Origin of the sequence: Bacteroides sp. MSSM.1001136sp1_RTP21357st2_D2_RTP21359_211015, assembly GCF_040913205.1 — a bacterium.
In the GTDB taxonomy this organism is placed as follows: Bacteria; Bacteroidota; Bacteroidia; order Bacteroidales; family Bacteroidaceae; genus Bacteroides; species Bacteroides ovatus.
In genome coordinates this window covers 173,015-230,685 of sequence record NZ_JBDFVF010000001.1, presented here as the reverse complement: position 1 = coordinate 230,685, position 57,671 = coordinate 173,015, and the positions used below count along the sequence as shown (strand labels likewise).

The following is a 57,671-nucleotide window of genomic DNA, read 5'->3' as shown; positions in this document are numbered from 1 at the left end:
CTTCAAAGCATCCTTATCGAATACAGGGTGAAGCAATTCATCGAGTTTATTCGGTTCCACGCGCATCAAAGCAGTCTTTTCGTCAATCATGCCCTGACGGAGCAAATCCATAGCGATCTTCACCATGGCAGCACCTGTACGCTTACCGTTACGTGTCTGAAGGAACCAGAGTTTACCTTCTTGTACGGTGAACTCCATGTCCTGCATATCTTTATAATGATTTTCCAGTTTAGTCTGGAGAGCATCTAATTCTTTATAGATTTCCGGCATTGCCTCTTCCATGGAAGGGAACTTTGCTGCGCGAACATCTTCGGTCACACCAGCCAATACAGCCCAACGTTGAGAACCAATCTTGGTGATCTGTTGCGGAGTACGGATACCGGCCACTACATCTTCACCTTGTGCGTTAATCAGATATTCACCATTGAAAAGGTCTTCACCCGTACCGGCATCACGTGAGAAACAAACACCAGTAGCCGAAGTTTCACCCATATTACCGAACACCATAGCCTGTACATTGACAGCTGTACCCCATTCATCAGGTATACTTTCCATCTTACGGTAAAGGATAGCGCGTTCATTCATCCATGAATCAAATACGGCACATATAGCTCCCCAAAGTTGTTCGTATGCACCAGTCGGGAAATCTTTTCCGGTCTGTTCCTTTACGGCAGCTTTAAATTTCTTTACGAGTTCCTGCAAGTCTTCCACTTTCAACTCGTTATCCAGTTCTACCCCTTTCTCTTTTTTCACCTCTTCGATGATTGCTTCGAAGGGGTCGATATCTTCTTTATTGGTAGGCTTCATGCCCAATACTACGTCACCGTACATCTGCACAAAACGACGATAAGAGTCCCATGCAAAGCGTGCATTACCTGTCTTACGGATAATACCTTCTACCACTTCGTCATTCAATCCCAAGTTCAGAATCGTATCCATCATACCCGGCATAGATGCGCGCGCACCGGAACGTACAGACACCAACAAAGGATTTTCAACGTCACCGAATTTAGATTTCATCAACGTTTCCACGTGAGTGATTGCTTTTACCACTTCATCTTTCAGCAGCTCAACCACTTTATCACGTCCTAACGTATTGTATTCCGTACAAACATCTGTAGTTATTGTGAATCCGGGAGGGACAGGAATTCCGATTAAATTCATTTCTGCAAGGTTGGCTCCCTTACCACCGAGCAAATTCTTCATGTCAGCCTTTCCTTCTGCCTGACCATTACCAAAGGTATAAACTCTTTTTTTATCCATAATATTGTGTTTAAAGTTACATTATGATTTTTTTCTGTTCGCAAATCTAAGGATATTTCGCAAACTTGAAAACTTTTTGCGAAAAAACTTTCTATCAAAATGCAATTTCGACATTACAATCCGGAATATTTCTGTATACCCGAATTTTTTCCAAAAAAAATACCTACTTTTGCAAAGTAATTATTAGACTGGTGTAAAAGTGGCAAGAAAGAAAAAAGAGCTTCCCTTATTGGAGAAGGTAACAATCATGGATGTGGCTGCCGAAGGAAAAGCCATCGCAAAAGTAAACGACCTGGTGATTTTTGTTCCCTATGTAGTGCCGGGTGATGTCGTAGACCTGCAAATCAAGCGTAAAAAGAATAAATATGCCGAAGCTGAAGCGGTGAAGTTTCACGAGCTGTCGCCCAATCGCGCTGTTCCTTTCTGCCAACACTATGGCGTATGCGGTGGCTGCAAGTGGCAAGTGCTCCCCTATTCGGAGCAGATCAGATATAAGCAAAAGCAAGTGGAAGATAATTTGAGACGTATCGGGAAAATCGAACTTCCCGAAATTTCTCCAATTCTCGGTTCTGACAAGACGGAATTCTACAGGAACAAACTGGAATTCACCTTCTCAAATAAACGCTGGTTGACAAACGAAGAAGTTCGTCAGGATGTGAAGTATGACCAGATGAATGCGGTGGGTTTCCACATTCCGGGAGCCTTTGACAAGGTGCTGGCTATTGAGAAATGCTGGTTACAGGATGATATATCCAACCGTATCCGCAACGCTGTACGTGACTACGCTTACGAGCACGATTACTCTTTCATCAATCTGCGCACACAGGAAGGTATGCTGCGGAATATGATTGTACGCACCTCTTCAACTGGCGAACTGATGGTAATCGTCATTTGCAAGATTACAGAAGATCACGAAATGGAACTGTTCAAGCAGTTACTCCAATTCGTAGCGGACTCTTTCCCAGAAATCACTTCTCTTCTATACATTATTAATAATAAGTGCAATGACACAATCAATGATTTGGATGTGCATGTATTTAAAGGGAAAGATCACATCTTTGAAGAAATGGAGGGACTGCGTTTCAAAGTAGGACCGAAATCATTCTATCAGACCAACTCGGAACAGGCTTATAATTTATATAAAGTAGCCCGTGAATTTGCCGGATTAACAGGCAATGAACTGGTATATGACCTCTATACAGGAACGGGAACAATCGCCAACTTCGTATCACGCCAGGCTCGCCAGGTAATCGGTATCGAATATGTGCCGGAAGCTATCGAAGACGCAAAGGTAAATGCAGAAATCAATGATATCAAGAATGCATTGTTTTATGCCGGTGATATGAAGGATATACTGACGCAGGATTTCATCAATCAGCATGGACGCCCGGATGTAATCATTACTGATCCTCCTCGTGCCGGTATGCACCAGGATGTAGTTGATGTCATCTTGTTTGCCGAACCGAAACGGATTGTGTATGTAAGTTGTAATCCTGCTACTCAAGCACGGGATTTGCAATTACTCGATGAGAAATACAAGGTGAAAGCCATTCAACCGGTAGATATGTTCCCTCACACCCACCACGTAGAAAATGTGGTGTTGCTGGAACTTCGATAATCCGTGGTGATAATAGAATTTCAAAAGAAAAAAGAAATGGGAAAAAGACCTAGAAGAACTCCTGCTGAAAAAGCACGTGCTCAATATACCAATTATGCAGTGAAAGAACCCATGGAACTAATGGAGTTCCTGGCTGCCAAGATGCCGGACGCAAGTCGTACGAAATTAAAATCGTTGTTAAGCAAACGGGTTGTATTTGTTGATAATGTGATAACCACACAATTCAACTTTCCTCTTGAAGCGGGCATGAAAGTGCAAATCAGCAAACAAAAGGGAAAAAAAGAATTTAATAACAGACTGCTGAAAATCGTGTATGAAGACGCATATATCATTGTTGTCGAAAAGATGCAAGGACTTTTATCAGTCAATACAGAAAGACAGAAAGAGCGCACAGCCTATACAATACTTAACGAATACGTGCAACGTTCCGGACGTCAATTCCGTGTGTTTATCGTTCATCGCCTGGACAGGGACACTTCCGGCCTGATGATGTTTGCTAAAGACGAAAAAACACAGCGGACACTACGTGATAACTGGCACGATATCGTGACTGACCGTCGATATGTAGCTGTGGTGGAGGGAAGTATGGAAAAAGATTATGATACAGTCGTTTCCTGGCTGACTGATAAAACGCTTTATGTAAGTTCCAGTGAATATGATGACGGTGGATCAAAATCTATTACCCACTATAAGACCATCAAACGTGCCAACGGATATTCTCTGTTGGAACTCGATCTGGAAACCGGCCGAAAGAATCAGATTCGTGTACACATGCAAGATTTAGGACATCCTATTATCGGTGATGGAAGATATGGAAGAGAAGATGCTCCCAACCCTATCGGACGACTGGCACTCCATGCTTTCAAACTTTGTTTCTATCATCCGGTAACGGGAGATTTGATGGAGTTCGAGACGCCTTATCCGGCGGAGTTTAAGAAGTTGTTTCTGAAAAAATAAATTCCCATATTCAAAAATAAAGCCAGAATCATAATCGACTCTGGCTTTATTTTTAATCTTCATTATTATTTTATTGACGCCTCATATAAAATGGCTGTCCATCTATTCTATCTCTAAAATCCTGCCAATTATTATACCATGTTCCACTAAATGTCCTGCCGGTAGCTTCTGCACCCCAAATATAGGCATAAGTGCGGTCACCGTAGAAAAATAATTCCATTGAATTATATCCTCCATCAATCCATCTCCACTCAAAAACCAGATAATTTGGATCACCAGCAGAACCAATCGTTCCTTGATTTCTCGCATTAAATGTCATGAGCGTACCTCTTCCCCAGGTATATGCCCCGAAATCAATTTCTTCATTAGTATACCACTCGCCAGGCAGATTAAATTCTGTCTCTTCTTCACTCTCACACGAAGTAAAGCCAACCAATAAAGTCAGCATCATTAAGATACCTGCATATCTTTTTATCATTTTCATAATTCTCTAGTTTATTGCGTTTATTAATACAAAATTAGCATTTTATATTTACTATACATCACAAGCCACAAGTTTTTTGTACCTTTGCAAAGATAATATTAAATTTTCCACATGAAACTTCTTTGGCTTGATTTAAATAGTTCGTACGCTCATTCTTCGCTGGCATTGCCAGCCTTACATGCCCAGATAGCAAATAATACAGACATTGAATGGTGTACGGTCTCCGCCACTATCAATGAAAATACCGGTAGTGTCGTCAATCAAATCTACCGCCATCAACCGGACATCATTGCAGCTACCAACTGGCTATTTAATCACGAGCAACTCCTGCACATCGTTTCACGCGCAAAAACGTTACTACCTCACTGCTGTGTTATACTCGGAGGTCCCGAGTTTTTAGGAGATAATGAAGCTTTCTTATATAAGAACAAATTTGTAAGCGGAGTGTTTCGCGGAGAAGGCGAAGAAGTATTTCCTTTATGGTTAAAAGTGTGGAATCAGCCAAGAAAAGAATGGAAATCAATCACAGGACTCTGCTATCTGGATGAATCGGAAGCATACCATGACAACGGGCTCGCCCGTGTCATGAACTTTTCCGAATTAGTCCCTCCTGAAGAGAGCCGTTTCTTCAATTGGAGCAAACCCTTTGTGCAATTAGAAACTACCCGCGGATGTTTTAACACCTGTGCCTTTTGTGTCAGTGGAGGTGAAAAACCGGTTCGCACCCTATCTCTTGAAGCAACCCGGAAACGTCTTGACGTGATACACCAACACGGAATCAAGAATGTACGGGTACTGGACCGCACTTTCAATTACAACAACAAACGGGCAAAAGAATTACTAAATCTATTCCGCGAATACCCGGATATCTGTTTTCATCTGGAAATTCATCCTGCACTCCTTTCCGATGAACTCAAACAGGAATTAGCCACCCTTCCTAAAAGACTGCTACACCTGGAAGCCGGAATCCAAAGCCTTCGGGAAAACGTGCTTGAACAAAGCCGGAGAATAGGCAAACTCTCCGATGCTTTGGCCGGACTCAAGTATCTATGTTCCCTTGAAAACATGGAAACCCATGCCGACTTAATAGCAGGGCTCCCACTCTACCATCTATCAGAAATTTTCGATGATGTCCGTACTTTAGCAGAGTATGGCGCAGGAGAAATTCAACTGGAATCCCTCAAATTACTTCCGGGCACCGAAATGAAAAGAAGAGCGGACGAATTAGGCATACAGTACTCTCCACTCCCTCCATACGAAGTTCTTCAAACTCGTGAAATCACCGTAGATGAATTACAGACAGCACATTATCTGTCCCGCCTGTTAGACGGTTTCTATAATACCCCAACTTGGCGAAGCATCACACGGATACTCATTCTCGAAAACCCTCATTTTATACATGAGTTACTCGATCATTTAGTTCAAACAGATGTGATTGACACCCCTCTTAGCCTGGAAAAAAGAGGATTAATCCTCTATGACTTCTGCAAGAATCATTATCCCGACTACCTGACACAAGTCAGCATTGCATGGATAGAAGCGGGTATGTCATTAAAAAAAGCTCCGGCAGAAAAAGTAAGAACCAAAAGACAGCTACCACCTGAAAGCTGGGAAATAGAATACGGAGCATATCGCGAGAATCTACGATTATGTTTCCTTCCCACCGATGAAGAAGGACATGGTTACTGGTTTGGTTTTGAATCGGAGATTCAGAAGATACAACCGGTTTTCAAAGCTAAAAAACTATCATAAATAAAAGAAAAGTATTCTCATATTATGTGAAATTATTATTAGTCGCTAATCGTTTAGAGCAGCATTTCCTGTTTTCCACCGTCCATACAATAAACTTTACTAGCACAGTGTATGGACATTCGAAAATATCAATTCAATATTTTTTGCCTATTATTGTTCCCCTTATCCGCAACAGGACAAGAATGGAACAAACAGGATTCATTGAGACTTCAGCAAATGCTGGAATCCGGTCAGGAGATCAAGATAAATAGAAAGTTTATCGAGAAAGTAGAGCAAAACATGTACTCTCGAAAACCATTTGTAGATTTTGATCCCACACTACCGACTTTAAAATCTTCCATGATTTTTTCGAAACCTTCCATTCGCACTTATCAGACATTCCTAAAACCGGGTTCCACCTTTTTACCCACTTACTCCTGGTTAAGAATAAACAAGAATCTTGTGCTGCACAGTAAAAGTAATTTTGCAGAAAATTCCAGTTGCTTTCATATCCAAAGCCAAATAGAATATAATTTATCTCCCAAATGGTCTCTCAACATATATGGCGTACAAAACCTTGATACCCGAAAACACCGGGGCCTCCCTTCCGAAGTGGAACCCACCCAATTGGGTAGTAATGTTGTTCTCAAAATAAATAAAAACTGGAAAATAAAAACAGGGGTACAATACCAATACAATGTCCTCCGCAAAAGATGGGAATGGATACCTCAAATTAGTGTTTCATACGAATGGTAACCCGTGCCGACAATCAGGAATCGAAAAGTTTTAGAAAACAAGAAAGCATATTTTCCATTTATTCTCGTACCTTTGTCATACGATTAAATATGCTATCATAATGAAGAACTTTATCAAGGGATTCCGGTTTACCCCCTCTAATTATCCGGCAGAAGTAGAAGCAAAAATACAGAAATACAGAAAGCAAGGTTATAAACTTCCACCGCGCAAAGTACTCCGTACTCCCGAGCAACTGGAAGGTATCCGGGAAAGTGCCAAGATCAATACTGCACTGCTGGACTATATTTCAGAGAATATCCGGGAAGGCATGTCCACCGAAGAAATTGATGTGCTAGTGTATGATTTCACTACCAGTCACGGTGCCATCCCTGCCCCACTCAACTACGAAGGTTTTCCCAAAAGTGTTTGCACCAGCATCAACGATGTAGTGTGCCACGGAATACCCAATAAAAATGAGATTCTGAAAAGCGGAGATATTATCAATGTAGATGTTTCCACCATTTACAAAGGATATTTTTCCGATGCATCCCGTATGTTTATGATTGGAGACGTCAACCCCGATATGCAAAAGTTAGTACAGGTAACCAAAGAATGTATGGAAATAGGAATTGCTGCCGCACAACCCTGGAAACAGCTGGGTGATGTAGGCGCCGCCATCCAGGAACATGCAGAAAAGAACGGATTCAGCGTAGTCCGTGATCTCTGCGGACATGGCGTAGGGATGCAATTCCATGAGGAACCGGACGTAGAACATTTCGGACGCCGGGGCACAGGCATGATGATTGTGCCGGGCATGACCTTCACCATCGAACCCATGATTAATATGGGAACCTACGAAGTGTTTATAGACGATGCCGACGGATGGACTGTCTGTACCGACGACGGACTGCCTTCCGCCCAATGGGAAAATATGATTCTGATTACTGAAACCGGAAACGAAATTCTGACATATTAATGGAACTGATTCTACTTATTGTTATTGCCGTGTTAATGATAGTCCTACTTGTATTATCACTAACCAAAGGCAACAATCAAACTCAAGCAGAACAATTACAAATAGCCTTGCGCCAGCAAATGCAGGAAAACCGGGAAGAACTGAACCGCAGCATCCGGGAACTTCGCATGGAAATGACGCAAACGCTGAACCAGAATATGCAACAGCTCCAAGATGTTCTGCACAAGAATATGATGACTACCGGAGAACTGCAACGACAGAAATTCGACATGATGGCCCGCCAGCAGGAAGCATTACTGAAATCCACCGAGAAACGACTGGATGATATGCGCCTGATGGTGGAAGAAAAGCTCCAGAAAACCCTGAATGAACGTATCGGCCAATCATTCGAAATCGTCCGTTCGCAACTTGAGAACGTGCAAAAAGGACTGGGAGAAATGAAATCTCTTGCTCAAGATGTCGGCGGACTAAAAAAGGTATTGAGCAACGTAAAGATGAGAGGAACGTTCGGCGAAGTCCAACTGGGTGCACTCTTAGAACAAATGATGAGCCCCGAACAGTACGACGCCAATGTCAAAACCAAAAAGAGCGGAACCGAATTTGTAGAATTTGCCATCAAGCTTCCGGGAAAAGATGACGCCAACAGCACCGTCTACCTCCCCATCGACGCCAAATTTCCGAAAGATGTATACGAACAATATTACGATGCATTCGAAGCGGGAGACGCAGCATTGATGGAATCGTCCGGCAAACAATTGGAAAATACAATCAAAAAGATGGCAAAAGACATTCATGATAAGTATGTGGACCCGCCTTTTACCACAGATTTTGCCATCATGTTCCTCCCGTTTGAAAGCATATATGCCGAAGTAATCCGACGCACCAGTCTCATCGAAACACTCCAAAAGGAGTATAAGATTGTAGTTACAGGTCCGACAACATTAGGCGCCATCCTCAACAGTCTTCAGATGGGATTCCGCACGCTTGCTATCCAAAAACGTACCGGAGAAGTCTGGACCGTATTGGGAGCTGTCAAAACAGAATTCAGTAAATTCGGAGGATTACTTGAAAAAGTACAAAAGAACCTGCAAAGCGCCGGTGACCAACTCGAAGAAGTCATGGGAAAACGAACACGTGCCATCGAACGCAAACTGCGGCAAGTGGAACAGTTGCCACACGAAGAAAGCCAAAAGATTCTCCCTATTGACGTAGAGGACGATTTGACAGATTACTAACTGATATTATTTAGGCACGGATTACACGATAAACACGGAAAGAAAATAAACTTATCCGTGCAATTCGTATAATCCGCGCCTAAAAAATTAGAGAGAGTGTTTCGACACACCTCGACACTAAATAGAAAATGCTCTACAACATTTCCATATCACGTTAATCCGCATAACTCCGCAAAGCCAAATTCTTCACCCAAAGAACGAAGATACCCGTCAGAATCAGATTCAATACCAGAGTAAGCACTGAAATAACCAATGCCGGGCCACCCAAGTTATATCCCAATGCAATGAAAATGATTCCGGCCCCTACCTCACCACGGGTAAACATACCGATGGAAAGAGCCAGTCGCTCACTTAATTTCCGGTCACGATAGAAGAACATCGGACAAAGCTTTCCTATATTCGACAATAAAGAGACAATCACCACATGAAACATAATCATTCCCCACGACATCATCTCCTGTGATCCCGTTACAGAATAAGAACCTGCATGAGTCTCCGCAAAGTTCACTCCGATAAAATGCGGCATACTCATTCCCACCAGGAACATGAAGAAAAATGAAATCCCGGTAGACACCTTTCGTTCCACAGGTGTGTCATATTCCTTATGTTTCATAATCATACCCAGAACAAATGCCGGCAACAGGACTTCAATATGAATACTTCCCTCGTCCCCATACAATTCTTTACTCCCCAGATACAGTATTTGAGTAGCCAGAAATATAATCACTGAATAAAAGAGGATAGCCTTCCAATCCTGACGCCAATCATACTTATTCAATCTTTGCCAGCCGATCGACAATAACAAGAACACAATCACCACCACAATAATCAACTGCCAGCGCAGCCCGATCATCATAATCTGAAGAGGAATCATTAAAAGAATCGTATCCAAGTCATCGAAAATTGCCAATACCTGTATTTTCTTATAAATCCAACTGGACTTCAGTCCGATAGCCGCCAACATCGTAAACAGAATACCGGCTGATGTAGGTGCAGCAAAACGGCTTAACAATAAATTCTCCTTCCACGCTTCCCAACTATTCCAAAACTCGGGCGGAAGCAAAATAAACACATAATAAATGGCAATCATAAACCACGGTAAAGCAGCCGTAGCCATTGCAATAAAATAATCTTGAGCGTAACTTTTCCACCGCGTTTTATCAAGGACGAACTCACGGCCTACATTAATCATTATAAAACTAAGGCATACATAGAGTAGTACATTCGATATGGATTTAACAGCTCCATACCCATCTCCTGCCATCATCGGCAGGAATTGCGAAACCACGAGCCCCAACATCAGGAAGCCCGAAAAAGACAGAACTTTTCTCATATTTATAGTTGTTTGTTGCTAAAAAGTAATTGCCAAGGAAAGCTCTGCAGACAGAAGGCAATCACCTGGTGTATTAAAAACTAACCGCAAGTCAATTTGTTCAGAACAGATCTCTGAAAAATTGCTTGCGGCAGTATTTTTAATCCAGCTTCAGTACGGCGAGGAAGGCTTTTTGCGGCACTTCCACGTTACCGATTTGTTTCATTCGTTTTTTACCTTTTTTCTGCTTTTCAAGCAGTTTACGTTTACGGCTCACGTCACCACCATAACACTTCGCTGTCACATCCTTACGAACAGCCTTAATCGTTTCACGGGAAATAATCTTAGCCCCGATAGCTGCCTGAATGGCAATATCAAACTGCTGGCGCGGAATAAGCTCTTTCAGCTTCTCACACATCCGGCGTCCCATATCGTAAGCATTGTCAATATGCGTCAAAGTAGAAAGTGCATCCACAGGCTCACCGTTCAACAAAATATCCAGCTTCACCAGCTTCGAAGTACGGAAACCATTCGGATGATAATCAAACGACGCATACCCTTTAGAAATACTCTTCAACTTATCATAAAAGTCAATCACAATTTCTCCCAAAGGCATATTGTAATAGATTTCCACCCGGTTACCGGAGATATATTCCTGTTTAATCAATTCACCGCGTTTACCCAGACAAAGCGTCATAATCGAACCGATATAATCAGTCGTTGTAATAATAGATGCTTTGATATACGGTTCCTCGATATGGTCAATCATCGTCGGGTCGGGCATACCACCGGGGTTGTGCACCTCCTTCATATTGCCCTGCTTATCATATATATGGTAGGACACGTTCGGTACCGTAGTAATCACATTCATGTCAAACTCACGGTCCAGACGCTCCTGCACAATCTCCATGTGGAGCAATCCGAGGAAACCGCAACGGAAACCAAAACCCAAAGCCAATGAAGACTCCGGCTGGAAAGTCAACGACGCATCATTCAGCTGCAACTTTTCCAAAGACGCGCGAAGATCTTCGAAATCTTCCGCCTCAATCGGGTACACTCCGGCAAACACCATCGGCTTCACCTCCTCAAACCCGGCAATAGCCTTGTCACACGGACGGGCAATATGTGTAATGGTATCTCCCACCTTCACCTCTTTGGAAGTTTTGATACCGGAAATTATATATCCTACATCCCCCGTACGAAGTTCGTTACGAGGCACCATATCCATTTTCAACACCCCTATTTCATCGGCATCATACTCTTTTCCCGTATTGAAAAACTTCACCTTGTCGCCCTTGCGAATCGTGCCGTTTTCAATCTTGAAATAAGCTATAATTCCACGGAAAGAGTTGAATACAGAGTCGAAAATCAAAGCCTGCAACGGCGCCTCTTCATTCCCTTCGGGATGAGGAATACGTTCAATCACAGCAGCCAGTATCTCTTCCACTCCCATACCCGTTTTACCGGATGCACGGATTACCTCCTCGCGCTTGCAACCCAACAGTTCAACGATTTCGTCCTCCACTTCTTCGGGATTGGCGCTCGCCATATCGCATTTATTGATAACCGGAATAATCTCAAGGTCGTGTTCAATGGCCATATACAGATTCGAGATCGTCTGCGCCTGCACTCCCTGCGAAGCATCGACAATCAGCAATGCCCCTTCACATGCAGCGATAGAACGTGACACCTCATACGAAAAGTCCACGTGTCCCGGAGTATCAATCAGGTTAAGGACATACTTCTCCCCCTGATAAGTATATTCCATCTGGATCGCATGGCTCTTGATAGTGATCCCTCTTTCTTTTTCCAGATCCATATTATCAAGCATCTGCCCTGAAGTCACCTGAATGGTGTTAGTAAACTCCAACAGACGGTCGGCCAACGTTGACTTACCGTGGTCAATATGAGCAATAATGCAAAAGTTGCGAATATTCTTCATTCTGAATTCTTATTATTTTATCTTTTTGGTGTGCAAAGATACGTAAATGGCGGAATAAAAAAAAATGCGTTGATAACATTATGATCATGTACCAACGCATTTTTTTATTGCTTAAGTGAGTTACTCGCTTAGATCAATTTGATGAAGAGTTCACCTTCAACTTCTTCCACAGAGACTTTGTCTTCTCTCAATAACCAGCCAAGGCCGAGGAACAGATCTTTGTCAACCAATTTAGTTGCTTTTTTAAGCTGCTTGGCAGTCATTCCTTCTGTTTCGTTCAGTGCATTCCAGATAGTACCTGCAATTACACCAGCTTTTTCTTTCAACATTTGCTTTGCAATTTTAGTTAGACATGCTTAAAATCATCCGGTCAAAAAGACTTTCAGATTTTATTTCGGGGACAAAGATAGTTATTTTTATGTTATATAACACTTTATTGAGCACTTTTTTATCGTTTTTGTAATAAAAAAGCATTTTTTCTTTCATTTAGGATGCTTTTCGAGATATTCAGACCAAATTCTTGCCGCTTCTTCCACCATTTTTGCACAGGGACGCTTGCTATAATATTGAGCAGTACGCTCTTCCGGAATCGTTGAAACGGGATCTTTTTTCTTTAATCCCAACAATTCGCCACAAATCAGCGAGCCGTTACGCTTCTTAAATTCAGCCGCCAGTTCTTGCACCACCGCATAATTGGCAGCTTTTCCTTCCCGGTCTGTCGCTTCCGTAGCGCCGGTTTCCAAGCCCGCCACCAAAAACATACCGCAGGCAGCTCCACACGTTTCACGCATTCGTCCTATCCCCCCGCCAAAGGAAGCACCCATACGCAACGCCTGTTCCTGTGTAAATCCATACATATCCGCAAAGGCCGCTACTACCGACTGTGAACAGTTATATCCGCTCTTAAAAAGCTCCACTGCTTTCTGTATTCTATCTTCCATAAACTATTTTGCATTTTTATTTCGCACAAAAATATAAAAAAGTATCTTTGCATCAGATAGGGCGTAAAGATTAAAATCAAAAAAAGAAAATATGAACAAAACTATTTCATATAAAGAATCGACAGCCATTGCCATCCAAGCTATGATAAGCGCAGCCAGAAAGGATGAATATGCTGACAGGAAAAGAAAAAGTGGTTTTCCCAAAAACAGAAAGAAACGTGATGTCACTCTCAAAGATGTACGTGAATGGAACAAGAGAAGAAATTATAAAGAGGATGCAGGAATTGCCGTCAATGCAATGATGGCGTCAGCTATCAACGACCCCTATGTGGACCTGAATCCACCCTCCAAATTCTAAGAGATAAAACAATGGCTACAACATTCGATATTCAACTCCCTCATTACCCGCGTGGATTTCATTTAATCACGCGTGATATCATTTCACAACTACCAGCACTTCCCGAAAGTGGCCTACTGGTAATCTTTATCAAACACACCTCTGCCGGACTAACTATCAACGAAAATGCAGACCCGGACGTACGGCATGACTTCCAGACATTCTTTAATAAACTGGTTCCCGACGGTGCCCCCTATTTCATCCATACCCTCGAAGGCCCCGACGATATGAGCGCCCATATAAAAGCCTCCCTGATAGGAAGCTCGGTCACTATCCCCATCAAGAATCACCGCCTGAACCTGGGAACATGGCAAGGTGTCTACCTCTGCGAATTTCGCGACGGAGGAGACACCCGTAAATTGAGTATTACTATCCTATAATATTTCCAACGCCATCGGACAATGATCGGAATGTACGGCCTCATTCAGGATATACGCACGTTTCAACAGCGGGCGTACCGGCTCACTAACCATGCAATAGTCAATTCTCCAGCCCTTATTTTTGGCACGCGAATTAAAACGATAGCTCCACCAGGTATATTCCTGTTTTTCGGGACAAAGCGTACGGAAAGAATCAACATACCCCGCAGACAGGAAACGTGTCATCCACTCCCGCTCTTCAGGAAGGAAACCACTGTTTGTTGCATTCCGGACAGGATCATGAATGTCGATCGGCTCATGGCAGATATTATAATCGCCACAAAGAATCAAATTGGGACGGGACTTCTGCAACTCCATCACATACTTTTGAAAATCTTCCAGCCACACCATTTTAAAAGCCTGGCGTTCGTCCCCGCTCGTTCCCGAAGGGTGATAAACACTGACTACCGATAAGTCTCCGAAATCCGCCCGGATAAAACGTCCTTCATTATCATAAGCCTCCATTCCCATCCCATATTCCACATGGTCCGGTTCCTGCTTGGTAAGTATGGCCACTCCACTGTATCCTTTCTTCTGCGCCGAATACAAATAAGACTTGTAACCCAACGCTTCAAACACCTCTCCCGGATACTGGTCCGGTTGCAGTTTCGTTTCTTGCAGACAAAGAATATCAGGATTCTCCTGCGCCAGCCATTCCGGCAAACCTTTAGATACGGCGGCACGTAGTCCGTTCACATTATAAGTAATAATCTTCATCGATCTATATGTATTGATTTATATTCATTTTATGAAAACAAAAGCATGATATTCAGTACCGAAACAATAATGGCAATCGAATACAACACAAACGTGCTCCAACGACTATTGACATAATCTCCCATCACCTTTCGGGAAGACGTCAGTCCCACCTGCAAAAATACCGTGAAAGGTAATTGAATACTAAGTATCATCTGCGAAATAATCAATCCTTTGAAAGGATCTCCAATAAAGAAAATCAGCAATAAGGCAATTCCCAGAGATAAAAGGACTCCTACCTGCGAGTGGCTGTCTTTGATATGATACGATTCACCGAAAATACCCGCAAAGATGGAACCTGCCGCCATTCCGCTCGTAATGGTGGATGAAATACCCGCCATCAGCAATGCCAGTGCAAATACGATGGCAGCATTACTTCCCAACAAAGGTTCGAGCAATGACTTAGCCTGTTGCAGTTCCTCTACCTGAATACCGCTTTTAAAGAAAGTAGCGGCAGCCAGAAGAATCATGGCACTGTTAATCGCCCAGCCGACAATCATAGAGAAAAGAGTATCAAACAACTCATATTTCAAAACCTTCTTAATAGAAGCATCATCTTTCTTATTATATTCGTGACTCTGTATCACCTCCGAATGAAGAAACAGATTATGAGGCATCACTACCGCTCCCAACACACTCATGATAATCAGCATACTTCCTTTCGGAAAAGAAGGAGTCACCCACCCTGCTGTCGCAGCCGGCCAGTCTATTTCCACCAGAAACAGTTCGTAGATAAACGAAAGCCCGATAACGGAGACAAATGCAATGATGGAACGCTCTATCTTTTTATACGAATTAGTGAAAAGCATGATAGAGACAAAAAGCGTAGTCAACACAGCTCCCCATATAATAGGAATATCAAAGAGCATTTCCAACGCAATGGCACCTCCCAGAATTTCCGCTAAAGAAGTAGAAATCGACGCCAATACCGCCGTACCAAGAATAGGTCGCGACACCCATTTGGGAGTGTATTTAGTGGCCGCCTCCGAAAGGCAAAGTCCGGTAACAATCCCCAGGTGGGCAACGTTGTGCTGAAGCACAATCAGCATAATAGTAGACAATGTAACCACCCAAAGTAAGGAATAGCCAAATTCGGAACCGGCGGCGAAGTTAGAAGCCCAGTTTCCCGGATCAATAAATCCTACCGTAACCAGAAGCCCCGGACCAATATATTTAAAAACATCCAGTCCACCCAGATAGCGTTTATGATCTTTGCGTTTTAAGTCTTGAAAAATATTCTTCATTTTTGCATAATAGTTTTAACCTTACAAATATACTTATAAATAACGAGTGAAGGTCAATTTTAGTTCAAAATACCGACAAGTAAGTAAACAACGCCCGGCCCCCTATGGATTCCCGCAAAAAAAAGACCCTCGACAAAATAAATTGCCGAAGGTCTTGAAAAATATCAAATTTTACAAAAATAAAAGAAGTCGATTAATATCCCATCTCATGTAATGCACGACACAATTGGTCAGGACATGAAGTCGGTCTGCCACCACAATGCACTCCTTCAAGTTTTGCGATAACATCCGCTACCTTCATTCCTCTCACAAGGCGGGAAATACCTTGAAGGTTACCATTACATCCTCCCCAGAAAGCAACTTCTTTCACCACTCCATCTTCCACATTCAGTTCGATGTTGGTGCTGCAAGTTCCCTGGGTTCTATACACATATTCCATAACCTTGTCTTATTCTCCCTCTTCCGGCTGCATATTGGTATAAACAGTCTGCACATCGTCAAATTCTTCCAAACGTTCGATCATCTTATCCAATGTTTCGCGCTGTTCCGGAGTCACCTCTTTCATGTCGTTCGGGATATAAGTGAAGTCTCCACCGACATCTTCAAAGCCACACTCCTCCAGGTGTTTCTGAATAGCGGCATAGCTCTTGGGATTACCATAGATAGTGATTGTTCCTTCTTCATCATCCTCTTCGTATTCATCTTCCACATCATAATCGATCAGATCCAGAATCAGTTCTTCCATATCCAATCCGTCTTTCTTCTTGAAAGTGAATACACATTTGTGGTCGAACAGGAACGCGAGAGATCCCATTGTACCGAGATTACCGCCAAACTTATTAAATACCGAACGAACGTCAGCCACCGTACGGGTTGTGTTATCTGTCAGCGTATCCACAAATACAGCAATACCGTGAGGACCGTATCCTTCGTAAGTCATGCTCTTGTAGTCGCTCTGGTCTTTACCCATTGCGTTTTTGATAGCACGTTCAATATTATCCTTCGGCATATTTTCACGCTTACAAGTAGCGATCACCGAACGCAAAGTCGGGTTATTTTCAGGTTCCGGACCGCCTGCCTTTACAGCTATCGCGATTTGTTTACCCAGTCTTGTAAATGTTTTAGCCATGTGGCCCCATCTTTTCAGTTTAGCGGCCTTTCTATATTCAAATGCTCTTCCCATTGGTTTATATTTTTAGATTGAAATTTTAAGTTTATCTAAGTTTGGCACCCAGCTTATCTTCCAAGTTCTTCACCAGTTTCGACATGATCTTATCAATCATCTTATCATTCAAAGTCTGGCTCTCATCCTGAAGCAGGAAGCTCACCGCATACGACTTCTTGCCTGCTTCCAGATTCTTACCTTCGTACACATCGAAGAGTTCCACTTCTTTCAACAGCTTCTTCTCTGTTTCGTAAGCAATCTTTTCGATTTCGGCAAACTGCACATTCTTGTCAAGCAACAATGCCAAGTCACGTTTCACAGCAGGGAACTTGGAGATTTCCTTGTAGCTGATCTTCACAGAACGGATAGCTTTCATCAGTTCCTTCCAGTTCAAGTCGGCAAAATACACTTCATTGTCGATATCAAATGCTTTCAACAGCTTCTTAGTCACAATACCGAAGGAAGCAAGACGCTTACCCCCCTTCGTATTGATAGAAAGTGCGGCAGCAAAAATATCGTCCGTCAGATTACCGACAACCAGATTGTGCAAATCCAGTCCCAGACGCTTCAATATATTTTCTACATAAGCCTTCAATTCATATACCGAACTGTTCTCATCTGCATGTGCCCATGAATTGGAAACCTTCTTACCAGTTACCCACAAGCCCAAGTGATAATCTTCCGAGTAAGGAGCCAATACCTTCTCTTCATTCTTCTTGTCAGCATCGAAATGATAGCAATTACCGAATTCGAAGAACTTCAAATCAGCATTCTTACGATTTGCATTATGAGCAATACTTTCCAGTCCACCGAACAGCAAAGTCTGACGCATAGCGTTCAAATCCGCACTCAACGGATTCAATAACATCACCAGGTGGTTGGACGGATAAGTCTCCATACCATCATAATAAGCAGCACGCGTCAATGAGTTGTTCAGGATCTCATTAAATCCGCAGCCCACCAATTGCTCTGCAATCAGGTTCTGCAATTTATTCGATTTATCATGTTCACCTTTGGTAGTCAGGCTGGAGTTCAGTGTAGTCGGGATTTCAACATTGTTATATCCGTAGATACGAAGAATATCTTCAATCACGTCACAATCACGCTGCACGTCTACACGATAAGGAGGAACAGCTAATGTCAGCCCTTCCGCCGTTTCATTAGTGATCTTCATTTCCAGGCTGGTCACAATGCTCTTGATCGTCTCTACCGGAATTACTTTTCCTACCAAAGAATGTACTTTCTCATAAGCCAGATCAACTATAAAATCGGGTGCAGGAGTAGTGAACACGTCTTTTATTTCAGAAGAAATCGTACCGCCAGCCAGTTCTTTAACCATCAAAGCAGCCAGTTTCAAGCAATATATCACACTGTTCGGATCGATACCGCGTTCGAAACGGAAAGAAGCATCCGTATTCAAGCCATGACGGCGGGCTGTCTTACGCACCCATGTAGGATGGAAATAAGCACTTTCAATGAATACATCTGTCGTAGCTTCCGTAGAACCGGAGTCCAGTCCGCCGAATACACCGGCAATACACATGGCCTCTTCCTTGTTACAAATCATCAGGTCGCGTTCGTTCAATTTACGTTCCACCTCATCCAGCGTAACGAACGGAGTTCCTTCCGGCATTGTCTTTACAATTACTTCATTGCCTTTTATCTTTCCGGCATCGAAGCAATGCAACGGCTGACCGAAAGCATGAACGATATAATTAGTAATATCCACTACATTATTAATAGGACGCACCCCGATCAGACGCAATTTGTTTTGCAGCCATTCCGGGCTTTCCTTCACAGTGACACCTTTCACCGTAACACCGGCATAATGCGGACAAGCTTCGCTGTTTTCCACCTTCACTTCAATATTCAAGTCATGGTTTTCCACTTTAAAGCCGTCTACCGACGGACGTTGCAAAGTAGCCTGTTTGCCGTTCTGAATCAGATAAGCGTACAAGTCACGAGCCACCCCATAGTGAGAGCAAGCATCCGCACGGTTAGGCGTGATGTCCACTTCAAGCACATAGTCGCTCTTGATATTATAATAATCCTTGGCAAGCGTACCCGGAACAGCATTTTCCGGCAATACGATAATACCTGCATGATCCGTACCGATACCGATTTCGTCTTCAGCACAAATCATACCAGTAGATTCCACCCCACGGATTTTTGATTTCTTGATGGTAAAACATTCGTCACCGTCATAAAGTTTCGTACCTAAAGTAGCTACCACCACTTTCTGTCCGGCAGCCACATTCGGGGCACCACAAACAATCTGTACCGGTTCACCGTCTCCCAGATTAACAGTAGTAATATGCAAATGGTCAGAATTAGGATGTTCCGTGCAGGTCAGCACTTCACCAATCACAAGTCCTTCCAAACCACCTTTAATGGTTTGCACTTCTTCTACACCACCTGTTTCCAAGCCAATAGACGTCAACGCAGCAGCCGTTTCATCGGGCGTCAGGTCGAAGTTGACATACTCTTTCAGCCAGTTATAAGAGATATTCATATATTTAATTTTTTATTGTTTCTCAAAAAGATTTGCAAAGTTAATAAGATTTTTCGGTTGACCGAGAAGGTTAGATAAAAAAGTTTATAGTTGATAGTTACCATGCGGAATAACATACAGATAGAAGAAATGTTGCGCAGAGCATTTTCACTATCAGTTATCAACTATCAACTATTAACTAAAATGGTAACGGTCCATCTCCCGGTGCTCCGAATGGATTCTCCGTCTGCGGTGCAAAATCAGGTGCGGGAGGAGGTATGGAACCAGCATTACCTGTATTCATTTTCGATCCTAACATAGCTCCTGCAGGCTCGCCCGGCATCGGAATCACCATATCGTCCTCCGGATTAGAGAAACGGGTAAACTCACCCTTAAAGCGGAGCAACACCTCGCCTACCGCACCGTTACGATGCTTGGCGATTACAATTTCCGCCATACCGCGCAGGTCATTACCACGATCATCCTGAAATATCTTATAGTATTCCGGACGGTGGATAAAGCACACCATATCGGCATCCTGCTCGATGGCTCCCGATTCACGAAGGTCACTCAACTGCGGTCGTTTACCGTCAATACCTTCACGACTTTCCACACCACGATTCAACTGTGACAGTGCGATAATCGGAATACTCAACTCCTTCGCCAATCCTTTCAACGAACGGGAAATGGTACTAACCTCTTCCTGACGGCTACCAAACGCCATCCCACTCGCATTCATCAACTGAAGGTAGTCAATGATGATGATTCGCACCCCATGTTCGCGTACCAAACGACGCGCTTTGGTTCGAAGTTCAAACACAGACAGAGACGGCGTATCATCCACGTAAAGCGGTGCATCCATCAGATTCTTCAGTTTATAGTCCAGTTGTTGCCATTCATAATTTGCCAACTGCCCGCTTTTGATTTTCTCGCTCGGAATCTCGCAGACATTCGCAATCAAACGGTTCACCAACTGAACGTTACTCATTTCAAGAGAGAACAACGCCACCGGGTTCCGGTAATCCACCGCAATATTCTTAGCCATTGAAAGAACGAAAGCAGTCTTACCCATAGCAGGACGGGCAGCTATAATAATAAGGTCGGAATTCTGCCAACCCGAAGTCATCTTATCAAGTTTCGTGAAACCACTCTCCAGACCACTCAAACCATCGGTTCGAGCCGCAGCTTTCTGAATTAGTTTATAGGCTTCGTCAATCACCGGATTGATCTGCGTATAATCTTTTTTCATATTCTGCTGTGAGATCTCGAAAAGCTTACCTTCCGCTTCCTGCATCAAGTCGTCCACGTCCAGGGTCTCGTCAAACGCTTTACTCTGGATATTGCTCGTAAACGTTATCAACTCACGCGCCAGCGATTTCTGTGCAATAATACGGGCATGGTATTCAATATGTGCGGATGAAGCCACTTTACTACTCAATTGAGTAATATAGAAGGGACCTCCCACCTCTTCCAAGTCTCCGCGTTTACTAAGTTGTTCCTTTACAGTCAGAATATCCACCGGTTTCTGGTTCACCGCAAGATCGACGATAGCAGAATAAATCAACTGATGCCGGCGTTCGTAAAATGATTCGGGACGAAGAATTTCACTCACCAATGAATAAGCGTCCTTTTCAATCATTAAAGCTCCCAAAACTGCTTCTTCCAGTTCAGGCGCCTGCGGCTGAATACGACCATAATCATTTACCGGTTGTATTTTAGTAGACTTTGAATTGCGGGTATTTCTTTTCTGTTCGGCCATCGAGATATTTACTATTTTACGATTTACTATTTATTATTTTACGACTGGACAGACTCTATTATCACATTTATCACGGAATTCTTCCAGTCGAGACGACAAAGATAGAATATAATCACGAAGAATGAATAAGGAAAAATGAAGATTTTAGTAACTTTGCTCCCGATTCACATTATCCAGCTATGATTAATTGTAATGTGAAGCACTGTAAATAGTAAATAGTAAAATAGTAAATAGTAAAATAGTAAATAGAAATATGATTGCTTTTCCCAATATCAAAATAAACCTGGGACTTTCCATCACGGAAAAACGCCCGGACGGATACCACAATCTGGAAACAGTTTTCTATCCGGTGGCTCTGGAAGACGCACTGGAAATCCGTACCTCCCCTAACGCTGACCGAAAATTCACTCTCCACCAACATGGAATGGAAATAGCCGGTAACCCTGAAGACAATCTGGTAGTAAAAGCCTATTTATTGATGGATAAGGAATTTCATCTCCCTCCTGTCGAAATCCACTTATACAAGCACATCCCTTCAGGAGCCGGACTGGGAGGAGGATCATCGGATGCCGCTTTCATGCTAAAGTTGCTCAACGATCATTATCAGCTGGGAGTATCCGAAGAACAATTGGAAGTATACGCTGCCACTTTGGGAGCAGACTGCGCTTTCTTTATCAAAAACAGACCGATATTTGCCGAGGGAATTGGAAACATCTTCTCCCCGGTCGAACTTTCATTAAACGGCTACCAAATCATGATTATAAAACCGAATGTTTTTGTTTCCACCCGGGAAGCCTTTTCAAACATTCATCCCCATCGTCCGAAATATCCGGTTAGGGAGGCAATCCAGCGTCCTGTACAAGAATGGAAGGATACGTTAATCAATGATTTCGAAGCAAGTGTATTCCCGCAACATCCCGTCATTGGAGAAATCAAAGAAGAACTCTATCATCAAGGAGCAATCTACGCATCCATGAGCGGCTCCGGCTCATCCGTATTCGGGCTGTTTGCTCCCGGATTCGTCTTACCGGAAATTGATTGGGGAACTGACGTATTCTGCTTCAAAGGTACATTAAACAAATAAATCTCACTAACAATTATGTTTTGACTATTTTTTCAAAATCCCAACATGGCAGCGGGGTGTATATTGAGTACCCGGCAAAGCAAGCGAGCTATTTTTAAAGTAGGTTCCGAGCGACCCGAAATATAATCATTCACGCGTGAAGGGCTAACCCCTATTTCACTGGCAAGCTGTTTTTGTGTCATTCCCTTTTCTTCAAGGGACAATTCTATCAATTCTGCTACGGTTGGTTTTTCTATAGGAAAATGTTCCTTCTCATACGCAATCACTATATCAGACATAACAGAAAGCTCCACCATGCTCTTGTCATTTGCAGGAGTGCTGTCGTCCACCAAAGGCAGAAGTTCTTCGACTCTTGCCAATGCAAATTCGTATTGTTCTTTCGTTATTTTAGTCATATCTATTATATTATATAGTTGAACAATCTATTTTATCATACTCTTTATGAGTTCCCACCCAACGGACAAAAATGTATCCCACCGTAAATTTAACAACCACTACCAGCCGATAGTTGTTCCCTCTGATATTAAAAACATAGTGTTGATTGCCCACATAATCAGTCGATAGAAAATCCGCTTTTATATCAGACAAATTCCGCCATTCTGCTTTTTCCGCTATATCATACCAACGTTCTAAAGCAACACGTGAATCTTCACACCCTTTCGTCTCGTAGAAATCTTTCAATTTCTTATGTGATACTACTCTCATATCTTATTCATTTGATACAAAATTACAAAATAATTTTGGATAACAAAAGAATTAGTGCTAAATATTTTATAAAACAGAACATCCATGCTGGGCGTACCAAAAAACGGTACCACGACTCACGTCGTAGTACCGTCACAACACAAACACAAAATAAAACACGACAAAACTACTATGCAATCTTTCCTGTCTATGCCGGGGAGGCATAAGTACTATCTACGTATATTCGCATACTCATAAACAGCTTCAGGTCGATTAGCATCAATTAAACAAATCGCATGCACGATTTGTTTAAACTTTTATGTTATTTAAAACAAGTTTCTCTTTTATTGAATCCCTCTTTCACGGAGTTTCAGCTGCCAGTTCCATGCAGAGCGTAAAGTATCTTCTAAAGTTTCTACGGCTTTCCAACCCAGCTCTTTATTAGCAAAATCCGGGTTAGCCCAAACTTTTTCAATGTCGCCTGCACGACGTCCGACAATCTGATAATTCAATTTTACGCCAGTGGCTTTTTCAAAGCCATTTATTAATTCCAATACAGAAACACCACGTCCTGTACCAATATTAAATACTTCTACTTTTTCTTTTTGTGTCTTTTCCAAGATACGACGGATAGCAATCACGTGTGCTTTAGCCAAGTCAACGACATTGATAAAGTCACGGATACAAGAACCGTCCGGTGTATCATAATCGTCACCAAACACGCTAAGTTTCTCACGGATACCGATGGCTGTCTGGGTCAGATATGGAATCAGGTTTTGAGGAACCCCGTTAGGCAGTTCACCCAACAATGCAGTAGGATGCGCGCCAATCGGGTTGAAATAGCGCAACATGATCGCATTGATCGGAGCACCTGAAGCTACCGTATCACGAATAATCTCTTCATTGATCTGTTTGGTATTTCCATAAGGTGATTCCGCTTTCTTGATCGGAGCTTTTTCCGTTACCGGCAGCTCGTCCGGCTGACCGTATACTGTACAAGAAGAAGAGAACACAATACCTTCTACTCCATGTTTTGGCATCAGTTCGAGAAGGTTAATCAAAGAAACCAGGTTATTACGGTAGTAAAGCAACGGTTTTTGTACCGACTCTCCTACTGCTTTGCTAGCTGCAAAGTGAATGATTGCCTTAATTCCTTTATATTTTGCAAATACTGCATCCAGACCGGCAAAGTCCAAACAGTCCAGCTTTTCAAAAACTGGGCGAATACCGGAAACTTTCTCTATATTGTCAACAACGTCGGCACTTGAATTTGATAAATTATCGATGATGATTACTTCATATCCACTGTTTTGTAGTTCTACAACAGTATGAGACCCAATGTATCCTGTCCCGCCTGTTACTAAAATTCTTTCTTTCATATACTTTATAAAAAATGGTTAGTTTCTCGGCTTATTATTGTTTGAGTTACAAATGTATGGAAATAAAATGGAATTGCAATAATCTGCCACAAATTTATTTGCTGAAAAGTAATTAAGGTACGATTTGGTAGCATTTAGGTATAAAAAAGAATTGGAAACTCTAACCTGTATGTCGCCACACAGCAGAGCTTCCAATCCTCTATTTAATTATCAACTGTAAATCCTTACACCACGCCGGAGAATCCCATGAATGCCATAGCAAGCAAACCGGCGGTAATCAAAGCAATCGGAGTTCCTTGCATTCCTTTCGGAATTTTCACAAGGCTCATCTGTTCGCGCAATCCGGCAAAAAGCACCAGTGCCAGACCGAAGCCGATAGCCGTAGAGAATGCGTATACAACACCTGTCAGCAGGTCATAGTCTTTCTGAATCACCAGGATAGCGACACCAAGAATACAACAGTTCGTTGTAATCAGCGGCAAGAACACACCCAAAGCCTGATACAGGGCCGGAGATACCTTTTTCAGGATGATTTCCACCATCTGCACCAATCCGGCAATCACCAGGATGAATGTAATCGTCTGTAAGTATCCCAGTCCGAAAACATCCAGTACAAACTTCTGAATCAGGAAAGTGACGATGGTAGCGATGGTCAACACGAAAGCAACCGCAGCGCTCATACCCATCGCAGTTTCCACCTTCTTGGATACGCCCAGGAACGGACAGATACCCAGGAACTGCGACAACACGATGTTGTTTACAAAGATTGCCGAAATAAATATCAATATATATTCCATATTCTTTTCTTATTTAATTGAATTAGGCTTTCTTGAAACTGTTAATCAACGCTATGAGGTATCCCAAAGCGATGAAAGCGCCCGGAGCCAATACAAACACCAACATCCCATATTCTTCCGGCATGATGGTCAAATCGAAGATTTTACCGGTTCCCAAAAACTCGCGGACAGCACCCAGTAAAGTCAGGGCGATGGTAAAGCCAAGCCCCATACCGATACCGTCGAACATAGAAGCGACTGCGTTATTCTTGGCAGCGAAGGCTTCGGCACGTCCCAGTACAATACAGTTCACTACAATCAACGGAATGAAAAGACCGAGTGTAGCATATAGTCCCGGCACGTAAGCCTGCATCACCATTTGAAGCAAGGTCACGAAAGACGCAATCACCACAATAAACGATGGGATACGCACCATGTCCGGAATCAGGTTCTTTATTAAAGAGATCACCACATTCGAGCAGATCAATACGAACATGGTAGCCAGTCCCATGCCCATACCATTGATAGCCGATGATGTAGTACCCAATGTAGGACACATACCGAGCAGGAGTACAAACGTAGGATTCTCTTTAATAATCCCGTTCATCATTACTTTAAAGTTATTCATATCTGTCTCCTTTCTTATTTAGCACTGACTGAATCAGTTAGTTCAACTTTGATCGTAGCTCCCGTAGCAGCGTCAGCAGCATCTGCGTCCGCGCCTTTCGCTTTTTGAGAAGCACCGGTTACACCATTCACTTCCCCGCCTTCGGCCTTATAGGCTTGATAAGCAGCATTCACGGCATTCAAGAAAGCGCGTGAAGTAATGGTAGAAGCCGTGATGGCATCCACTGCTCCCCCATCTTTACTGACGGTCAACGGAGCTTCACCCGGATTCATACCCAAAATAGATTTCGTACTCTCTTCGTGAGATACTGCCTTTTCTCCTTTCGCAGGATCATACGCTCCGAACCATTTGTCGGCTTTAGAGCCCAATCCCGGAGTTTCCGTGTGAGCCAACAGAGAGTAGTTATAGATTTTCCCTTCGGCATTAAAGCCTACCAACACTTTCAGTTCACCGCCAAATCCCATTGATTTAGCTTCAACAGCGGTTCCTACAAGTTCTTCACCGTTCTTAGCCGGATAAACGATAAAGTCAACATTCTTCTTTCCGTCTTTCTCGCTGAAGATCGTATCGCTTTCCGCTACCGGATTATTGGTAAATTCGGGAAGAACCTTTTTCAAGGCCTCGTTCAGTGTCTTCGCGTTCGCTTCGGCAATGGGACCTTTTGTCAGTTCATTTACATAAGCCAGCAACGCAACGGAAATAGCAGTCACTCCCGTAAGTACCAGCAACATATTCTTTAAAGATGATTCTAACTTTTTCATTTCTTCTTCGCTACCTCCCCAAAGCGTTTTGGTTTACAATAGGTGTTAATCAGCGGAGTGAACGCATTCATAATCAGGATGGCGAACGACATACCTTCGGGATAGGCGCCGAACAGACGGATAACTACTGTCAGCAGACCGATACATACACCATAGATCAGCATCCCTTTCTTACTCATCGGAGAAGTCACATAGTCGGTTGCCATAAAGACAGCACCCAGCATCAGACCACCGGAAAGCAACTGCAATACCGGAGAAACGTATTTTTCCGGATCTGCCAGGTGCATGATGCCTGCAAAGACAAACACAGTAGCCAGGATAGACACAGGAATATGCCAGGTGATGATTTTCTTCCAGAGCATATAAACGAGTCCGATCAGCAGAGCCAGTGCACTCACTTCACCCAAGCATCCGCCATTCTGTCCGATCAGCAAAGTCAATGCGTCCGGAATCTGGCTTAAAGCGGCAGTGTCACCGTAAATGGCTTGCTTCATCAAGGCCAGCGGAGTGGCACCGGTGGTAGCATCCGTATAAGCGGTCAACTGTCCGACTACCGGCCAGCTGGTCATCTGCACCGGGAAAGAAAGCAGCAGGAATACGCGGCCTGCCAATGCCGGGTTGAAAGGATTGCAGCCTAATCCGCCGAAAGACATCTTACCTACACCGATAGCAAACAGTGCACCGAGGATGATAATCCAGATAGGCAGGTTAGACGGTAAATTAAATGCCAGCAACACACCCGTGATGATGGCAGAGCCGTCGCAGATGGTGGTGGTCGGTTTCTTCATTAAATATTTTCCGATCGCCCATTCGAAGAACAAACAAGCCGCAACGGAAGTAGCCGTGACAATCAGGGCACCCAGTCCGAAGAAATAGAGAGACACCAGAAAAGCCGGAATCAGTGCAATCAGCACGCCATACATATTTTTCTGTACGCTGTCTCCGCCATGAACGTGGGGCGATAGTGATACGATTAATTTATTTTCCATATTCGTTATTTTTTAGCTTGACGTGCACGAATCATAGCTCCCACTTTGCCTTTACCCAGACGACAATAGTCGAGCAGCGGACGGTTGGCAGGACAAGTGAACTGGCAAGAGCCGCACTCAATACAATCCATGATTCTTTCTTTTTCCATTGTTTCAAAATCTCCGTTTTCAGACAAGGCTCCGAGCAAGTACGGTTCCAGTCCCATCGGACAGGCACTCACGCACTTCGCGCAACGGATGCAGGTTTGAGCTTCACCACGTTTGGCTTCCTTCCGGTTCATAATCAGGATGCCGGAACTGCCCTTCGCAGTAGGAACCTCGATATTTACCAACGCCTTACCCATCATCGGACCACCGCCGATCACCTTACCCGTATCTTCGGGCAAACCACCGCAAGCGTCAATCAACTGTTTCATCGGTGTACCGATACGAGCCAGGAAGTTGGACGGCTTCGCAACCGACTTTCCCGTCACGGTAATCACCCGTTCAAACAACGGTTTATTCTTCTGCACAGCTTCATAAACGGCAAACGCCGTTCCCACGTTCTGCACGACTGCTCCCGTAGAGATAGGCAACGCACCGCTCGCCACCTGACGTTTGGTGATCGCATCGATCAGCTGCTTTTCACCTCCTTGCGGATATTTCACCTTCAAGGGAACGACTTCGATGCCTGCATAGCTGGAAGCTACTTTAGTCATCAGTTCGATAGCATCGGGCTTATTATTTTCGATTCCGATAAATGCCTTGTTCACTTTCACCGCTTTCATCAGGATGGAAACACCTACCATGATTTCTTCCGCGTGTTCCAGCATCAGCTGATGGTCGGCAGTCAAATAAGGTTCACACTCTACGGCATTGATAATCACACATTCAGCTTTAAAAGAAGGAGGAGGACAAAGTTTCACCTGTGTAGGGAAACAAGCACCGCCCAGACCAACGATTCCGGCATCGGCAATTTTCTTCACGATCTCTTCTGCGGAAAGCTCACATTCCTTCACCAGTGTGGCGCTACGGTCGATTGTTTCTTCCCATTCGTCGCCTTCCACATCGATAAAGATAGCAGGTTTCGCATAACCGCTGGCATCGACAATAGTATCAATCTTCGCCACTTTACCACTGACCGAAGAGTGAATTGCCGCCGAAACAAAGCCGGCAGGTTCAGCAATCTTAGTGCCTACCTTTACCACATCCCCTTTCGCTACAACCGGTTTTGCAGGCGCACCAATGTGCTGCCCCAGCAAAATAACAGCCTTTGCAGGAACTTCCGCTGTGATAATAGGTTGATGTGCCGACAATTTATTTTCGTGTGGATGAACTCCACCAATTGAAAATGTCTTTAACATACAGTTCTGTATTTTATTCTGTTATTATTCTGTTACTTTCGGAGCTTCTGTAGCCTTTTCAGCAGGAGTTTCCACTTTTGCCGCCGGTGCAGGAGTTTCCACCGCTTCTTTAGAAACAGCAGCCGGTTTTGGAGCAGCCGGAGCTTCTTCTTTCGGTTTCCTCGGCGGGAAATTCAATTCGATAATGGTATTCTGCGGACAGACTTCCACACATTTCCGGCAAGATTTGCACTTGTGCGGATCGATGTAAGCCAAGTTGTTCTCCAACGTGATAGCTTCGAACGGACAAGTCTTCACGCATTTGCCACAGCCGATACAACTCACCGTACAAGCCTTGCGTGCCACAGCTCCCTTGTCTTTATTCACACAAGAGATATACACACGGCGTGATTTCTTTCCTTGCGGACGGATTTCGATGATCGCCTTCGGACAAGCCTTCACACAGGCACCGCAAGCGGTACATTTCGCTTCATCCACTTCCGGAAGTCCTGTTTCAGGATTCATGTGGATGGCATCGAACTGGCAGGCAGCCACACAGTCACCACACCCCAGACATCCGTAACTACAACCCGTTTCCCCACCATAGAGCGAAGCGGCAATAGCGCAACTCTTCGCACCGTCGTACTGATTAATACGCGGACGATTCATACACGTTCCGTTACATCTTACCACTGCTACCATCGGTTCAGCTTCTCCGGCTGCAAGCCCTAGGATATCAGCAATTTGTGCCATGACAGGCTGTCCGCCTACGGGGCAGAATTTACCATCCAGCGAACCGGCTTTGACGCAAGCGTCGGCAAAGCCGCTACAACCGGGATAGCCACATCCACCACAATTAGCCTGGGGAAGCACTTCTCCCACCTGGGCAATCCGCGGGTCTTCATACACGGCAAATTTCTTGGAAGCCACATAAAGAATAGCGGCCAGCACGAGCGCTATAGCTCCCAATGAAATCACTGCAATCAGAATCAAATTCATAATGTTTTTAGTTATTTATTGGTTTTATAGTAAATGAAAATTGTTGTTTGAGTCGCGTTTTGTTAAGCCATAAAACGAAATAATAAGGTATAAGGACAGCCAGAGAAAGAAGAGCTACATACAGTTCATTCTCTATCAATGCCATCAAAAGAAACAACGAAAATATAAGAAGTACGAAAGGAAGTACGAAAGCCAACAATACCGCCATCATGCCCATCGACGTTTCGCCGACCACCATCACCTTCTCTCCCACCTGATAGGAAGAAGCTGCGGTATCTATGATATCTATGATTTTGTCCTTACTATCCGCCGAGGAACAATGCCCCTTTGCGCTACATGCCGCACAAGCCGATGTCTGGACAATCCTCACCGACAGATGAGAACCCTGTATGTTTTCCACAATACCTAGATGCTTTATAGTATTATTCGTCATTTTGCAAACTCCGCATTACAAATCGCGGCAAATTTAATCATTATTTGTGAACTACGAAGCATTCCTCAAACTTTTTCTACCTAATAAAATGTTATTTTTTGTGTTTTCGTTATCGCACACGGAAAAGGTATGGCTACCATTTGATATTTCCCAAGAATGACAAATAGACATCCTAAACAAAAAAAATCCCGGCCTTTTTATTTATTCAGCCGGGATTTTCTATCAATTATTTCGCGGATTACTCCACTATCCATTTCTCAATATTACGCATTTTCGCGTTAAAGTTCACTCCTATTTTAAATAATCGGCGATTGCCGCCAGCTTCAAAAGGAAGTGCATAATGTTTCTCATTGATTTGTCGTAAGGCATCTTCCGCCGTCCCGTCAAGTTTGAATTCGATCACATAAACAAACTTATCAGTTTGCAGAACTAAATCGATGCGCCCTTCACTTGTGTGGTATTCCGCTTTCACATAAAACCCGACCAACTTAAAGACAATAAAAAGTACATTCTGATAATGCAATTCCAAATCACGGATAAGCTCATAAGGAGTATCAGCAAAGAAACTCCGGAGACGACGGAAAAAAGAATCATAATCTCCGATACGTATTTCACGAACAAACTTCTGTATTTCAAACTCCGACTCTACCGCATTGGTATTCGCATAAAAGGGAAGCAAAAATTTAATAAATCCTTCCTCTACTTCGCGATTAGGGAAGCCTAAACTATAAATTCCAAATTCTTCGTCATACCCTTTGATAGTGAGATAACCGCTCTGATAAATCACCGGGATAGGATTGTCCGATGCAGAATCAATGCTATTCAGTACAGAGATACTTGTTTCCTCATGCGCCATACGTCTCAAATCATAATGATGTTTTTTCAGCAATTCCACCAAATAAGTAGGAGTCCCCGTCTCGAACCAATAACTTCCAAACTCTTTATATTTAAAAGTATTCAGCAGACTGAACGGATTATATATTCCGATAGAATTGTGTGTAAAGTGGTAACCATCATAATACTCCCGCAGTTTGTCGCAGATTTCATGATAACTCACCCCTTTTATATCTGCCAGTTCGTGCAGTTCAATTTCCAGATCGTCATGCAGTTCTTTTTCAGAAACTCCGCAAATATCTATGTATTGATTCCGCATGGAGATGTCATCGAGATTATTTAAATCGCTAAATACGCTTACCTTACCGAATTTCGTCACTCCCGTCAAAAATGCAAATTGAATACAACCATCCATGGTCTTCAGCACACTATAAAAAGCTTTCATGGTATTACGGAATTCCTTCTGAAGCTCCTCATTACCTATTGCTTGTAACATGGGCTTATCATATTCATCAATCAGAATGACAACCCGTTGCCCGGTTTGCTTGTAAGCCCGTTCAATAAGGCCGCGAAAACGCAATGCAAAAGTTGTTTCTGACGGAGCGGTGCCATATTGCTGTTCCCATTTCTCCAATGTGAAATTCAATATACTATCCAGGCTCTCCCGCGTATCATACTTCTCCGTATTCAAGTCCATATGAAAAATAGGATATGTAATCCAATCCTTTTCCAGCTTTTCCATGGCCAAGCCCTCAAAAAGCTCTTTCTTGCCCAAGAAATACGCTTCAAGCGTAGATATCAACAGACTTTTTCCAAAACGACGGGGACGGCTCAAGAAATAATAACTGCCTGTCTTCACCATCTGATAAATCAAAGCAGTCTTATCAATATAGAAATAACCGTCTGTCCGGATTTTTTCAAAGTTCTGTATGCCAATGGGGTATATCTTGCTACTCATACTCTTCTAAAATTATTTAAATTACAATGCAACTATGCGTACGTCTCTCTTGAAATCACCCAATCAGCAATTGTCCGAGTCTCCGCACTAAAATTAATCGCGACCTTTACCACCGGAAGCCCGCAAAGAGCAAAACGATCTGCATATTGCTGCAAATCAATTTGCTTCATGGCAGTCTTCGCATTTTGATTCAATTTCAGCTCTACCAGATAAAGAGTAGTCTTGGTGCGAAGTACCATATCCACTCGTCCTTTCAGCGTGTGCACCTCCACATCGGTATAAATGCCCAGCAATGAGAATATCACATATAGCATCTGCTGGTAATGTCCCTCATAATCCGTGTTGTCGCAATAAGGCACAGTGGAAAGAAAAGCCTGAAGCAGCTTCAAAGCCTCGTCCATATCTCCCCGCACAATGTTACGCGCCAAATTACGCACCACACTGTTCACCTCATGACTGTCACTCGTCACATAAGAGGGAATCAGGCTTTTCATCAGACCGACACGCACCTCTTTGTTTGGAATATCAAGCATATATGCGTCAAATTCCAAATCCGCACCCTTTATCGTAAGGTAACCGGCCTGATAAAGCAACGGCATATAATTAGTCGCCAACTCCAAAGGCACGTTAAAATCACTGGGAGACGCTTCCTCGCCACCAATTTCTGATGGCAACACAGCATATTTACGCAGCATCTCTATGATATAAGTGGGCGTGCCACTCTCAAACCAATAAGAGCCGATCTCTCCCAAAGCCATCGCCTTCAGCAAACTGAAAGGATTGAAAACGTCGGGCGACGGCCACGAAAAATGATAACCGTCATAATTTTCCTTCAGTTTGTCCAACATCTCCTCTGCAGTAATTCCCAACCGGGTAGCCAGATGCTTTACATCGGGAGCCATTTGAGTACGGAGTTCTTCAGCAGTGATACCGCAAATGGCAGCATAATCAGGCAGCATACTCACATTGGTGATATTATTAAGTTCACTGAACACGCTAAGTTGCGAAAACTTGGTTATACCCGTAAGAAAAACAAAGCGCAGATAAGGATCACACGCCTTTAACGGACTGTAAAAATTACGCATCACATTACGTAACTGTGGCAAATTCTTTTCTTCATGAACCACATCGAGCAGAGGAGCGTCATATTCGTCTATCAAGACAACCACTTTTTTACCTGTCTGCTTGTAAGCGCGTTTTATAAGTCCCTCCAGACGCTGATTCACATACAGTTCCTCTTCTACACGCCCATAAATCTCCTCATAAGCCATGAGTTTCAATTCCAGTTCCGCGTTCAGTTGCTCCCTGTCCACATGTTTAGCGGTACTCATGTCGAAGTGCAACACCGGGTGTTGTATCCATTCCTTCTCCAATGTCTCTATGGCCAGTCCCTCAAACAAATCCTTCCGTCCCTCGAAATAACAGTGAATGGTACTGGTAAGCAAAGATTTCCCGAAACGTCGGGGACGGCTTAGAAACAGATAGCTGGAAGCCGAATGCGTCATCCGGTACACATATTCCGTCTTGTCAATATAGAGAAAATTCCCCTCACGTATCTTAAAGAAAGTCTGTATCCCGATAGGATATAATCTTTGCAAATCTTCCATATTAATCTTATTTTTCACAAAGCTACAAAAAAATCCATTCATAAAGACTGCAGGCGGGAAACTTTTTCCCGCCTGCCACTTTTACTTTATCTGTTTTTTCACCGTTCTCCTCTCTCCTCCTCTTTTCTTCTCCTGTACTGAAAATACATTCTCCTCCATTCATCCCAGATAACTCCGGCTTCCTCTTCATTGAAGGCATCCAAGCAGCACTCCACCACTTTTACGTAATCACTCAATGGGCGTTTTGCCCCTTTTTTAAATCATTAAAAGTAGAGTGGCCGATGTGTACGCTCTTGCATATTTCGTCATTTTTCAAATCCGCACGCTTTTGCAACTCTCCTATGTAAACTCCTAAAGCTACATAAAAACCTTTTTCATTTTCCATTCTTTTTTATTGTTAAAATCACACCGTAACGGTTAATTATTTTCACTTTCATCCCAACATGTCGGGACGATGTCTATTTTGCATTTACTAATTTTACGCCGTGTTTTGAAACACACTCATATTTTTTGCAAAAATAAATATTTTAACTTGAAACAAAAAGAAAATGATGCCAAACAACTACAGAATGTCCTATTTCATGCCACCTATCGCTCCTATCAAAGACAAACAAGGCCGACTGATGACTCCTCCCACGCTTATCCCCTTCTGCGAAGTCTCCATCAAACAAGTTTTCCAAATGATTACTTGCAACGAGAATCTCAAAGCCCTGACCGAACAAGTACGCAACTCCGAAGATATACGAACCGCCAAAGCGTCATTACTACCATATGTGACCCCCTGCGGCACATTCACCCGCCGTAGCAGTAAGGATTTCGTCTCCCCGTCTCACCTAGTGATAGTAGATGTGGACGGTCTCCACTCTTATCAGGAAGCAGTGGAAATGCGACGTATGCTCTATGACGATCCTCTCCTACAACCTGTACTCACATTTGTCAGCCCCAGCGGACTGGGTGTAAAGGCATTTGTTCCCTGCCATTATTCCTCCACGACAAATGATGTCCAAAATATCACAGACAACATGAGTTGGGCGATGCGGTACGTAGAGACGGCATACAATACGGTAACAGCAGTTTCTTCCGAAACAAAATCCAAAGTAGATTTCTCCGGCAAAGACCTCGTGAGATCCTGTTTCCTTAGTTACGACCCGGAAGCATTGTTCAGAACCACCAACGAATAAATCATAAATCAAAAATCATAAATCCAAATGACTGATATTGAATCTTTATGCCGTCTCACCGAAGCAGTCGAAGCGGCAGGAGCGGACATTGCTCCCACTTATCTTGAATACGTACAATTGTCATTCGCCATCGCAACGGATTGCGGCGAAGCAGGACGTGAGTTTTTTCACCGCCTATGCCGGGTGTCTCCCAAGTATCAGCGCGAACATGCCGAACGGGTATTCTCCAACGCACTCCACACCCAACGCGGAGAAGTGCACCTGGGCACCGCTTTCCACCTGGCCGAAGCGACGGGAGTCGCCATCAGCTATGTGGAGACAGTGGGGACAGTGAGGACAGCCCCTCAAATTCTCACACAGGCACGCGCGTATAATAAGGTGGCAAATGAGGAAACAGACGAAGAAACGATCACAGAAGAAAAAGAAGAACTACTATCCGGTAGCGATCCGCAACACCCGCTCCCCACTCTGCCGGAAGCAAACTGGCCGAAACTCCTGCAGCGTATCATCAAAGTTGCGAAAAATGAGATTCAACGCGACATCATGCTGATGGGAGCATTCACCGCACTGGGAGCTTGCATGTCGCGCCACGTGCGATGCCTCTATGGCGGCAAATACTATTATCCCAGCCTCCAATGTTTCATCGTGGCGCCCTCTGCTTCCGGCAAAGGCATCCTCTCCTACCTCCGCCTGCTCGTGCAACCCATCCATGACGAGATTCGCGCGAAAGTGGCGGAGCAAATGAAGATCTATAAAAAAGAAAAAGCCGAATACGACGCGATGGGAAAAGAGCGGTCGAAAATGGAAGTCCCGCAAATGCCCCCTAACAAAATGTTCTTGATTTCGGGCAACAACACCGGCACAGGCATTCTACAAAACATTATGGACTCCGAAGGTACAGGACTTATCTTCGAGTCGGAAGCCGACACACTGTCCACCGCCATCGGATCGGAACACGGCCATTGGAGCGACACGCTGCGCAAAGCGTTCGACCACGACTTCTTGTCCTACAACCGTCGCGGTAACCAAGAATATCGGGAAACAAAAAAAGTCTGCCTTTCGCTCCTGATGTCGGGCACCCCACTCCAAGTGAAAGCCTTCATCCCGACAACGGAAGACGGAGGATCCTCCCGCCAGTTGTACTACTACATGTACGGAATCGACAAATGGGTCAGCCAGTTTGTAGACAACGAAACAGACTGGGAAGAGGTATTCAACGCTCTGGGACTGGAATGGAAAAAACAACTGGACGTGATAAAGAAGAATGGTATCCACACGCTGCAGCTCACGAACGAGCAGAAAAACGAAATTGACGCCGTCTTTTCGGAGTTGTTCGATCGTTCGAGCATAGCCAACGACAGAGAAATGTATAGCTTTGTGGCGCGTATGGCTATCAATTTGTGCAGGATCATGTCGGAAGTAGCCGTGTTGCGCGCGCTCGAACACCCGAATCCCTACAGCCTCCAAATTTCCTCCTCCTCCCCCTTCACACCCGACAAGTCTATTCCTTCGGACAACCGCAAGGACGGCATCGTCACCCGCTGGAACGTATCCATCTCGGCGGAAGACTTCCACGCCGTATTAAATTTGGCGGAACCTCTCTACTGTCACGCCATGCATATCCTGTCATTCCTCCCCAACACGGAAGTCAGCCACCGGCCCAATGCCGACCGGGATTTCCTCTTCCAGCAACTGGGTAAGGAATTTACCCGCACGGAGTTGCTGGAAAAAGCAACAGCTCTGGGTATCAACAAAAGCACCGCCATCACCTGGCTGAAACGTCTCACCCGACAAGGTAAGCTAATCAGTGTAGACGGCAAAGGAAGTTACGCGCGTGCGTGTGTGTATGAGTGAAACGGGGAAAGTGTCCCCACTGTCCCCGCCTTACTTACTGTAATCGTTTGGACTGGTACATTCATTTTGATTACCGCATCCGTTTTTACTGTATAAAGCATCGCTTTAGAAGGTGTAAAGCTAAGCTTTAGACATCGTAAAGCGGCGCTTTATGCATCATAAAGTGGCGCTTTATTTAAGGCTCTCCCAGGGCATCCACAATCACTCTCACCTCCAATGGTGTGAATGAGCGTCGCTTTGATTCATAGCCTAAGTCGTACAGGCGTTGCAGAAGTCCGGGACACAAAGAGATCCATTTCTTCATTTTTCGATAGGCAGCAATATCGGTAAGTTCCGGAGAATAGAGTTGCGCCAGCTCCATGCGCCCGTAGGCACGTATTTTGAATTCGTTCATAATGGATAAGTTTCTGATTTACAATTACAAAAATAGCAAAATATTTCTACATAGCCAACGCTTTTTCATTGAATAATCGATCATAATTGCACACAACCGACAACAATCGTACGCAACTGTGTACTATTGATTTTCCGGAGTTTGAGGGTGGTATCTTTGTATCGTCGAAAGGGAAAAGAATCCCCGGACAATATGTTTAACCCTTTAATTTATTGTTTTATGATTCGTTACAAAATTTATCAGAACCAGCAGAAGAAAGGCTTGAATGCGGGTAAGTGGTTCGCCCGTGCAGTAAGCGACGAGACGTTTGATTTGGCTAAGCTTGCCGAACACATGTCGAAGCACAATTCACCGTATTCCGGTGGTGTCATCAAAGGTGTGCTTTCGGATATGGTAGATTGCATCAAGGAATTGTTGCTGGATGGCAAATGTGTGAAAATTGATGATCTTGCCATTTTTGGTGTGGGTATTCGCAGTAAGGCAGCCGATACGCTGGAAGAGTTCTCGTTGGAGAAGAATATTAGCGGCATGCGTCTGAAAGCTCGTGCCACTGGTAATCTGTCGACCAATAATCTGAAACTCGACAGTCAGTTGAAACAGCAGGCGGAATATCAGAAACCGACAACTGCCGGAGGAGGTTCTGATTCGGGTGACAACCCTGATCCGAAACCGGACGGAGGCGGCGAAGCACCTGACCCGGCTGCTTAAAAGATTCACCACTGATTACACAGATTTCCACAGATTATAATTTAATTGGTAGTCATTAAAGTAGTCGATTATTTATCTGTGTGAGTCTGTGTAGATCTGTGGTAAACCTATGGCAAACCTACAGTAAATCTGTGGTAAAAGAAAACTATTATTAATTTATTTAAAACCTGTTATTGTATGAGTAAATCATCATCTCCCCGCTCTGTATGGAGCTTAGTTCTCAAAATCGTTATCACTGTAGCCACCGCCATCGGAGGTGTGTTCGGAATACAAAGTTGCATGTAACCCCATGCGGACTATTACATTAATTATCATTCATTGCAGTGCCACGCCGGAAGGAAAGTCCCTTTCGGCGGAGGCTTGCCGACAGGATCATATCTTGCACCGTGGTTTCCGTGATATTGGCTATCATTTCTACATCACTCGTGATGGGGAGATTCACCGGGGACGCGCTTTAGAAAAGATTGGAGCACACTGCCGTAATCATAATGCCCATTCGGTTGGTGTTTGTTATGAGGGAGGACTGGATGCGAACGGAAAACCGAAAGATACGCGTACACTGGAACAAAAAGGAGCTTTGCTTGCTTTGTTGAGGGAGTTGAAAAGGCAGTTTCCGAAAGCACTAGTCGTGGGACACCGGGACTTAAATCCGATGAAAGGATGTCCGTGCTTTGATGCGGTGAAAGAGTATGCAGAAATAACATCCTTTTAGGTTTCCACCACTGGCTTATTGTATAAAAAATATCAACGATCTTCACAGACAGTTGGTATTTTTGGAAATCATATTAGTGCTAACACTAATATGAAGAGCGAGATTAGGACAATATCACTATATTGCTCCTAATCTACTAAATGTAGGGATTCATGTTTGTCACATGAATCTAGGGACCTACATTTTTCCATCTCATTATAAATGTTCAATTATAACATAACGTATTAAAAAGCACTTTCAGTACTTCCTATTCATTTCATCTGTTTTTCATCGTTTAACGAACATAAACTTTGATTTCTTACTATACCATGATTCACACACGCTTGCGTGTGTATGTGAAAAAGCCCCGAAAAAGTGTACCTGCCGTATCCGTCGCGCCCAATAGGTTCATCACGCTACACATCGTAAAAAACAAATTCAGCCATAGTCATAGAGCAGTGCTTTAGAAGTCATAAACTTTTGCAGGACAGCCAAAAGCTGTCACATTATCGGGAATGTCTTTTACTACTACACTGCCTGCACCTATCATGCAGTTCTTACCAATGTTGAGGTACTGAATCACGCACGAGCCTACACCTATCCAAGTACCCTCGCCCACATGCGTACCGCCGCTAATGTGCACACCTGGGGCGATGTGGCAATAGTCCTCTATCACACAATCGTGATCCACTGTCGCACCCGTGTTCACGATACAATGCCTGCCGACCACCGTATCTGCATTGATCACAGCACCAGCCATCACCACTGTTCCCTCGCCAATCATAGCTGAAGACGAAACCACAGCCGAAGGGTGTATTGCGGTTGGGAAGCTGAGAGTTGAGGGTTGAAGACTAAGGGAAGAAAGCCTCTCCACAATCACCTTGCGGATACGGTTTATCCCGATACTCACAATCATAGGCGACAGCCCCATGGCATCATGCAACACAGGCAGACCGGCACACTCATTGACCTCCTTGTTATCGTCCACGAATGCCTCCACCTGTCCGCCATTAGCCTCAATAATTTCTTTGATCACCTTACCGTGACCACTTGCTCCAAATAAATACATAATCAATTCGTTCCATCAAAATAATCCATTGTAGCCGACTGGCCCGTAGTCGTATTAATGCCCTCGCGAAAGAGCACCTTCTTGATGGTAGTGAAGAATACCTTCACGTCCATGACGAGACCAATATGATTGACGTAATACACATCCAGCTCGAACTTCTTCGTCCACGAGATGTTGTTGCGCCCGTTCACCTGCGCCCAACCGCTCATGCCAGGAGTCACGTCATGACGATGGTGCTGCTCCTCGCTATACAAAGGAAGATACTTTACTAGCAGCGGACGCGGTCCGATGAAGGCCATGTCTCCCTTCAATATATTGATAAGCTGCGGCAGTTCATCGATAGAAGTCGAACGGATGAATTTCCCCACCCTGGTCAAACGGTCGGCATCAGGCAACAAGTTACCTGATGCATCTCGCTCGTCCGTCATCGTCTTGAACTTCAGTGCCTTGAAAATTTTCTCATTCTTACCCGGACGTTCTTGAGTAAAGAACACGCCCTTCCAACCATTCTTATTAGCAAAAAAGAGCAGAATGATGGTAACGAGAAATATTGGAGACAACAATGTCAATCCCACTAATGCGCCAAGAAACCCAATGGGTCTCTTAATGCATACAATATAGATTTTTTGTGATGTTGTGAGCATATTACTTTACAATAGCCTCCTTGATACAATTTACAATATAATGTACATCATCATCTGATACATAAGGACCCGCCGGCAAGCAGAAGCCGACTTTGAAGATGCCTTCCGATACGCCATTGACGTATGCTACCGCATCGGCATATACCGGTTGCTTGTGCATCGGCTTCCAGACAGGACGACACTCCACTCTCTTGCCCAGCATGAACACGCGTAATGCCTCCACATTAGCATTAGGCTGACAGTCAGTAACGGCTGAATCTACCGCCTTAATCACTCCTGCAGCACCACCAACTGCCGTCTTAATGACTTCCTTGTAGGCGTTCTCCTGTCCTAGAACCTTCACATCGGGATCGATGGTAGCAGCACAAAGCCAGAAGTTAGAATCATAGCGAGGATCAGCAGGCTGCTCATGGAGATGCACGCCCTTCACCTCCTTCAAAAGTTCCTTATATAAATCCTGAACGTGTTTATGATGAGCAATATGATCCTTGAGAACAGTCACCTGACCACGGCCGATACCCGCACAAACATTCGACATACGATAGTTGTAGCCAATCTCGGTATGCTGGTAGTAAGGATAAGCATCACGTGCCTGTGTAGCGTGCCACATAATGTTGTTGGCATCCTCGTCATTACGGCAAATAAGTGCACCTCCACCAGAGGTAGTAATCATCTTATTTCCATTGAAAGAGAGCACACCGAAACGGCCAAAGGTACCTAACACCTGTCCATCAAATCGGCTTCCCATACCTTCTGCTGTATCCTCAATAACAGGAATATTGTATTTGTTGGCTACAGCCATAATCTTTTCACAGTCGTATGGCATACCATAGAGAGCTACAGGAATGATTGCTTTAGGATATTTGCCAGTTTTCTCCTTTCGGTCAAGAATTGCCTTTTCAAGAATTTCAGGATCCATATTCCATGTCTCTCGCTCAGAGTCAATGAACACCGGCTTTGCGCCAAGGTAAGTAATTGGATGCGAAGATGCGCAAAAGGTAAACGACTGCACACACACCTCATCTCCAGACTGTACACCACAAGCAATAAGTGCTAGATGAACGGCAGCTGTACCGGCCGAAAGGCAAACCACTTTACGATCCAGCTTTGAGCCATCCGAGCAAGCATTAGCGAAATCGGCCAGATTTTGCTCAAACACATTCACATTCGGACCCATCGGCACCACCCAGTTGGTATCAAACGCTTCCTTCACATACTTCTGTTCCCACCCCTCGTCACTCATGTGAGCAAGGCAGAGATAAATAGTTTTTCTTTCTTCCATTGTATATTTCCATTTAATCATTATTTTTTTGCATAAAATTTCAACATCAAAGTGTGGAATAAGGCAGATCTTTCATTAGTCATAAAGACCGTGTAGTATGTTTGGGCCACACACTTTATTACATCAGAAACCGAATAGTTCAATGGGCTTTTAAGACCACACATTTGCAATGATAGCACACGATGTACAGATGTTGTTTTAATAAATCATTCAGACTATGACCTACGTTGGAATCGATGTCAGCAAGGCGACTTTTGTTGCCGCCTATTCGTCAGCCAAGACAAGCAGGACGAGAACATTCAAGAACACCGTAAGAGGTGTCCATGAGTTTATCCAAAACATTTCTGCCACAAAGCATCATTGCATTCTGGAAGCCACGGGCAATTACAGCACATTGCTTGTTTCCTACTTTCTGAAGCCGGGATAACCGTCAGCCTTGAAAATCCGCTGAAGATAAAAAACTTCGCCCATATCATGCTTACTGCCATTAAAACGAATGAAATTGATACCCGGCTGATTGCTCTCTATGGGGAAAAATGCAGTCTACACCTAACAAACTCCGCAGTGATTCAATTCTTATCCTTAAGCAAATTTCTATTGAGGGTTATTTTTGTCGAAACGCTCTATGATCAGCCTATAGAAGTCATAAACATCCCTTGATGTCTTCTTGGCGTTCAGCAGGTCATGCAGGTAGGTCTTTCCGTATTCTGCCATTTGCTTTGCCTCCGCAGGATTGGCTATAACCTTTTCTATCGCATCAGCAATAGATTGCGGATTGAACGGTTCGGAGAGGAAACCTGTCTTTCCAGGAATCACAATATCCGGAAATCCACCTACGTTCGATGCTATGGTAGGTACTGCCAGCATAAGTGATTCGCTTGCACCACCCAAATTCTCGGAATGTGACGGATGAACCACCATATCAAAGTCCTGATACAGGTCAGGCACATTCCTACGAGTGCCAAGGAAATGCACATTGCGCACTTTCTCCTTACCGTATACTATAACCTCCTGCTCGTATTTCTCGGCTCCTACCCACGGACCACCTATGAACACGAGATGTATATTGGGGTACTTGTCCTGAATCATAGCCACGGCATCTATTAGATCCTCATGACCTTTCAGACCTCTCTTTTCACCAAGGAACTTCTTTGGCGCATACATATAGGCCACCATACCTACTATGATGTCTTTGTCAGTCAGACTAAGTTCCTCACGGAGCAAGCCCTTCTGGTACTCTCTATCCACAAGGTCGCCACCATAATAAGTAAGAAACAGACGGCTATCATCAATGCCGCACTCCTTGTATTTATCCATCGACCACCGGCAGGTAGGAATCCAGAAGTCTTTCTTCTTTTGGGCTGTCCACAGGTCTGCCTTACGATAAATGGTGTGCTCTAGATGCAGAGGTCCCGGAACTTCAAATACTCTAGCAGTTCTGTAGTTTCTGAGAGCTAGACGCATCAACAAGGTTGTCACTACAAAGTGACTATGTACGATGTCCGGTTTCACCTCATTCACCACCTTACAAATCTGCTTGATAGTGCCCCAGGCATTCTTCACCGAGTAATTCAGTTCGTGGATATGGATACCTGCATCTTTATACTGCTGAACCAATATACCATCCACAGGCATTGCCACATGCACCTCTTCACCCATCTGCACCAGATCGCGCATCACACGAAAAGCCCAAGTAGCACCTGTTGATGTTTTAACTAAATGTAATGATTTCATTATCAGGACTGTTTTATAAGTTCATCATAGAATGAGAGTCGTCGTTCAGTAAGAATATCATTGTGGTATTTCTTCGATTCATCCCAATTCTTGTTGGCTTCGCTTTGTGCAAACTGCTTGTTTTCCACAAAACGCAACATTTTTTCAGCCAAACGATCCACATCGTTCGGCTTTACGATAGCCTCTGGACTAAGCAATTCAGGTATTCCTGCTACAGAAGAACCGATACAAGGAAGTCCGTAAGCCATAGCCTCAATCACAGCTCTTGGCAACCCTTCGGCACGAGACGCATGTACGAACAGATCGGTCTGTTCAAACTCCTTTCGTATAACATCTTGCTTTACAGCACCTACAAAATTCACATTGTCCTTCAGCCCAAGCTCCTCTGCCATCTTGATCATCGGCTGACGATATCGTCCGTCGCCAAACCAAGTCAGGAACGGATTATATCCTTTGCTCTTTACGATTGCCAATGCTTTCAGAATCACATCTGGAGCCTTGTATAACTGAGCCAATGTCCCCACTGCCAACATACGTACTTGTACGTTTTTCTCACGGTCTACAACCTTGTGAGGTTCGGCAGAATAGCAGTCATCACGAAGAATCACATTCGATGCTCCCGTTGTGAACACGCCTTCCTTCACAGGATATTTACCTTGAAGAATATGATTCGTCACATACAGAGCAGCCGAAGCGTTGTGCGTAATCTTCTGCAACTGACGCTTAGCCACCACCTGAAGTATTCTGGCAAAAGGAGATTCGAAAGCCTGAGGTGAGAGTGACTCCCAAGGGTCGCCCACCACCTCCAACCCATACGGTATTCCCTTTTTCTTGAGGCACTCTGCAGCAATGGTACCGATATTTCCCGGAACTCGACAAATGTATGCATCACCAGGGTGAATGAAAGAGTTGATAATCTTCTTGATGCTACCCTTTGCTTTCAGATAAGGTACAAGTCCTATGTAATATGGCAGACCAATGACCGACACTCTCTTGTCCTCTAACTTAAAGAGATTATCGCTCGAATGTTCAGATACGTTTTGGAGTCTTGCAGCCACATATACATGATTGAACTTACCAAGGTATCTCTGCCATAGAGCCATAGAGAAGCCTTGTGATGTCCAGATTTCTCCATTCACACTATCAAATCTCGATTCTGTAAAGAAATATAAATTCATACTTTTCTTGTTGTTTTTAAGAACTTTGCTGGCACGCCCGAAACGACAGTACCTTGTTCTACATCTTTAACTACAACGGAATTGGGCGCCACTATAGCGTTGTCTCCTATCACAACATCACCGATAACCTTGCATCCTGTAGTCAATTCTACATGATTACCAATTATAGGCCCCCGTTCTACTCCAGTCTTCACACCAATAACCACACCTGAATTGACCACACAATAGTTCCCCATGCTTTCGCAGTTGATGGTTGCTCTAAACCCATAACCTACAGAATTTGGGCGACATACATTGATGTTGTACTTCCCCGCCTTTCTACACAGTTTGAGCTTATACTAGTTGGTCATTATAGCGTGCAGGATTTTTGCAATTGGATTGTAACATTGTGAAGATGTATTGAGCCAATACTCATAGTAATCGCAATACCTTCAGATAACGATATACTCTCTATCCATCAGTATTGCCTATCCAATGCTTCAAAAAAGGCGATTCCCCATAGCATTTCACATTAACTCTCTTATCTTCAGCTAGATATAGTTTCAGGTCTTCTCTATTTAATATCATGTTATCTTCTACTAAATTTCGTACAATATAGATAGATCGGTCCTGCCACAAAGAAGATTGGACGGACGAGATTGATAAAGTTGTTCCGAGGAAGTGTCAGGAAGAACCAAAATAGAATTAATAAGAAAGCCATCTGAGCATAATTCCGTGTCTGGACACTCCACTCAATTTTTCCCAATATGCTGGCCATAAACCAACCCCAAAAGAAGAAAGCTATAAATCCTAAATATCCAAAGTTTGCAAATGCTTCGGCACACATCGAGAAACCGGTGCCATAATCTAATCCAAGAGAATCTGTTAGCCAGTCGCTAAGGTTTGCTTCTTTCTTTGCAGGGTGAATATCCCAAAAACCAAGATTAGGAATTATGGATGTGAAAGCATAAAGATATGATTTTCCATAACGATAATCTTGCTTTTCCGGAACGAGATTTCGTGTTTTTATTAAACAAAACATCGTCCCCCCCATTTCTGCGACTGCATCAATTGAGCCATTATTTTCTAATCTCATGGATTCCAAACTTGCACTTCTGCCACTTTCAACACGAACATTTGCCACATACGATAATACTTGCAACAATACAAATGCACCTATACAGCCCACTAGCAACCATTTTTTTGTAAGCCTTTTCACCAAATAGTTATATAGAATAACTATAAGAGCGATAAGGATTACTGCAAATGTTCGACCACCAGTAACCAAGATTACCACGATATTTACTACGAAGAAGAGAGTTATGCTTCTTCTCATTGTCTTGTGTTTTCTATATGATATATATAGGCAGATAAGCGACGGAATACAATAATCCGCAATAATACCTGACCAGTTTGATAGCCCCACCTTGTCTTCTCCTTGATAAATTGCAGCATAACCACTTGTCATAGAAATAATCATTTTTTGAACAGTTTCCATCGAATATGGTATAACTGAAACAATAAAAAGAAACCACCCAATCCTTCTTAAACTGTATGTATCATCAACGGATATTTCATCATTATAAAAAGTCTGCCTATTCGTAGAATAATAAGATGCTCCAACTTGGAAAAATGCAAGCATTATTAAAGTGAGAACTTGTGCTTCAAAAATTTCAGGAATGGTACAACCTCTAAATCCTACAAGGGTCCGTTCAGACTCAAGCCCCAAAGCCCACAAGAAAGACTGACCATAAGAAAAGATATAAAGTGTTAGGAGAAATATTATATAAGGAGAGATAAACTGATTTCCCCTCTTCATCCAGCTCATGATGCAATAAATCAGCTGCACCAATCCGAACCAGCCCATCATACTCAACGATTGCATAGTAGGGTAATCGGTAGTATAGCCAACAATTGCATACACACAACTCATAAATATGAGTAGTACTTTTTCTTGTCTAAACATTACCGTTATAAATTTCTACGAGTTGTTTTACTGTTGACTTCGAGTCAAAACCCGCTTTCTTAATCTGTTCAATATTGTCTGGACGCCCCCATTTCTCTTTCCACTCCTCTATGCACTTTGCCCAATTAGCAGCAGGCTCGTTGATGGATTTGAAAAGGATTGTTCCCGTAATATCAGAATCGTGCGAGATAGTATCGGATGCTACTACTGGCAGCCCTGCTGCCTGAGCCTCTACAAGTGATACAGGAAGCCCCTCAAACCAAGATGGCATCACGAAGGTATCCATTGCCTGCATCAGTCGTACTACATCCGAACGTATTCCGGTGAAAATGACAGCATCCTTAAGACCTGCTAACTCTGCCTTTGTTTTCACCTCCTGCATAGTATCGCCTTCACCCACAAGGAGAAGTTTAATCGAAGGCATTGTCTTGTGAAGTTCTGCAAGTATATCCACAAGGAAGTCTTGGTTCTTCAGAGGAATGAAGCGACCTACATGACCTATTACGAAGTCGTCTGCACCAATACCAAACTCTTGACGAACCTCTGCTCTTATGGTTTCGTTGAAAGTATACTGCTCGCAATCTATTCCATTGTTCACCATCATTGCCTTTGAACGAACGCCTGTATATTTGTAGAGCCAGTCAAGAGCCTTATCTGAGCATCCCAGATAGTGGGTAGCATAGGTATGTACTTTCGCCTTGTTTATGTAGTGCAGAATGGTATGCACCCAATGCAGACGGAGTGACTTTTGGATAGACGAACTATGCGAGTGGAAGATACGCACAGGAATGCCGTATTTCTTGGCATAGTAAGCTGGATCAATGGATGTCAAAGACGATATATGCTCATGAATAGCTATATAGTCATGATGCTCTCGGAAGAAATCGTCCAACGCTTTATGATATGCCTTATACCCCTTGTTACGGGCAGGCAGATGATAAATGTTTGCTCCAAATGACTTTGCCTCTTCCTCATAGTCTCCACCAGCTACCTGAGCAAGCAAAAAATCAAACTGAATCTCATTTCTATCGATGGAGCGATACATATTCATTACAAAGGTCTCGAGTCCTCCTCGTTTGAGACCGCCCATTATCTGTAGTACTCGTTTCATTTATTTCTTACCAATCAGTTTGAAAAGGAATGTCAGCACTCGCCCCATTACAGGATTACGATATCCTCTAACATCGATTACTATTAATCCTTTATAGTTATTGAAAGTATGTACTCCATGGTTGTACTTGAAGGTGTTCGGATAAAAGCTGTTCACATCCTCGAAACTCCATTTGCCATCTTTCATTGTTATCTTCTGGAGAATCACGCCATGACCATAACGCAAAGTGCAATCCTGTGCAGGACGGTACAAGTGACCATCTACCGCAAACACCTCTCCTGCATTACGACCGCATAATATAGGAAACTCCACTGTAGCAACTCGCTCTGCGACTTTCAGGTTCTCTCTATCAAAAGTGTAAATCTTTACTGATTTTGAGTTGGTATCCGGCACCATTGTAGTGCAAAGATAAGACTTACCCTCCATCTCGAAGATGGTAGCATCAGCAAATGGTTCTTCTGCCAGATGATGAAGAGGTGTCAGTTTGCGAGTCGCATCATCATATTCATAAACAGTAGAGCAACCAGATGCAGAGTTCTCGGGTATCAGATACACTTTGCCGTTTTGACGAATAATGAATGGAAAAGACAAATGTGTAGGCAGATCAAGAATAATCTCAAAACCTTTCTCTTCAAAAGTCTTGCAGTCTATCACTACACGTGCTATACGTCCACGACGAATATCGTAGCAGTATTCCTCAGCAAGGATAATTATCTCACTCTCCGTAACATCGAGAATGAACGGATCTGCGAACCAACGGTCGTTGATGCGCTTCTTCACCCAATGAATCTTAGGATTCTTGTTCTTGAGAGTATCTGCAAGTCCCTCCTCTATGAATCCCAAGTTCCAAAAATTATGTCGTAATTCGCGAAGTTTCATTTATTATCTTGTTTGTAATTTGATCTAAAAGACAAGCAAACAATGGCCCCCTGTCAATCTTGTTATAGAGAAACTTACATTGTGCCCCTCTCAACTCTTTTAGCCACTGAGTAAAGCCAACATTTCTCCTGATAACATGTGAGAAGTCTTTATTCTCGACCATTGATGTGATTTCAGAAATTTGTTTTGGCTCTAACTTATTACCCAAAACTGAATCAACATACATAGCAGGAAGATTGACTCCCGCTACTGCCATAGAATAGCAGGTAGCATCATTTCGCAGATTAAGTTCAATGAACACATAATCTTTTCCGTTAAACATCGCCTCAACTCCAAATAAACCCACGTAGCCTATCTTCCACAACATAGTTGCCGAATAAGCTACAAGTTGTTCCGTTGTAGTATTATGCTTCTTGACGCTCGAATATGTTGTTCCTCCCAAGAATTCGCGATGCTTCAAAATATAACCCGGAACAAAGATTTCGTCTTTGGTAATAAGTCCTGGTAGCACAATCTCATGCTCATTTTTTATCAACTCCTGGACTTGAAGCATAACTCCATCGGGAACTGAAATTACAACATCCTGAAGTTCTTTTGTATTATTACAATGCCATATATGCTTTCCACCTACATAGCTTTGCAATGGCTTAACTATACATGGGAAAGTTGAGAAATCGCCAACACTATCCTTATTGGTATAACAAGCAGAAATAGGTGTTGCAAAGCCTACTTCCTTAGCTAGTTCAACCTGCCTTTGCTTATCCATGAAAGCAGTCAGAACCCCGTCTGCACCTGCATTAAAGAAATCATAATACGAGTGCACCTCCTCATAATGCATATCAAATACTTGTGACACGCCATCTGCACAACTAATAATAATCGGCTTGTCTTGCCCTTTGTTGTTCATTGCCCACTGATACAAAGCATCAGCATCTTTTAGGAATGTAGCATTTTTTACATATTTTGACTTGGAGACAAAACTTTTTACACACCCTACGATGACGAGTTCTATCTGTCCGAAGGCTTCACCAATACAACGCACTACGCTCAATGTGTTATGATGTGAAGCGCCAATAATTATGATCCTTCTCATTTATAGTTTTCGCTTCTCTTAATTTTCAGTTTTCTCAATATCGGATTTATGAACTGAACAAAGAATGGCTTCATATCTCCTGAATGACTCATTAAGAAACCATTTGACTTCCGAATTTCCTTCAACCATGTCCAAACAGAAATATCGCCACACGCAACAGAAGCAAAATGGTGCATCTCCCAAATATAATAACCAGGGTGATATTCTGTCTGCTTTGTCAATGGCAAGCCGAGAAGATCTTCTACGTGATTCAATGGAAGATTAGCTCCATATTTTGTAACGAAAGCCTCTGCACCATCATTTCGCAGGTTTATCTCTGTAAAATAAAATTTGTCATCATCTTTACAATGCATCATCTCTACAGAGAATAAGCCAACATAACCAGCTGCAGATACTAAATTCTCAATACTTTTTTTAATCGGTCCATCTTCCAATGACTGCATGTTGGCCAAACACTCCAAGCCCACATGTTTTGGATAGAGAGTAAGTTTGTTTTCTATAGCAGGAATTAAACAAATTCCTGATGACAGCCCACAGCCTAAGATGCTGATTTCGTAATCACGCTTAATATATTGCTGAAGTAGCACCTTCTTTGTATAGTCAAGAGAGTTAAGATTCTTTTCAAGTTCCTCTCGCGAGCAGCACACTCGAATATCACTCTTAGCGCCTTCGCAACTTACCAATGGCTTAATAAGACAAGGATAAGTTACATCATCTGGAATTTGCTTTGTATCGTTCAGATTCCAAGACTTAGGTACATTGAAACCTGCATCGATAGCCATACGTACTTGATTCTCTTTCTTCGCAAGATAATCAAGGGTATAATTTATTGCATGTTCAAATAAGAAACGATCCTTAAGTCTTTCCTTGTTTCTTTCGAGAGTGAGAGCAGCCATATCGCAAGTAGCAATAATTGGCATTCTCTCTTGAGTATTGAAATTAGCTTCTACAAGCTTATCAATACATGCCTGTGCATCCTTTGCAGATATAACACGCTCTACATATTTACTACTCTTTACAAAATCATTCTTGAAGCCATATACAAGACCTATAGATCTATAGCCGGCTTTACCTAACGACTGGATTACTCCAACGCTATTGGTATGGTCATTGCCAAAGACAATTACTTTCTTCATTTTCTATCTGACTTATCGAAACCAGATAGTAAATACTACCTGAGCTTCTTTTTTATAACTACCGGATTACCTGCTACCAATACACCAGAAGGCATCTTTTTGGTAGCAACAGAACCTGCTGCGATAATACTTAAAATTTCAACCTTTACTCCTAGAAGAATTGTGGCATTAGCTCCTACCCATACGTTGTTACCTATTATCACAGAAGCCAACATTTTGGAAAATAGATATCAGGGAATACCTTCTAATATCTAGTCAACTTTGACAATTTATCTAATATTTCGATTATCTGTTTTTAACAAATTGATTATTAGTTTTCTTTCATAAGCATTTAACCCTATACAAAACATTATTGCCAAAACTACTGCCATAGAAATTATTAAGAAAAAGAGACGATAATATAATCCGCTGTATGCCATACATAAGGAATAACCACCAAGCGTAATAATAACTGAAATGGCGCAAGGAATAATTGTTCTCTTTAGATATGTTCTAATTGGTAAATGAGCATCCTCTTTTGCTATTGCAATAATTGCCACATAATTTATCACTTCAAATATTATCAATGTCCAGAACACAACATAAGGTTCACAACCCTGTCTAAGTAAGATATAAGACGCCAATAAAGGAAGTGAGAGAATTGATATTTCTGCAAGTTGATATCGTTTCAAATTGCCAACCGTCTTAAATAAGTTATTTAGTGGATAGTGTATTGAACGAATAACAGAATGCAGCATTATTATTTTCATAAATCCTATCGTATAATCAGGAACTTGACCTAACCACAATAACAATATCTCTTTACTAAATACACATAAAGGCAATGCTATAAAGATCTGAAGAATAATATATATTTTGGATGCAAAATATATCACATCTAAAGTCCTCTCAATCTGTCCTGATGCGTATGTTTTTGTGCAGTATGGATTTATAACTGTTGTAACTGAATCCAAAGCCTTACCCAAAGCTGCATTTGCCTGATAAGCAATTGTTCTTGCAGCATTTGCAACAACTCCAGAGAATGTGTTTATCAACATATTTAGACCGTTCTGAGTAATCGCAAATGCTGTATTTCCCAAAAAATTCCATCCAGCAAAAGCACTCATGTCAATAAATATTTTCTTATCCCATACTCGTTTGAATCTACATTCCGAAAAGCGAGATCTGCAATACCAAAGATTCACCAAGAATACTATTATTGTGATTATAAATTGCAGTATGGCATACAGAATAAGTTTATCAATAGGAGAATATGCTAATGCGAAAACTATTGCAAGTCTAAGAACAGCTTCTAATACTGCAATGTATGCATAAAAATTCATCTTTTCATGCGCCAATACTAATGCATCAAAGGGGGTTGTAATCATACTAATTACAACAGATAGTAAAGAAAACTGTAAAACCCAATGAGTTGCAAATACTCGTGATGGATCAATAGACATCTTGCACTCAATGAACCAGATTCCAAGACCTTCTCCTAATACAAAAAGTGCGATACTAATTATTACATGAATCAAAATTGACATGTTGAAAATAGTGCATACCTTGTCAAATTTACCCTCTCCCATTGAGTAGTTAACAAAGCGCTGAGTGGATGTTGCAAACAAACCTCGTAAAGAGGAAAACATAGCAACAACGCTACCTATTACACCATATATTCCAAAGTCATCAACTCCCAGTTGCTGCAATACAATCCTTGAAGTGTATAAAGTAATGACAGTTAAGATTACCATTCGAACATACATATATGCAGTGTTCTTTGCCAATCTTTTACCTATTGATTCAGTCTTCATTTCTTTCCCTTTCTTTTCGATTTCCTAATACTATTGGCATGTATCTCTTTGTGAAAATTATGAGAGGATAAAAGAGGCACATAATAATTATCCCCAGTATCATACCATATATACTATTCCATTCTCCCACCAGAAAGGAGAAAATTGGTTTTACGACATTTATAATAAGCAGATTCAATCCAACAATCAAAGGGGCTCCGATGCAGAGTACTGTTAGTTGAGACTTAATATATGAAACATATTCAATTATCATCTTGCATATAGTCAATATAGAAATCGTGGTAGCGATACCGGTAAATATAAATAAGCTATAATAAGAACCATAACGCATCGTATCAATATCGCACCTACCATTAAACTGAGAAATGAAATAGGATAATACAAGAACAATGACAGTAAGCGAAACTTTCTTGTAGTTTCTGCAACATGAGCTATTCAAAAGTTGTTTGCTTTCCGTCCCTATTAAAAAGAACGGATATGCCATTATTGCTGAGTCTAACGGTATATAAGTATCAATATTATAATAAGTCAGCAACCTTACTGCTACGAAACACAACACGAATTGAAGTGTTTTAGATATTTTTGTCTTAGGCACTACTGCATATACTATCTTAATAATGAATAGAGCATAGAAAAACCACATTGGCGTACATACAGGTGTAAGAGATTCTGTCGCATAACCTACACCAAGAGCTATTGCAAACATCTGAGACTTCAACAGTCCGATACTGAAAGTCCCTTTGTACAATTCAAGTAATGAAAAAAAAATCAAGCATACCGCATTCAGACAAATGTATGGTATCATCAAAGTCTTAAAACTACCTTTTATGACAGGTATCCTCTCTATATAATCTTTTGCAAAGAGTCCTGATATGACAAAAAACAACGGCATATGGAAAGAATAAATATAACAACGCAAATCATCACTAACCATATTACCATGCCCTAATACCATAAGATATAAACCTATGACTTTTGCAAAATCAATCCAATATAAATGTTTGTTCATTTGTCGCAAGGAGAAATACTCATCATTTAATTTAAAAGTACCAAATTATCTGTCAATCAATAAACCGAACTCTTCTGATATAATGTAACGAGCTACCTCATACTGTTACAATGGTTCCAAATAAGATGAGATAGATTCTCCATCGTATCATAATTTACCTGCAGACTTCCCATCAGATTGTTTACCTGATTTGTAGCAAGCTGAAACTTGCAATCACTCAATGCTTATCGTAGATTATCATGTATCTCCATATCCTCAAAATTTCCAATATCTGGACTGGCAATTTGTCCTGATATTGAAGGCATTTCTCGATATATGTATCCTCCATCTGGAAGCAGTAATCAAAGTATTCAAACCAATTGCCAAAGTAAGGCCCAAGAAAGTATAGCGAACCCAACTGAGGTTTAGCTGAAAGCTTCTTATTACAATAGCTCCTAAGCTCTTCTTGCTGGCTTCGGCATAATTTAGTTGTGAAATGTCTCCCACCATTTGCTTACCATACCAATCAAGTTGCTGTAGCCATTTCAACAAGAGCTTATCTATCGTTTTCTTGCTTCTGTAGTTTGGGATAAAGCTTGTGAAATAGTAAAAAATAACAGAGGCTATCACAGAGAGAGCTACTGCATAGAAAACATCTCCCAGTGGAACCAACCACTGGTATGAAGCCTCTATGTTCACAAATAGCATCTTATATAGCAATGTCCATACGAAGCAAGCAATCCCTAGAATTCCTGCCATGCCAGGGTACGACTTGATGAATGCTTTGAAGCGTTCCCAAAATGGGAGCGGATTAATCTTACCAATAAACATCGTATTTGGGTTTTATTGTTATCTTATTTCTCTACAATTATGCCATTCGTTATAAAATCCAGTATCAAGGAAACTTTGAAGAGTTTCGAAAGCATCAATAATGTACTTAGTTGGCTACTCCCTACATAATTGCAACACCCAAAGATTGGAGACTATGACGAAATACGATTCTTCTTATTATCGGTTTCCGTATTTGTCTCTAACAATCCTTTGATACAACTTTACACGAGGTCAGCAGTCTGTCTCGGATAAGAGCACTTCTTACCAAATATGCTGGACAGATCCTCAATTGCAGTAGGCTTGCTAATCAAAGAGGCTGCAACTTCGTATCTTGCTATAAACTCTTGTAGCTCCATTTACTACTTATCAAGTATTTCGTATTTACTATGTTTGCTCTTAAACTCCAACACAATTTCCTTCATTTTCTTCACGATGGTCATATCATCGGCAGTAAAAGAGAGTTCATAAAGTTCTTTCTCGTTCTGGAGTGCGAGTTCATAAGGATATTCACGAACAGAAGCCACCATAATCTTAGGATGAACCGTTGGCTTTGTACCTTCCTTATCAGAGAGCACTTCCTCGTAGAGTTTCTCACCATCACGAAGACCAGTAAACTCAATCTTCACATCCTTAGCACCCGAGAGGTCGATCATTCGTTGAGCAAGGTCGGCAATACGTACAGGCTCACCCATGTCGAAGACGAAAATCTCTCCCCCTTTACCCATAGTACCAGCTTCGAGCACCAGACGACATGCCTCAGGGATGAGCATGAAGAAACGAATGATGTCTTTGTGAGTGACGGTAACAGGACCACCTTTGCGAATCTGTTCCTTGAATATAGGGATAACAGAACCGTTGGAGCCAAGGACATTACCGAAACGAGTAGTCACAAATTGAGTCTCTGGTTTCTTGCCGTTGGCTGTTTCAAATTTCAAGGAACCTTCAGCAATAGCCTTATTGAGACTCTGGCAGTAGATTTCACAGATACGCTTTGAACAACCCATCACGTTGGTCGGGTTAACGGCCTTATCGGTGGAGATCATCACGAACTTCTTGGTGCCATACTTTAATGCAAGGTCAGCAATGACACGTGTACCGTGGATATTGTTCTGTACTGCCTCAGTAGGATTGTCCTCCATCATAGGCACGTGCTTATAGGCTGCGGCATGGAAGACATATTCAGGACGGTACTCAGAGAAAATCTTCTCCATACGGTCAGGTTTGCAAATGCTGGTGACGATGGTCGCTACGTGAAGGTCGCTATGATTGCGAGCCATATAGAGGCGAACGTCGTGCATTGGAGTCTCAGCCTGATCGACAAGGATAAGGTCGGCAGGTTGGAACTTAGCCACCTGACGCGCCATCTCGCTTCCGATGGAGCCAGCTGCACCCGTGATGAGAATACGTTTGTCATGAAGCATCTCGCCTATGGCATCCATATCCACCTCAATCTTCTCGCGAGGAAGAAGGTCTTCAATTTCAACCTCGTGAAGCTGTTGATGAGTCAATTCGCTCTTGCCGTCCCACTCTTCTACTCCTCGTGGCATCATCATGATCTTAATGTTGGCAGCAACGAGGGCATCGATGAGGGTGGTACGTGTAATGAAATGGTTGGTCTGGAGTGGAGATACAAGGAGGACTGCCACCTGATAGCGCTTCATGGTGGCAACGACCTTATCTTCATCAAAGTGCACCTGTTCGCCCAAGAGCCATGTACCATTGAGAGAGCGGTCAGTGGAGATAAATCCACAAAGGCGGTAGCGCTGAAGGTTCTCGTTCTTGAGACTCTTGGCGAGAGCTATTCCTCCTTGCATACATCCGTAGATGAACACCTTCTGGATGTTGGCATCACCACGGTAGGTATCGTGCAGACTTTTGACAAGCACTCGCAAACACCACATGAGCATAGTGGCCACAATGAAAAGCATGATGACACTATCGAAGCGTGGGATAAGCAGATAAGGTGCGAGTTTTGCATACACCTGTACCTGATGAAGCAGACAGGTGCCAACGCTTGCAAGAGCAGTACTGTAGGCTACGCGATGGAGGTCAACGAAGCTAGAGTAGCGCATCACACCGTTGTAAGTGTGGAAAGCAAAGAAGGAGATGATATACACTATGAGACACAAGCCGAGACCAAAGGTGACTTGCCAGAAGTATTGTGCCAACTCCAAACCTCCATGCTGGAGGTAATACACAAAGAGTCCTGATACATAGACTGCCATACAATCCATGACAAGGATGCACCAGTAGGGCAGTGCCTTGCGCGAGAAGTACCAGTTGCTGATCTTACGCAATAATTCTTTCATGTTTATATTGTTTTGTAGCAGGCAACGGATTCGATCCGCAGCATCACGCCAATTGCTTAGAGGCATTTATTTTTCAGATGTTCCGTAGTATTTCGCATACCACTGAGCAAACGCCCTCAAGCCGTCACGAAGGCTAGTAGATGGTTTAAAGCCAAAATCTTGCTCCAATGGGGTGGTATCTGCATAGGTAATTGGCACATCCCCAGGCTGCATAGGTACGAGTTCCTTGTGTGCTTCGAAATCATAATCCTGTGGGAGTATATTTGCACAAATGAGTTCCTCCTGCAGAATAGTCACAAAATCAAGAAGGTTTTCAGGTGAATTATTACCAATGTTATAAACCTTGTATGGAGGAATTGGAAGTCCATCTTCACCGTTCCGCTTCTCAGGAGCGTGCTGCATGATGCGAACTACACCCTCAACGATGTCATCAACATAGGTGAAATCGCGTTTGCAGTTACCATAGTTGAAGATCTGGATGGTCTTACCCTCACGGAGTTTATTAGTGAAACCGAAGTAAGCCATATCAGGACGACCAGCAGGACCATAGACTGTGAAGAAGCGAAGACCAGTTGAAGGGATGTTATAAAGCTTTGAGTATGCATGTGACATCAGCTCATTGCTCTTCTTTGTAGCAGCATAGAGAGAAACTGGATTATCAACCTTGTCATCAGTTGAATACGGAACTTTCTTGTTACTGCCGTATACGGATGATGAAGAAGCATAAACCAAGTGCTCCACCTCATTATGACGACAGGCTTCAAGGATATTATAGAAACCGATAAGATTACTTTGGACATAGGCATTAGGATTGGTGATACTGTAACGGACGCCTGCCTGGGCCGCAAGATTTACGACAACGGAAATTTTGTTTTCAGAGAAAATTCTTTCTATCGCATCCTTATCGGCAATCGAGGCACGGACAAAAGTCCAGTCACGGTCTAACGACTCTATTTCCTTGAGACGCTCATA

58 protein-coding genes and 1 pseudogene (2 of these 59 running past the window's edge) are annotated in these 57,671 nt (G+C 42.9%); 15 read left to right on the top strand and 44 right to left on the bottom strand.

Going from position 1 to position 57,671, the window contains the following annotated elements:
* Positions 1–1,263: the beginning of a pyruvate, phosphate dikinase gene (ppdK, locus tag AB5217_RS00965; protein WP_087306153.1), read on the bottom strand. Its footprint begins 1,458 nt before the window's first position; only the first 1,263 of its 2,721 coding nucleotides appear in the window; it begins with the start codon at positions 1,261–1,263; its stop codon lies off the left edge, out of view.
* A 247-nt stretch (positions 1,264–1,510) separates the two neighbouring features.
* On the opposite strand from ppdK, the gene rlmD reads away from it, so the two are divergent.
* Together rlmD and AB5217_RS00955 are read left to right on the top strand one after the other, a co-directional pair.
* Positions 1,511–2,881 carry a 23S rRNA (uracil(1939)-C(5))-methyltransferase RlmD gene (gene rlmD / locus AB5217_RS00960; RefSeq protein ID WP_217622112.1) on the top strand — a complete coding sequence of 457 codons (1,371 nt, stop codon included), beginning with the start codon at positions 1,511–1,513 and terminating at the stop codon, positions 2,879–2,881.
* Positions 2,882–2,917: 36 nt separating this feature from the next.
* Positions 2,918–3,838, top strand: coding sequence for an RluA family pseudouridine synthase (locus AB5217_RS00955; RefSeq protein ID WP_004303559.1), 921 nt, complete (start codon positions 2,918–2,920; stop codon positions 3,836–3,838).
* A 70-nt stretch (positions 3,839–3,908) separates the two neighbouring features.
* Here AB5217_RS00955 and AB5217_RS00950 read toward each other — a convergent pair whose 3' ends face one another.
* The gene (locus tag AB5217_RS00950; RefSeq protein WP_004295611.1) at positions 3,909–4,322 is read right to left on the bottom strand and encodes a hypothetical protein; all 414 of its coding nucleotides are present in this window, start codon (positions 4,320–4,322) and stop codon (positions 3,909–3,911) included.
* Positions 4,323–4,433: 111 nt separating this feature from the next.
* On the opposite strand from AB5217_RS00950, the gene AB5217_RS00945 reads away from it, so the two are divergent.
* The 4 genes from AB5217_RS00945 (at position 4,434) to AB5217_RS00930 (ending at position 8,999) form a co-directional block, all read left to right on the top strand.
* Positions 4,434–6,074 (top strand): DUF4080 domain-containing protein, encoded by a 1,641-nt coding sequence (locus AB5217_RS00945; RefSeq protein ID WP_368112860.1) that lies wholly within the window; start codon positions 4,434–4,436, stop codon positions 6,072–6,074.
* Positions 6,075–6,185: 111 nt separating this feature from the next.
* The gene (locus AB5217_RS00940) at positions 6,186–6,809 is read left to right on the top strand and encodes a DUF4858 domain-containing protein (protein ID WP_004295608.1); all 624 of its coding nucleotides are present in this window, start codon (positions 6,186–6,188) and stop codon (positions 6,807–6,809) included.
* A gap of 100 nt (positions 6,810–6,909) precedes the next feature.
* Entirely contained in the window at positions 6,910–7,764 is an 855-nt protein-coding gene (gene map, locus AB5217_RS00935) for a type I methionyl aminopeptidase (protein ID WP_008648157.1), read from the top strand.
* Complete coding sequence (locus AB5217_RS00930; RefSeq protein WP_004303563.1) at positions 7,764–8,999, top strand: DNA recombination protein RmuC; 1,236 nt, start codon at positions 7,764–7,766, stop codon at positions 8,997–8,999. The genes map and AB5217_RS00930 overlap by 1 nt, the downstream gene beginning before the upstream one ends.
* 154 nt (positions 9,000–9,153) lie before the next feature.
* Here the strand turns inward: AB5217_RS00930 and AB5217_RS00925 are convergent, their stop codons facing one another.
* From AB5217_RS00925 to AB5217_RS00910, 4 genes are all read right to left on the bottom strand, one after another.
* Positions 9,154–10,332 (bottom strand): sodium:proton antiporter, encoded by a 1,179-nt coding sequence (locus tag AB5217_RS00925; RefSeq protein WP_368112859.1) that lies wholly within the window; start codon positions 10,330–10,332, stop codon positions 9,154–9,156.
* A 139-nt stretch (positions 10,333–10,471) separates the two neighbouring features.
* Positions 10,472–12,253, bottom strand: coding sequence for a translation elongation factor 4 (lepA, locus tag AB5217_RS00920; RefSeq protein WP_004295604.1), 1,782 nt, complete (start codon positions 12,251–12,253; stop codon positions 10,472–10,474).
* Between the two features lie 128 nt (positions 12,254–12,381).
* Positions 12,382–12,582 carry a winged helix-turn-helix domain-containing protein gene (locus tag AB5217_RS00915; protein ID WP_004295603.1) on the bottom strand — a complete coding sequence of 67 codons (201 nt, stop codon included), beginning with the start codon at positions 12,580–12,582 and terminating at the stop codon, positions 12,382–12,384.
* Between the two features lie 153 nt (positions 12,583–12,735).
* Positions 12,736–13,194 carry a C-GCAxxG-C-C family protein gene (locus AB5217_RS00910; RefSeq protein WP_004295601.1) on the bottom strand — a complete coding sequence of 153 codons (459 nt, stop codon included), beginning with the start codon at positions 13,192–13,194 and terminating at the stop codon, positions 12,736–12,738.
* A 91-nt stretch (positions 13,195–13,285) separates the two neighbouring features.
* Here AB5217_RS00910 and AB5217_RS00905 point away from each other — a divergent pair, with 91 nt between their 5' ends.
* Complete coding sequence (locus tag AB5217_RS00905) at positions 13,286–13,552, top strand: hypothetical protein (protein ID WP_254029948.1); 267 nt, start codon at positions 13,286–13,288, stop codon at positions 13,550–13,552.
* A gap of 11 nt (positions 13,553–13,563) precedes the next feature.
* Positions 13,564–13,971, top strand: a complete 408-nt coding sequence (locus AB5217_RS00900; protein ID WP_004303566.1) for a secondary thiamine-phosphate synthase enzyme YjbQ — start codon at positions 13,564–13,566, stop codon at positions 13,969–13,971.
* On the opposite strand, the gene AB5217_RS00895 is transcribed toward AB5217_RS00900, so the two are convergent.
* From AB5217_RS00895 to dnaB, 6 genes are all read right to left on the bottom strand, one after another.
* Entirely contained in the window at positions 13,966–14,727 is a 762-nt protein-coding gene (locus AB5217_RS00895) for an exodeoxyribonuclease III (protein WP_004303567.1), read from the bottom strand. The two genes, AB5217_RS00900 and AB5217_RS00895, sit on opposite strands and share 6 nt — an antisense overlap.
* A gap of 29 nt (positions 14,728–14,756) precedes the next feature.
* On the bottom strand, positions 14,757–16,010 hold the full coding sequence (locus AB5217_RS00890) for an Nramp family divalent metal transporter (protein WP_004295597.1): 1,254 nt from the start codon (positions 16,008–16,010) through the stop codon (positions 14,757–14,759).
* Positions 16,011–16,203: 193 nt separating this feature from the next.
* Positions 16,204–16,449, bottom strand: coding sequence for a TIGR03905 family TSCPD domain-containing protein (locus AB5217_RS00885; RefSeq protein ID WP_004295596.1), 246 nt, complete (start codon positions 16,447–16,449; stop codon positions 16,204–16,206).
* A 9-nt stretch (positions 16,450–16,458) separates the two neighbouring features.
* Positions 16,459–17,193, bottom strand: a complete 735-nt coding sequence (locus tag AB5217_RS00880) for a YebC/PmpR family DNA-binding transcriptional regulator (RefSeq protein WP_004295595.1) — start codon at positions 17,191–17,193, stop codon at positions 16,459–16,461.
* A gap of 31 nt (positions 17,194–17,224) precedes the next feature.
* Complete coding sequence (pheT, locus tag AB5217_RS00875) at positions 17,225–19,687, bottom strand: phenylalanine--tRNA ligase subunit beta (RefSeq protein WP_004295594.1); 2,463 nt, start codon at positions 19,685–19,687, stop codon at positions 17,225–17,227.
* Positions 19,688–19,865: 178 nt separating this feature from the next.
* Positions 19,866–21,425 carry a replicative DNA helicase gene (gene dnaB, locus AB5217_RS00870; protein WP_004295592.1) on the bottom strand — a complete coding sequence of 520 codons (1,560 nt, stop codon included), beginning with the start codon at positions 21,423–21,425 and terminating at the stop codon, positions 19,866–19,868.
* A gap of 253 nt (positions 21,426–21,678) precedes the next feature.
* Between dnaB and ispE the strand changes: the two genes are divergently transcribed.
* Positions 21,679–22,509, top strand: a complete 831-nt coding sequence (ispE, locus tag AB5217_RS00865; RefSeq protein ID WP_004325756.1) for a 4-(cytidine 5'-diphospho)-2-C-methyl-D-erythritol kinase — start codon at positions 21,679–21,681, stop codon at positions 22,507–22,509.
* A 32-nt stretch (positions 22,510–22,541) separates the two neighbouring features.
* Here the strand turns inward: ispE and AB5217_RS00860 are convergent, their stop codons facing one another.
* From AB5217_RS00860 to AB5217_RS00795, 14 genes are all read right to left on the bottom strand, one after another.
* Entirely contained in the window at positions 22,542–22,904 is a 363-nt protein-coding gene (locus AB5217_RS00860) for a type II toxin-antitoxin system HigA family antitoxin (protein ID WP_004295590.1), read from the bottom strand.
* A 10-nt stretch (positions 22,905–22,914) separates the two neighbouring features.
* The gene (locus AB5217_RS00855; protein ID WP_004295589.1) at positions 22,915–23,214 is read right to left on the bottom strand and encodes a type II toxin-antitoxin system HigB family toxin; all 300 of its coding nucleotides are present in this window, start codon (positions 23,212–23,214) and stop codon (positions 22,915–22,917) included.
* A gap of 323 nt (positions 23,215–23,537) precedes the next feature.
* Positions 23,538–24,572 (bottom strand): UDP-glucose 4-epimerase GalE, encoded by a 1,035-nt coding sequence (gene galE, locus AB5217_RS00850; protein WP_004325755.1) that lies wholly within the window; start codon positions 24,570–24,572, stop codon positions 23,538–23,540.
* 224 nt (positions 24,573–24,796) lie between these two features.
* Positions 24,797–25,369: an electron transport complex subunit RsxA gene (gene rsxA / locus AB5217_RS00845; protein WP_004295587.1), complete on the bottom strand. Its 573-nt coding sequence runs from the start codon at positions 25,367–25,369 to the stop codon at positions 24,797–24,799.
* 22 nt (positions 25,370–25,391) lie between these two features.
* A complete protein-coding gene (rsxE, locus tag AB5217_RS00840; protein WP_004295586.1) occupies positions 25,392–25,976 on the bottom strand; it encodes an electron transport complex subunit RsxE in 585 nt (194 codons plus the stop codon).
* 14 nt (positions 25,977–25,990) lie between these two features.
* On the bottom strand, positions 25,991–26,737 hold the full coding sequence (locus AB5217_RS00835; RefSeq protein WP_004309218.1) for an RnfABCDGE type electron transport complex subunit G: 747 nt from the start codon (positions 26,735–26,737) through the stop codon (positions 25,991–25,993).
* The gene (locus tag AB5217_RS00830) at positions 26,734–27,726 is read right to left on the bottom strand and encodes an RnfABCDGE type electron transport complex subunit D (protein ID WP_004303572.1); all 993 of its coding nucleotides are present in this window, start codon (positions 27,724–27,726) and stop codon (positions 26,734–26,736) included. Before AB5217_RS00830 ends, AB5217_RS00835 begins: the two co-directional genes overlap by 4 nt.
* 5 nt (positions 27,727–27,731) lie before the next feature.
* Positions 27,732–29,069, bottom strand: a complete 1,338-nt coding sequence (gene rsxC / locus AB5217_RS00825; protein ID WP_008998542.1) for an electron transport complex subunit RsxC — start codon at positions 29,067–29,069, stop codon at positions 27,732–27,734.
* 24 nt (positions 29,070–29,093) lie between these two features.
* Positions 29,094–30,047 (bottom strand): Fe-S cluster domain-containing protein, encoded by a 954-nt coding sequence (locus tag AB5217_RS00820; protein ID WP_004295582.1) that lies wholly within the window; start codon positions 30,045–30,047, stop codon positions 29,094–29,096.
* Between the two features lie 7 nt (positions 30,048–30,054).
* Entirely contained in the window at positions 30,055–30,480 is a 426-nt protein-coding gene (locus AB5217_RS00815) for a SoxR reducing system RseC family protein (RefSeq protein ID WP_008776643.1), read from the bottom strand.
* 238 nt (positions 30,481–30,718) lie between these two features.
* Positions 30,719–32,272 carry an ATP-binding protein gene (locus AB5217_RS00810; protein ID WP_008776642.1) on the bottom strand — a complete coding sequence of 518 codons (1,554 nt, stop codon included), beginning with the start codon at positions 32,270–32,272 and terminating at the stop codon, positions 30,719–30,721.
* A 32-nt stretch (positions 32,273–32,304) separates the two neighbouring features.
* Positions 32,305–33,879 carry an ATP-binding protein gene (locus AB5217_RS00805; RefSeq protein ID WP_128131265.1) on the bottom strand — a complete coding sequence of 525 codons (1,575 nt, stop codon included), beginning with the start codon at positions 33,877–33,879 and terminating at the stop codon, positions 32,305–32,307.
* A 98-nt stretch (positions 33,880–33,977) separates the two neighbouring features.
* Positions 33,978–34,115, bottom strand: a complete 138-nt coding sequence (locus tag AB5217_RS00800) for a hypothetical protein (protein ID WP_157453726.1) — start codon at positions 34,113–34,115, stop codon at positions 33,978–33,980.
* Positions 34,112–34,264, bottom strand: a complete 153-nt coding sequence (locus tag AB5217_RS00795) for a hypothetical protein (protein ID WP_008022717.1) — start codon at positions 34,262–34,264, stop codon at positions 34,112–34,114. Before AB5217_RS00795 ends, AB5217_RS00800 begins: the two co-directional genes overlap by 4 nt.
* Positions 34,265–34,430: 166 nt before the next feature.
* Here AB5217_RS00795 and AB5217_RS00790 point away from each other — a divergent pair, with 166 nt between their 5' ends.
* Together AB5217_RS00790 and AB5217_RS00785 are read left to right on the top strand one after the other, a co-directional pair.
* Complete coding sequence (locus AB5217_RS00790) at positions 34,431–35,060, top strand: BT4734/BF3469 family protein (protein ID WP_368112739.1); 630 nt, start codon at positions 34,431–34,433, stop codon at positions 35,058–35,060.
* 27 nt (positions 35,061–35,087) lie between these two features.
* Positions 35,088–36,914 (top strand): DUF3987 domain-containing protein, encoded by a 1,827-nt coding sequence (locus AB5217_RS00785; protein WP_368112731.1) that lies wholly within the window; start codon positions 35,088–35,090, stop codon positions 36,912–36,914.
* 175 nt (positions 36,915–37,089) lie between these two features.
* Here the strand turns inward: AB5217_RS00785 and AB5217_RS00780 are convergent, their stop codons facing one another.
* Entirely contained in the window at positions 37,090–37,308 is a 219-nt protein-coding gene (locus tag AB5217_RS00780; protein ID WP_004297475.1) for a DUF4248 domain-containing protein, read from the bottom strand.
* Between the two features lie 219 nt (positions 37,309–37,527).
* Between AB5217_RS00780 and AB5217_RS00775 the strand changes: the two genes are divergently transcribed.
* The 3 genes from AB5217_RS00775 to AB5217_RS00765 all read left to right on the top strand — a co-directional run bounded on the left by AB5217_RS00775 (position 37,528) and on the right by AB5217_RS00765 (position 38,728).
* The gene (locus tag AB5217_RS00775; protein ID WP_004303576.1) at positions 37,528–38,016 is read left to right on the top strand and encodes a DNA-binding protein; all 489 of its coding nucleotides are present in this window, start codon (positions 37,528–37,530) and stop codon (positions 38,014–38,016) included.
* Positions 38,017–38,193: 177 nt separating this feature from the next.
* On the top strand, positions 38,194–38,301 hold the full coding sequence (locus tag AB5217_RS00770) for a smalltalk protein (protein WP_004303578.1): 108 nt from the start codon (positions 38,194–38,196) through the stop codon (positions 38,299–38,301).
* A 4-nt stretch (positions 38,302–38,305) separates the two neighbouring features.
* Positions 38,306–38,728, top strand: coding sequence for an N-acetylmuramoyl-L-alanine amidase (locus AB5217_RS00765; RefSeq protein ID WP_004295564.1), 423 nt, complete (start codon positions 38,306–38,308; stop codon positions 38,726–38,728).
* 442 nt (positions 38,729–39,170) lie between these two features.
* Here AB5217_RS00765 and AB5217_RS00760 read toward each other — a convergent pair whose 3' ends face one another.
* The 3 genes from AB5217_RS00760 to AB5217_RS00750 are packed head-to-tail and all read right to left on the bottom strand — an operon-like array spanning position 39,171 to position 41,702.
* Positions 39,171–39,776 carry an acetyltransferase gene (locus AB5217_RS00760; RefSeq protein WP_032849624.1) on the bottom strand — a complete coding sequence of 202 codons (606 nt, stop codon included), beginning with the start codon at positions 39,774–39,776 and terminating at the stop codon, positions 39,171–39,173.
* A 2-nt stretch (positions 39,777–39,778) separates the two neighbouring features.
* On the bottom strand, positions 39,779–40,420 hold the full coding sequence (locus tag AB5217_RS00755; RefSeq protein ID WP_008776638.1) for a sugar transferase: 642 nt from the start codon (positions 40,418–40,420) through the stop codon (positions 39,779–39,781).
* A 1-nt stretch (position 40,421) separates the two neighbouring features.
* Positions 40,422–41,702 (bottom strand): DegT/DnrJ/EryC1/StrS family aminotransferase, encoded by a 1,281-nt coding sequence (locus AB5217_RS00750; protein WP_008776637.1) that lies wholly within the window; start codon positions 41,700–41,702, stop codon positions 40,422–40,424.
* A gap of 217 nt (positions 41,703–41,919) precedes the next feature.
* On the opposite strand from AB5217_RS00750, the pseudogene AB5217_RS00745 reads away from it, so the two are divergent.
* Positions 41,920–42,292, top strand: a pseudogene (locus AB5217_RS00745) (IS110 family transposase); the annotation flags it as partial.
* 4 nt (positions 42,293–42,296) lie between these two features.
* On the opposite strand, the gene AB5217_RS00740 reads toward AB5217_RS00745, so the two are convergent.
* The 14 genes from AB5217_RS00740 to AB5217_RS00670 all read right to left on the bottom strand — a co-directional run.
* Positions 42,297–43,436, bottom strand: coding sequence for a glycosyltransferase family 4 protein (locus AB5217_RS00740; protein ID WP_008776633.1), 1,140 nt, complete (start codon positions 43,434–43,436; stop codon positions 42,297–42,299).
* A gap of 2 nt (positions 43,437–43,438) precedes the next feature.
* Positions 43,439–44,614 (bottom strand): glycosyltransferase, encoded by a 1,176-nt coding sequence (locus AB5217_RS00735; protein ID WP_008776632.1) that lies wholly within the window; start codon positions 44,612–44,614, stop codon positions 43,439–43,441.
* A complete protein-coding gene (locus AB5217_RS00730) occupies positions 44,611–44,850 on the bottom strand; it encodes a hypothetical protein (RefSeq protein WP_032849622.1) in 240 nt (79 codons plus the stop codon). Before AB5217_RS00730 ends, AB5217_RS00735 begins: the two co-directional genes overlap by 4 nt.
* 332 nt (positions 44,851–45,182) lie before the next feature.
* On the bottom strand, positions 45,183–46,559 hold the full coding sequence (wzy, locus tag AB5217_RS00725; protein ID WP_008776630.1) for an O-antigen polysaccharide polymerase Wzy: 1,377 nt from the start codon (positions 46,557–46,559) through the stop codon (positions 45,183–45,185).
* Entirely contained in the window at positions 46,552–47,670 is a 1,119-nt protein-coding gene (locus AB5217_RS00720; protein ID WP_032849621.1) for a glycosyltransferase family 1 protein, read from the bottom strand. The genes wzy and AB5217_RS00720 overlap by 8 nt, the downstream gene beginning before the upstream one ends.
* Entirely contained in the window at positions 47,671–48,549 is an 879-nt protein-coding gene (locus AB5217_RS00715) for a hypothetical protein (protein WP_008776628.1), read from the bottom strand.
* Positions 48,524–49,642 carry an ATP-grasp domain-containing protein gene (locus AB5217_RS00710; RefSeq protein WP_008776627.1) on the bottom strand — a complete coding sequence of 373 codons (1,119 nt, stop codon included), beginning with the start codon at positions 49,640–49,642 and terminating at the stop codon, positions 48,524–48,526. The genes AB5217_RS00715 and AB5217_RS00710 overlap by 26 nt, the downstream gene beginning before the upstream one ends.
* On the bottom strand, positions 49,639–50,778 hold the full coding sequence (locus AB5217_RS00705) for an ATP-grasp domain-containing protein (protein ID WP_008776626.1): 1,140 nt from the start codon (positions 50,776–50,778) through the stop codon (positions 49,639–49,641). The genes AB5217_RS00710 and AB5217_RS00705 overlap by 4 nt, the downstream gene beginning before the upstream one ends.
* A gap of 35 nt (positions 50,779–50,813) precedes the next feature.
* Positions 50,814–50,993, bottom strand: a complete 180-nt coding sequence (locus AB5217_RS00700; protein ID WP_008776625.1) for a DapH/DapD/GlmU-related protein — start codon at positions 50,991–50,993, stop codon at positions 50,814–50,816.
* 54 nt (positions 50,994–51,047) lie between these two features.
* Positions 51,048–52,571 (bottom strand): lipopolysaccharide biosynthesis protein, encoded by a 1,524-nt coding sequence (locus AB5217_RS00695; RefSeq protein WP_008776624.1) that lies wholly within the window; start codon positions 52,569–52,571, stop codon positions 51,048–51,050.
* The gene (locus AB5217_RS00690) at positions 52,561–53,580 is read right to left on the bottom strand and encodes an acyltransferase family protein (RefSeq protein WP_134978744.1); all 1,020 of its coding nucleotides are present in this window, start codon (positions 53,578–53,580) and stop codon (positions 52,561–52,563) included. The genes AB5217_RS00695 and AB5217_RS00690 overlap by 11 nt, the downstream gene beginning before the upstream one ends.
* Positions 53,581–53,835: 255 nt before the next feature.
* Complete coding sequence (locus AB5217_RS00685) at positions 53,836–54,318, bottom strand: hypothetical protein (RefSeq protein WP_368112732.1); 483 nt, start codon at positions 54,316–54,318, stop codon at positions 53,836–53,838.
* A gap of 431 nt (positions 54,319–54,749) precedes the next feature.
* Entirely contained in the window at positions 54,750–56,699 is a 1,950-nt protein-coding gene (locus AB5217_RS24925; protein WP_008776621.1) for a polysaccharide biosynthesis protein, read from the bottom strand.
* Positions 56,700–56,765: 66 nt separating this feature from the next.
* Positions 56,766–57,671 carry the 3' portion of an NAD-dependent epimerase/dehydratase family protein gene (locus AB5217_RS00670; protein WP_287767355.1) on the bottom strand. It continues 162 nt past the right edge of the window, so 906 of the gene's 1,068 nt are visible here — the last part of the coding sequence; the start codon falls outside the window, past its right edge; its stop codon occupies positions 56,766–56,768.

Bases quoted from the DNA above. Each gene is read 5' to 3' on its own strand.
- AB5217_RS00695 (WP_008776624.1), bottom strand. From the start codon at position 52,571: ATGAAGACTGAATCAATAGGTAAAAGATTGGCAAAGAACACTGCATAT.
- AB5217_RS00815 (WP_008776643.1), bottom strand. From the start codon at position 30,480: ATGACGAATAATACTATAAAGCATCTAGGTATTGTGGAAAACATACAG.
- AB5217_RS00915 (WP_004295603.1), bottom strand. From the start codon at position 12,582: ATGTTGAAAGAAAAAGCTGGTGTAATTGCAGGTACTATCTGGAATGCA.
- AB5217_RS00910 (WP_004295601.1), bottom strand. From the start codon at position 13,194: ATGGAAGATAGAATACAGAAAGCAGTGGAGCTTTTTAAGAGCGGATAT.
- dnaB (WP_004295592.1), bottom strand. From the start codon at position 21,425: ATGGCCGAACAGAAAAGAAATACCCGCAATTCAAAGTCTACTAAAATA.
- AB5217_RS00890 (WP_004295597.1), bottom strand. From the start codon at position 16,010: ATGAAGAATATTTTTCAAGACTTAAAACGCAAAGATCATAAACGCTAT.
- AB5217_RS00925 (WP_368112859.1), bottom strand. From the start codon at position 10,332: ATGAGAAAAGTTCTGTCTTTTTCGGGCTTCCTGATGTTGGGGCTCGTG.
- AB5217_RS00835 (WP_004309218.1), bottom strand. From the start codon at position 26,737: ATGAAAAAGTTAGAATCATCTTTAAAGAATATGTTGCTGGTACTTACG.
- wzy (WP_008776630.1), bottom strand. From the start codon at position 46,559: ATGTTTAGACAAGAAAAAGTACTACTCATATTTATGAGTTGTGTGTAT.
- AB5217_RS00760 (WP_032849624.1), bottom strand. From the start codon at position 39,776: ATGTATTTATTTGGAGCAAGTGGTCACGGTAAGGTGATCAAAGAAATT.
- galE (WP_004325755.1), bottom strand. From the start codon at position 24,572: ATGAAAGAAAGAATTTTAGTAACAGGCGGGACAGGATACATTGGGTCT.
- AB5217_RS00880 (WP_004295595.1), bottom strand. From the start codon at position 17,193: ATGGGAAGAGCATTTGAATATAGAAAGGCCGCTAAACTGAAAAGATGG.
- AB5217_RS24925 (WP_008776621.1), bottom strand. From the start codon at position 56,699: ATGAAAGAATTATTGCGTAAGATCAGCAACTGGTACTTCTCGCGCAAG.
- AB5217_RS00705 (WP_008776626.1), bottom strand. From the start codon at position 50,778: ATGAAGAAAGTAATTGTCTTTGGCAATGACCATACCAATAGCGTTGGA.
- AB5217_RS00790 (WP_368112739.1), top strand. From the start codon at position 34,431: ATGCCAAACAACTACAGAATGTCCTATTTCATGCCACCTATCGCTCCT.
- rsxA (WP_004295587.1), bottom strand. From the start codon at position 25,369: ATGGAATATATATTGATATTTATTTCGGCAATCTTTGTAAACAACATC.
- AB5217_RS00885 (WP_004295596.1), bottom strand. From the start codon at position 16,449: ATGGAATATGTGTATAGAACCCAGGGAACTTGCAGCACCAACATCGAA.
- lepA (WP_004295604.1), bottom strand. From the start codon at position 12,253: ATGAAGAATATTCGCAACTTTTGCATTATTGCTCATATTGACCACGGT.
- AB5217_RS00810 (WP_008776642.1), bottom strand. From the start codon at position 32,272: ATGAGTAGCAAGATATACCCCATTGGCATACAGAACTTTGAAAAAATC.
- pheT (WP_004295594.1), bottom strand. From the start codon at position 19,687: ATGAATATCTCTTATAACTGGCTGAAAGAGTATGTCAACTTCGACCTG.
- rsxE (WP_004295586.1), bottom strand. From the start codon at position 25,976: ATGAATAACTTTAAAGTAATGATGAACGGGATTATTAAAGAGAATCCT.
- AB5217_RS00780 (WP_004297475.1), bottom strand. From the start codon at position 37,308: ATGAACGAATTCAAAATACGTGCCTACGGGCGCATGGAGCTGGCGCAA.
- AB5217_RS00715 (WP_008776628.1), bottom strand. From the start codon at position 48,549: ATGAAACTTCGCGAATTACGACATAATTTTTGGAACTTGGGATTCATA.
- AB5217_RS00895 (WP_004303567.1), bottom strand. From the start codon at position 14,727: ATGAAGATTATTACTTATAATGTGAACGGACTACGTGCCGCCGTATCT.
- AB5217_RS00905 (WP_254029948.1), top strand. From the start codon at position 13,286: ATGAACAAAACTATTTCATATAAAGAATCGACAGCCATTGCCATCCAA.
- AB5217_RS00740 (WP_008776633.1), bottom strand. From the start codon at position 43,436: ATGAAATCATTACATTTAGTTAAAACATCAACAGGTGCTACTTGGGCT.
- ispE (WP_004325756.1), top strand. From the start codon at position 21,679: ATGATTGCTTTTCCCAATATCAAAATAAACCTGGGACTTTCCATCACG.
- AB5217_RS00805 (WP_128131265.1), bottom strand. From the start codon at position 33,879: ATGGAAGATTTGCAAAGATTATATCCTATCGGGATACAGACTTTCTTT.
- AB5217_RS00830 (WP_004303572.1), bottom strand. From the start codon at position 27,726: ATGGAAAATAAATTAATCGTATCACTATCGCCCCACGTTCATGGCGGA.
- AB5217_RS00940 (WP_004295608.1), top strand. From the start codon at position 6,186: ATGGACATTCGAAAATATCAATTCAATATTTTTTGCCTATTATTGTTC.
- AB5217_RS00730 (WP_032849622.1), bottom strand. From the start codon at position 44,850: ATGGGGAACTATTGTGTGGTCAATTCAGGTGTGGTTATTGGTGTGAAG.
- AB5217_RS00795 (WP_008022717.1), bottom strand. From the start codon at position 34,264: ATGGAAAATGAAAAAGGTTTTTATGTAGCTTTAGGAGTTTACATAGGA.
- AB5217_RS00900 (WP_004303566.1), top strand. From the start codon at position 13,564: ATGGCTACAACATTCGATATTCAACTCCCTCATTACCCGCGTGGATTT.
- AB5217_RS00770 (WP_004303578.1), top strand. From the start codon at position 38,194: ATGAGTAAATCATCATCTCCCCGCTCTGTATGGAGCTTAGTTCTCAAA.
- AB5217_RS00955 (WP_004303559.1), top strand. From the start codon at position 2,918: ATGGGAAAAAGACCTAGAAGAACTCCTGCTGAAAAAGCACGTGCTCAA.
- AB5217_RS00720 (WP_032849621.1), bottom strand. From the start codon at position 47,670: ATGAAACGAGTACTACAGATAATGGGCGGTCTCAAACGAGGAGGACTC.
- AB5217_RS00820 (WP_004295582.1), bottom strand. From the start codon at position 30,047: ATGAATTTGATTCTGATTGCAGTGATTTCATTGGGAGCTATAGCGCTC.
- AB5217_RS00785 (WP_368112731.1), top strand. From the start codon at position 35,088: ATGACTGATATTGAATCTTTATGCCGTCTCACCGAAGCAGTCGAAGCG.
- AB5217_RS00855 (WP_004295589.1), bottom strand. From the start codon at position 23,214: ATGAGAGTAGTATCACATAAGAAATTGAAAGATTTCTACGAGACGAAA.
- AB5217_RS00945 (WP_368112860.1), top strand. From the start codon at position 4,434: ATGAAACTTCTTTGGCTTGATTTAAATAGTTCGTACGCTCATTCTTCG.
- AB5217_RS00950 (WP_004295611.1), bottom strand. From the start codon at position 4,322: ATGAAAATGATAAAAAGATATGCAGGTATCTTAATGATGCTGACTTTA.
- AB5217_RS00750 (WP_008776637.1), bottom strand. From the start codon at position 41,702: ATGGAAGAAAGAAAAACTATTTATCTCTGCCTTGCTCACATGAGTGAC.
- AB5217_RS00930 (WP_004303563.1), top strand. From the start codon at position 7,764: ATGGAACTGATTCTACTTATTGTTATTGCCGTGTTAATGATAGTCCTA.
- AB5217_RS00700 (WP_008776625.1), bottom strand. From the start codon at position 50,993: ATGTTGGCTTCTGTGATAATAGGTAACAACGTATGGGTAGGAGCTAAT.
- AB5217_RS00685 (WP_368112732.1), bottom strand. From the start codon at position 54,318: ATGGCAGGAATTCTAGGGATTGCTTGCTTCGTATGGACATTGCTATAT.
- AB5217_RS00735 (WP_008776632.1), bottom strand. From the start codon at position 44,614: ATGAATTTATATTTCTTTACAGAATCGAGATTTGATAGTGTGAATGGA.
- AB5217_RS00690 (WP_134978744.1), bottom strand. From the start codon at position 53,580: ATGAACAAACATTTATATTGGATTGATTTTGCAAAAGTCATAGGTTTA.
- AB5217_RS00765 (WP_004295564.1), top strand. From the start codon at position 38,306: ATGCGGACTATTACATTAATTATCATTCATTGCAGTGCCACGCCGGAA.
- rlmD (WP_217622112.1), top strand. From the start codon at position 1,511: ATGGATGTGGCTGCCGAAGGAAAAGCCATCGCAAAAGTAAACGACCTG.
- map (WP_008648157.1), top strand. From the start codon at position 6,910: ATGAAGAACTTTATCAAGGGATTCCGGTTTACCCCCTCTAATTATCCG.
- AB5217_RS00755 (WP_008776638.1), bottom strand. From the start codon at position 40,420: ATGCTCACAACATCACAAAAAATCTATATTGTATGCATTAAGAGACCC.
- AB5217_RS00860 (WP_004295590.1), bottom strand. From the start codon at position 22,904: ATGACTAAAATAACGAAAGAACAATACGAATTTGCATTGGCAAGAGTC.
- AB5217_RS00775 (WP_004303576.1), top strand. From the start codon at position 37,528: ATGATTCGTTACAAAATTTATCAGAACCAGCAGAAGAAAGGCTTGAAT.
- AB5217_RS00710 (WP_008776627.1), bottom strand. From the start codon at position 49,642: ATGAGAAGGATCATAATTATTGGCGCTTCACATCATAACACATTGAGC.
- rsxC (WP_008998542.1), bottom strand. From the start codon at position 29,069: ATGTTAAAGACATTTTCAATTGGTGGAGTTCATCCACACGAAAATAAA.